Source organism: Micrococcus sp. KRD128, from assembly GCF_017168395.1.
In the GTDB taxonomy this organism is placed as follows: domain Bacteria; phylum Actinomycetota; class Actinomycetes; order Actinomycetales; family Micrococcaceae; genus Micrococcus; species Micrococcus luteus.
Genome location: NZ_JABFAX010000015.1, coordinates 165287 through 222125, shown reverse-complemented (window position 1 = coordinate 222125; position 56839 = coordinate 165287). Strand labels below are relative to the sequence as shown.

General features: G+C 74.2%; 52 protein-coding genes and 2 tRNA genes (2 of these 54 cut by a window edge). 13 read left to right on the top strand and 41 right to left on the bottom strand.

The annotated features are described in order from the left end of the window. The 7 genes from serA to ilvD all read right to left on the bottom strand — a co-directional run. Positions 1-444, bottom strand: the 5' portion of a protein-coding gene (gene serA / locus J1M44_RS07235) for a phosphoglycerate dehydrogenase (RefSeq protein ID WP_002854199.1). It extends 1152 nt beyond the left edge of the window; 444 of the gene's 1596 nt are visible here — the first part of the coding sequence; its start codon is at positions 442-444; the stop codon falls past the left edge of the window. A 148-nt stretch (positions 445-592) separates the two neighbouring features. Then, the gene (gene ilvC, locus J1M44_RS07230) at positions 593-1624 is read right to left on the bottom strand and encodes a ketol-acid reductoisomerase (protein ID WP_002854207.1); all 1032 of its coding nucleotides are present in this window, start codon (positions 1622-1624) and stop codon (positions 593-595) included. Positions 1625-1659: 35 nt separating this feature from the next. Beyond that, a complete protein-coding gene (gene ilvN, locus J1M44_RS07225; protein WP_002854209.1) occupies positions 1660-2169 on the bottom strand; it encodes an acetolactate synthase small subunit in 510 nt (169 codons plus the stop codon). A 12-nt stretch (positions 2170-2181) separates the two neighbouring features. Next, on the bottom strand, positions 2182-4083 hold the full coding sequence (locus tag J1M44_RS07220; RefSeq protein ID WP_002854211.1) for an acetolactate synthase large subunit: 1902 nt from the start codon (positions 4081-4083) through the stop codon (positions 2182-2184). A gap of 291 nt (positions 4084-4374) precedes the next feature. After that, positions 4375-5595, bottom strand: coding sequence for an N-acetylglucosamine-6-phosphate deacetylase (locus J1M44_RS07215; RefSeq protein ID WP_144824280.1), 1221 nt, complete (start codon positions 5593-5595; stop codon positions 4375-4377). Positions 5596-5638: 43 nt separating this feature from the next. After that, on the bottom strand, positions 5639-5824 hold the full coding sequence (locus tag J1M44_RS12020; protein ID WP_049160420.1) for a hypothetical protein: 186 nt from the start codon (positions 5822-5824) through the stop codon (positions 5639-5641). A gap of 103 nt (positions 5825-5927) precedes the next feature. Then, positions 5928-7655 (bottom strand): dihydroxy-acid dehydratase, encoded by a 1728-nt coding sequence (ilvD, locus tag J1M44_RS07205; RefSeq protein WP_060775813.1) that lies wholly within the window; start codon positions 7653-7655, stop codon positions 5928-5930. 104 nt (positions 7656-7759) lie between these two features. Here ilvD and J1M44_RS07200 point away from each other — a divergent pair, with 104 nt between their 5' ends. From J1M44_RS07200 to J1M44_RS07170, 7 genes are all read left to right on the top strand, one after another. Next, on the top strand, positions 7760-8308 hold the full coding sequence (locus J1M44_RS07200; protein ID WP_126860350.1) for a hypothetical protein: 549 nt from the start codon (positions 7760-7762) through the stop codon (positions 8306-8308). Between the two features lie 67 nt (positions 8309-8375). Continuing rightward, positions 8376-8451 (top strand) — tRNA-Lys (locus tag J1M44_RS07195). An 83-nt stretch (positions 8452-8534) separates the two neighbouring features. Beyond that, positions 8535-9023 (top strand): thioredoxin-dependent thiol peroxidase, encoded by a 489-nt coding sequence (gene bcp / locus J1M44_RS07190; RefSeq protein WP_002854221.1) that lies wholly within the window; start codon positions 8535-8537, stop codon positions 9021-9023. Positions 9024-9088: 65 nt separating this feature from the next. Next, positions 9089-9169 (top strand) — tRNA-Leu (locus tag J1M44_RS07185). Positions 9170-9217: 48 nt separating this feature from the next. Beyond that, positions 9218-10882 (top strand): ABC transporter substrate-binding protein, encoded by a 1665-nt coding sequence (locus J1M44_RS07180; RefSeq protein WP_144824279.1) that lies wholly within the window; start codon positions 9218-9220, stop codon positions 10880-10882. 99 nt (positions 10883-10981) lie between these two features. Beyond that, positions 10982-12472 (top strand): malate:quinone oxidoreductase, encoded by a 1491-nt coding sequence (locus J1M44_RS07175; RefSeq protein ID WP_241252872.1) that lies wholly within the window; start codon positions 10982-10984, stop codon positions 12470-12472. Between the two features lie 7 nt (positions 12473-12479). Further along, positions 12480-15713 carry an efflux RND transporter permease subunit gene (locus tag J1M44_RS07170; protein ID WP_144824277.1) on the top strand — a complete coding sequence of 1078 codons (3234 nt, stop codon included), beginning with the start codon at positions 12480-12482 and terminating at the stop codon, positions 15711-15713. Between the two features lie 45 nt (positions 15714-15758). Here J1M44_RS07170 and J1M44_RS07165 read toward each other — a convergent pair whose 3' ends face one another. Then, the gene (locus tag J1M44_RS07165; protein WP_206480799.1) at positions 15759-18803 is read right to left on the bottom strand and encodes an AAA family ATPase; all 3045 of its coding nucleotides are present in this window, start codon (positions 18801-18803) and stop codon (positions 15759-15761) included. Next, positions 18800-20023 (bottom strand): exonuclease SbcCD subunit D, encoded by a 1224-nt coding sequence (locus J1M44_RS07160; protein WP_144824275.1) that lies wholly within the window; start codon positions 20021-20023, stop codon positions 18800-18802. The genes J1M44_RS07165 and J1M44_RS07160 overlap by 4 nt, the downstream gene beginning before the upstream one ends. Before the next feature lie 66 nt (positions 20024-20089). Between J1M44_RS07160 and J1M44_RS07155 the strand changes: the two genes are divergently transcribed. Continuing rightward, positions 20090-21244, top strand: a complete 1155-nt coding sequence (locus tag J1M44_RS07155; RefSeq protein WP_144824274.1) for an ADP-ribosylglycohydrolase family protein — start codon at positions 20090-20092, stop codon at positions 21242-21244. Between the two features lie 5 nt (positions 21245-21249). Here the strand turns inward: J1M44_RS07155 and J1M44_RS07150 are convergent, their stop codons facing one another. From J1M44_RS07150 to clpS, 7 genes are read right to left on the bottom strand one after another with little or no spacing between them, the layout of a single operon-like run. Next, complete coding sequence (locus tag J1M44_RS07150; RefSeq protein ID WP_144824273.1) at positions 21250-22395, bottom strand: exonuclease domain-containing protein; 1146 nt, start codon at positions 22393-22395, stop codon at positions 21250-21252. After that, positions 22392-23084: a non-canonical purine NTP pyrophosphatase gene (locus tag J1M44_RS07145; RefSeq protein WP_126860763.1), complete on the bottom strand. Its 693-nt coding sequence runs from the start codon at positions 23082-23084 to the stop codon at positions 22392-22394. The genes J1M44_RS07150 and J1M44_RS07145 overlap by 4 nt, the downstream gene beginning before the upstream one ends. Continuing rightward, the gene (gene rph / locus J1M44_RS07140; protein WP_144824272.1) at positions 23081-23845 is read right to left on the bottom strand and encodes a ribonuclease PH; all 765 of its coding nucleotides are present in this window, start codon (positions 23843-23845) and stop codon (positions 23081-23083) included. The genes J1M44_RS07145 and rph overlap by 4 nt, the downstream gene beginning before the upstream one ends. A gap of 22 nt (positions 23846-23867) precedes the next feature. Beyond that, positions 23868-24683 (bottom strand): MBL fold metallo-hydrolase, encoded by an 816-nt coding sequence (locus J1M44_RS07135; RefSeq protein ID WP_144824271.1) that lies wholly within the window; start codon positions 24681-24683, stop codon positions 23868-23870. Then, positions 24680-25612, bottom strand: a complete 933-nt coding sequence (gene murI / locus J1M44_RS07130; protein WP_144824270.1) for a glutamate racemase — start codon at positions 25610-25612, stop codon at positions 24680-24682. The genes J1M44_RS07135 and murI overlap by 4 nt, the downstream gene beginning before the upstream one ends. Further along, the gene (locus J1M44_RS07125) at positions 25609-26376 is read right to left on the bottom strand and encodes a DUF2017 family protein (RefSeq protein WP_002857234.1); all 768 of its coding nucleotides are present in this window, start codon (positions 26374-26376) and stop codon (positions 25609-25611) included. The genes murI and J1M44_RS07125 overlap by 4 nt, the downstream gene beginning before the upstream one ends. An 8-nt stretch (positions 26377-26384) precedes the next feature. Further along, positions 26385-26747, bottom strand: a complete 363-nt coding sequence (clpS, locus tag J1M44_RS07120) for an ATP-dependent Clp protease adapter ClpS (RefSeq protein WP_002857236.1) — start codon at positions 26745-26747, stop codon at positions 26385-26387. A gap of 64 nt (positions 26748-26811) precedes the next feature. Here clpS and J1M44_RS07115 point away from each other — a divergent pair, with 64 nt between their 5' ends. From J1M44_RS07115 to J1M44_RS07105, 3 genes are all read left to right on the top strand, one after another. Next, positions 26812-28164, top strand: a complete 1353-nt coding sequence (locus tag J1M44_RS07115; RefSeq protein WP_206480798.1) for a nicotinate phosphoribosyltransferase — start codon at positions 26812-26814, stop codon at positions 28162-28164. A 3-nt stretch (positions 28165-28167) separates the two neighbouring features. Next, positions 28168-28851 (top strand): isochorismatase family protein, encoded by a 684-nt coding sequence (locus tag J1M44_RS07110; protein ID WP_060774586.1) that lies wholly within the window; start codon positions 28168-28170, stop codon positions 28849-28851. A 149-nt stretch (positions 28852-29000) separates the two neighbouring features. Then, a complete protein-coding gene (locus J1M44_RS07105; protein WP_060774587.1) occupies positions 29001-29462 on the top strand; it encodes a GNAT family N-acetyltransferase in 462 nt (153 codons plus the stop codon). 38 nt (positions 29463-29500) lie between these two features. On the opposite strand, the gene J1M44_RS07100 is transcribed toward J1M44_RS07105, so the two are convergent. The 5 genes from J1M44_RS07100 to J1M44_RS07080 form a co-directional block, all read right to left on the bottom strand. Beyond that, positions 29501-31321 carry a DEAD/DEAH box helicase gene (locus J1M44_RS07100; RefSeq protein WP_081091236.1) on the bottom strand — a complete coding sequence of 607 codons (1821 nt, stop codon included), beginning with the start codon at positions 31319-31321 and terminating at the stop codon, positions 29501-29503. Next, positions 31314-31658 (bottom strand): DUF3039 domain-containing protein, encoded by a 345-nt coding sequence (locus tag J1M44_RS07095; RefSeq protein ID WP_010079007.1) that lies wholly within the window; start codon positions 31656-31658, stop codon positions 31314-31316. The genes J1M44_RS07100 and J1M44_RS07095 overlap by 8 nt, the downstream gene beginning before the upstream one ends. A 23-nt stretch (positions 31659-31681) precedes the next feature. Then, positions 31682-33283: a Tat (twin-arginine translocation) pathway signal sequence gene (locus tag J1M44_RS07090; RefSeq protein ID WP_144824268.1), complete on the bottom strand. Its 1602-nt coding sequence runs from the start codon at positions 33281-33283 to the stop codon at positions 31682-31684. Then, positions 33274-34098 carry an ABC transporter ATP-binding protein gene (locus J1M44_RS07085; RefSeq protein ID WP_144824267.1) on the bottom strand — a complete coding sequence of 275 codons (825 nt, stop codon included), beginning with the start codon at positions 34096-34098 and terminating at the stop codon, positions 33274-33276. Before J1M44_RS07085 ends, J1M44_RS07090 begins: the two co-directional genes overlap by 10 nt. 64 nt (positions 34099-34162) lie before the next feature. Then, a complete protein-coding gene (locus J1M44_RS07080) occupies positions 34163-35119 on the bottom strand; it encodes a co-chaperone YbbN (protein WP_248072618.1) in 957 nt (318 codons plus the stop codon). Between the two features lie 125 nt (positions 35120-35244). On the opposite strand from J1M44_RS07080, the gene J1M44_RS07075 reads away from it, so the two are divergent. Next, a complete protein-coding gene (locus J1M44_RS07075) occupies positions 35245-36558 on the top strand; it encodes an AI-2E family transporter (RefSeq protein WP_098471460.1) in 1314 nt (437 codons plus the stop codon). Between the two features lie 34 nt (positions 36559-36592). Here J1M44_RS07075 and J1M44_RS07070 read toward each other — a convergent pair whose 3' ends face one another. Further along, a complete protein-coding gene (locus J1M44_RS07070; RefSeq protein WP_049161478.1) occupies positions 36593-36952 on the bottom strand; it encodes a hypothetical protein in 360 nt (119 codons plus the stop codon). Between the two features lie 52 nt (positions 36953-37004). Here J1M44_RS07070 and nucS point away from each other — a divergent pair, with 52 nt between their 5' ends. Further along, positions 37005-37700 carry an endonuclease NucS gene (nucS, locus tag J1M44_RS07065; RefSeq protein ID WP_002857250.1) on the top strand — a complete coding sequence of 232 codons (696 nt, stop codon included), beginning with the start codon at positions 37005-37007 and terminating at the stop codon, positions 37698-37700. 14 nt (positions 37701-37714) lie between these two features. On the opposite strand, the gene J1M44_RS07060 is transcribed toward nucS, so the two are convergent. From J1M44_RS07060 to lysA, 19 genes are all read right to left on the bottom strand, one after another. Further along, the gene (locus J1M44_RS07060; RefSeq protein WP_098471459.1) at positions 37715-38116 is read right to left on the bottom strand and encodes a DUF2550 family protein; all 402 of its coding nucleotides are present in this window, start codon (positions 38114-38116) and stop codon (positions 37715-37717) included. A gap of 22 nt (positions 38117-38138) precedes the next feature. Then, positions 38139-38414 (bottom strand): F0F1 ATP synthase subunit epsilon, encoded by a 276-nt coding sequence (locus tag J1M44_RS07055; protein ID WP_002857254.1) that lies wholly within the window; start codon positions 38412-38414, stop codon positions 38139-38141. Positions 38415-38420: 6 nt separating this feature from the next. Beyond that, a complete protein-coding gene (atpD, locus tag J1M44_RS07050; protein WP_002857256.1) occupies positions 38421-39878 on the bottom strand; it encodes a F0F1 ATP synthase subunit beta in 1458 nt (485 codons plus the stop codon). A 53-nt stretch (positions 39879-39931) separates the two neighbouring features. After that, complete coding sequence (locus tag J1M44_RS07045; RefSeq protein WP_144824265.1) at positions 39932-40825, bottom strand: F0F1 ATP synthase subunit gamma; 894 nt, start codon at positions 40823-40825, stop codon at positions 39932-39934. An 83-nt stretch (positions 40826-40908) separates the two neighbouring features. After that, complete coding sequence (gene atpA, locus J1M44_RS07040; protein ID WP_036334989.1) at positions 40909-42543, bottom strand: F0F1 ATP synthase subunit alpha; 1635 nt, start codon at positions 42541-42543, stop codon at positions 40909-40911. Between the two features lie 90 nt (positions 42544-42633). Continuing rightward, positions 42634-43446 carry a F0F1 ATP synthase subunit delta gene (locus J1M44_RS07035; RefSeq protein WP_241252871.1) on the bottom strand — a complete coding sequence of 271 codons (813 nt, stop codon included), beginning with the start codon at positions 43444-43446 and terminating at the stop codon, positions 42634-42636. Further along, complete coding sequence (locus J1M44_RS07030; protein WP_002857262.1) at positions 43446-44000, bottom strand: F0F1 ATP synthase subunit B; 555 nt, start codon at positions 43998-44000, stop codon at positions 43446-43448. Before J1M44_RS07030 ends, J1M44_RS07035 begins: the two co-directional genes overlap by 1 nt. Before the next feature lie 84 nt (positions 44001-44084). Beyond that, on the bottom strand, positions 44085-44300 hold the full coding sequence (locus J1M44_RS07025) for an ATP synthase subunit C (RefSeq protein ID WP_002857264.1): 216 nt from the start codon (positions 44298-44300) through the stop codon (positions 44085-44087). Between the two features lie 150 nt (positions 44301-44450). Next, positions 44451-45251 (bottom strand): F0F1 ATP synthase subunit A, encoded by an 801-nt coding sequence (gene atpB / locus J1M44_RS07020; protein ID WP_002857266.1) that lies wholly within the window; start codon positions 45249-45251, stop codon positions 44451-44453. Positions 45252-45482: 231 nt separating this feature from the next. Next, complete coding sequence (locus tag J1M44_RS07015) at positions 45483-45917, bottom strand: hypothetical protein (protein WP_002857267.1); 435 nt, start codon at positions 45915-45917, stop codon at positions 45483-45485. Further along, a complete protein-coding gene (locus tag J1M44_RS07010; RefSeq protein ID WP_144824263.1) occupies positions 45914-47053 on the bottom strand; it encodes an MraY family glycosyltransferase in 1140 nt (379 codons plus the stop codon). Before J1M44_RS07010 ends, J1M44_RS07015 begins: the two co-directional genes overlap by 4 nt. Positions 47054-47062: 9 nt before the next feature. Further along, positions 47063-47794, bottom strand: a complete 732-nt coding sequence (locus tag J1M44_RS07005) for an L-threonylcarbamoyladenylate synthase (protein WP_144824262.1) — start codon at positions 47792-47794, stop codon at positions 47063-47065. Continuing rightward, positions 47791-48693: a peptide chain release factor N(5)-glutamine methyltransferase gene (gene prmC / locus J1M44_RS07000; protein WP_144824261.1), complete on the bottom strand. Its 903-nt coding sequence runs from the start codon at positions 48691-48693 to the stop codon at positions 47791-47793. The genes J1M44_RS07005 and prmC overlap by 4 nt, the downstream gene beginning before the upstream one ends. Next, positions 48690-49799: a peptide chain release factor 1 gene (gene prfA, locus J1M44_RS06995; protein ID WP_144824260.1), complete on the bottom strand. Its 1110-nt coding sequence runs from the start codon at positions 49797-49799 to the stop codon at positions 48690-48692. Before prfA ends, prmC begins: the two co-directional genes overlap by 4 nt. A 115-nt stretch (positions 49800-49914) precedes the next feature. Next, on the bottom strand, positions 49915-51990 hold the full coding sequence (gene rho / locus J1M44_RS06990; RefSeq protein ID WP_144824259.1) for a transcription termination factor Rho: 2076 nt from the start codon (positions 51988-51990) through the stop codon (positions 49915-49917). Between the two features lie 320 nt (positions 51991-52310). Next, positions 52311-53264: a homoserine kinase gene (gene thrB, locus J1M44_RS06985; RefSeq protein ID WP_144824258.1), complete on the bottom strand. Its 954-nt coding sequence runs from the start codon at positions 53262-53264 to the stop codon at positions 52311-52313. Between the two features lie 3 nt (positions 53265-53267). Next, complete coding sequence (gene thrC, locus J1M44_RS06980) at positions 53268-54380, bottom strand: threonine synthase (protein WP_144824257.1); 1113 nt, start codon at positions 54378-54380, stop codon at positions 53268-53270. A gap of 3 nt (positions 54381-54383) precedes the next feature. After that, a complete protein-coding gene (locus tag J1M44_RS06975) occupies positions 54384-55706 on the bottom strand; it encodes a homoserine dehydrogenase (protein WP_144824256.1) in 1323 nt (440 codons plus the stop codon). A gap of 172 nt (positions 55707-55878) precedes the next feature. Beyond that, positions 55879-56839 carry the 3' portion of a diaminopimelate decarboxylase gene (gene lysA, locus J1M44_RS06970; protein ID WP_144824255.1) on the bottom strand. Its footprint extends 512 nt past the window's final position, so 961 of the gene's 1473 nt are visible here — the last part of the coding sequence; its start codon lies off the right edge, out of view — the gene reads right to left on this strand; it ends in the stop codon at positions 55879-55881.

Sequence of the window (56839 nt, the reverse complement as noted above, 5' to 3'; positions counted from 1 at the left end):
CACGCCCAGCCGCTTGCCGTACAGCTCGACGCCCGTGTACTTCGAACGCTTCCACTCCCCCGCCTTCAGCGAGCCGTGGGCGGCCGCGATGTTGCGGGCGGCGGCCAGGATGTGGCCGCAGGTGAGCTCGGCGGCGGAGATGATGTTCGACGTCGGCGCGTTGACGACCATGACGCCGGCCTCGGTGGCGGCGGGCACGTCCACGTTGTCCAGTCCGACGCCGGCGCGCGCGATGACCTTCAGCTGCGGCGCGGCGGCGATCGCCTCGGCGTCCATCTGAGTGGCCGAGCGGATCAGCACCGCGTCGACGTCGCGCAGGTCCTCGAGGAGGCGGGCGCGGTCGGCGCCGTCCGTGCGGCGGATCTCGAAGTCGGGGCCGAGGGCCTCGACGGTGGCGGGCGAGAGTTCCTCGGCGATCAGGACGACGGGCTGGGCTGCGCTCACGGGTGCTCCTGGAGGTGTGGTGCGGTGGGATGGAAGGCGGGCCAGCCCGCGCTCCGGTCCGAGCCTAGACGCGTGACCGGGCCGTGGCCGGAATGCGACGCCGGCCCCGGAGCGCGATGCCCGGGGCCGGCGTCGGGGCTCGGGCGGCTCAGCGGGCCGCAGTGCCCTCGGTGTAGTCGTCGTCCGCGTCCTTGAGCCAGGAGAACATCTGGCGCAGCTCGCGGCCGGTCTTCTCGATCGGGTGGGCCTCGCCCCGGGCGCGGAGCTCCTTGAACTCGGGCGCACCGGCCTTCTGGTCGTCCATGAAGCGCTGCGCGAAGGCGCCGGACTGGATGTCGGCGAGAACCGCCTTCATGTTCTCCTTCACGTCGGGGGTGATGACGCGGGGGCCGGAGACGTAGTCGCCGTACTCCGCGGTGTCGGAGATGGACCAGCGCTGCTTGGCGATGCCGCCCTCGACCATGAGGTCGACGATGAGCTTCAGCTCGTGCAGCACCTCGAAGTAGGCGATCTCGGGCTGGTAGCCGGCCTCGGTGAGGGTCTCGAAGCCGTACTGCACGAGCTGGGAGGCGCCGCCGCAGAGCACGGCCTGCTCGCCGAACAGGTCGGTCTCGGTCTCCTCGGTGAAGGTCGTCTCGATGACGCCGGCGCGGGTGCCGCCCACGGCCTTGGCGTAGGACAGGGCGAGGGCGTGGGCCTGGCCGGAGGCGTCCTTCTCGACGGCGATCAGCGCGGGCACGCCGCGGCCGGCCTCGAACTCGCGGCGCACCACGTGGCCCGGGCCCTTGGGGGCGACCAGGGCGACGTCGACGCCCTCGGGGGCCTGGATGTAGCCGAAGCGCACGTTGAAGCCGTGCGCGAAGAACAGGGCGTCACCCTCCTGCAGGTTGCCGGCGATGTGCTGGTCGTACACGTCGGCCTGGACCTGGTCCGGGGTGAGGATCATGATCAGGTCGGCCTCGGCGGCGGCGGTGGCGACGTCGACGACGCGCAGGCCCTCGGCCTCGGCCTTGGCGCGGGACCTGGAGCCCTCGGCGAGGCCGATGCGCACGTCCACGCCGGAGTCGCGCAGGGACAGGGCGTGGGCGTGGCCCTGGGAGCCGTAGCCGATGACGGCCACGGTGCGGCCCTGGATGATCGACAGGTCGGCGTCGTCGTCGTAGAACTTCTTCACGGTCATGCTGTTCTCCTCACGGGATGGGTGGATCGGGACGGTCAGCGGGCCAGGGCGCGGTCGGTCATGGACCGCGGCCCCCGGGCGAGGGCGAGGGTGCCCGAGCGGACGAGCTCACGCACGCCGTAGGGCTCCATCATCTCGAGGAAGGCCTCGAGCTTGTCACGGGTGCCGGTGGCCTCGAGGGTCAGGGACTCCGGGGCCACGTCGACGACGTGGGCGCGGAACAGGTCGGCCGCCTGGACGACCTGGCCGCGGGTGGCGGCATCGGCGCGCACCTTCACGAGCAGGTGGTCGCGCTGAACGGAGGAGTCGGGCGTGAGCTCGACGACCTTGATCACGTTGATCAGCTTGTTCAGCTGCTTGGTGACCTGCTCGAGCAGGTCCGTGTCGGCGTCGACGACCACGGTGATCCGGGACAGGCCCTCGACCTCCGTGACGCCCACGGCCAGCGAGTGGATGTTGAACGCGCGCCGGGCGAAGAGGCCGGCCACGCGGGTCAGGGTGCCGGGCACGTCCTCGACGAGCACGGACAGGGTGTGGCGTTCCATCGGTTGCCCTCCTCAGTCTTCCTGGTCCCAGTCGGGCGTCATGCCCCGGGCCACCTGGATCGCGTCGTTGCTGACCCCCGCGGGGACCATCGGCCAGACCATGGCGTCGCGGGAGACCACGAAGTCCACGATCACGGGCCGGTCGTCGATGGCGAGGGCCTGGCGGATGGTGTCGTCCAGGTCCTCCCGGCGGTCGCAGCGCAGGCCCGCGGCGCCGTAGGCGTCGGCGAGCTTGACGAAGTCCGGCACCCGGGCGGTGTCGTGGCCCGTGTTCAGGTCCGTGTTCGAGTAGCGCCCGTCGTAGAAGAGGGTCTGCCACTGGCGCACCATGCCCAGCGAGGAGTTGTTGATCACCGCGATCTTGATGGGGATGCGGTTGATCACGCACGTGGCGAGCTCCTGGTTGGTCATCTGGAAGCAGCCGTCGCCGTCGATGGCCCAGACCACGCGGTCGGGTTCGCCCACCTGCGCCCCCATCGCGGCGGGGACGGCGAAGCCCATCGTCCCGAGGCCGGCCGAGTTGAGCCACTGGCGCGGCCGCTCGTAGGCGACGAACTGGCTGGCCCACATCTGGTGCTGGCCGACGCCGGCCACGTAGGTGGCCTCGGGGCCGGACAGGGCCGACAGGCGCGAGATCACCTCCTGGGGCGCGAGGAGGCCGTCCTCGGTCTCGGTCCAGCCCATCGGGTAGGTGTCCTGCAGGCGCCGCAGCACCGCCCACCAGTCGGCGAGGTCGGGCAGCGCCTCGGTGTCCGTCGCGAGCTCGGCCACCAGGTCCGGGATGATCTCCTTGACGTGGCCGACGATCGGCACGTCCGCGGTGCGGTTCTTGGAGATCTCGGCCGGGTCGATGTCCGCGTGGATCACGCGGGCGCCGGGGGCGAACGAGGGCAGGTGACCGGTCACGCGGTCGTCGAAGCGGGCGCCGAGCGTGATCAGCAGGTCGGCCTGCTGGAGCGCGGCCACGGCGGGGACGCCGCCGTGCATGCCCGGCATGCCCAGGTGCTGGGGGTGCGAGTCGGGGAAGACGCCGCGGGCGGTGAGGGTGGTGACCACCGGGGCGCCCGTGAGCTCGGCGAGGGCGCGCAGCTCCTCGTGGGCCTCGCCGCGGGCCACGCCGCCGCCCACGTACAGCACGGGGCGCCGGGCCTCGCGGATCAGCCGGGCGGCCTCGCGGATCTGCCGGGGGTGGCCGCGCAGGACGGGGCGGTAGCCGGGCAGGTCGATCCGGGGCGGCCACGCGAACTCGAACTCGCCCTGCTGGGCGTCCTTGGTGACGTCCACGAGCACGGGCCCGGGCCGGCCCGTGGCGGCGATGTGGAACGCCTCGGCGAGGGCCTGGGGGACGTCCTCGGGCCGGGTCACGAGCCGGGAGTGCTTGGTGATGGGCATCGTGATGCCCACGATGTCCGCCTCCTGGAAGGCGTCCGTGCCGATCGCGGCGGAGGAGACCTGGCCGGTGATGAACACGACCGCCTGGGAGTCCATGTGGGCGTCCGCGATGGCGGTCACCAGGTTGGTGGCGCCGGGACCGGAGGTGGCGATGGCCACGCCGACCTTGCCGGTGGCCAGGTGGTAGCCCTGCGCCGCGTGACCGGCACCCTGCTCGTGGCGCACCAGGATGTGGCGGATCCGATCGGAGTCCATGAGCGGGTCGTAGGTCGGCAGGATGGCGCCGCCGGGCAGCCCGAACACGTCCGTGACCCCCAGCTCCTCCAGGGAGCGGATGATGCCCTCGGAACCGGTCATCCGGGTCGGCTCGACGCGGGAGCCCTCGCCGGGCACCCGCGGCTCGACGATCTCGGGCCGGAGGGCCGGACGGCGCTCCTGGACCCGGGCGGTCTCCGTCGGGCGGGAGGCCGGCGTCGGGACCTGCGGGACCGCCGCGCGGGCGTCGCGGGGGGTCGTGCTCATGGGGTCACCTCACTGCGTTCGTCGCTGCGTGTCCGTCGCGGGGGCGTCGGACGGTCGTCGTTCGGATCCGTCGGGCGTCGGGGACCGTGGCCGCGTCGATGACGGATCGGGCCGGCGTGGCGGAGTCTGAGGTGGGGACACGGGCCGCCGGGTCCTTCGGGGGTGGTCTCAGTATCGACAGCCGTGCGCCCCGTCCGCCATCGACCACCCGCCTGTCTCGCAGTGTGAGATAAAGCGTCACATCGTGAGACGACCGGGCGGTCGGGGTCGGATCCCGGGCCTGAGCCCACCCTAGTCAGCGGCCGCGGGGGCGGCCGCCTTCACCCACGTTCCGTGACGGAGCACCCCGCGCACCTCGAGCTCCGGGCCGAAGACGACGGCGTCCGCTCGGCTCCCGACTCGGAGCCGGCCGACGTCGGGGAGCCCCAGGGCGTCCGCGGGCGCGGCCGTCGCCGCCCGCAGCGCGGCGTCGAGGTCGACCCCGGCGGCGACGGCGGAGCGCACCGAGCCGGCGAGCGTGGCCGTGGACCCGGCGATGGCCCCGGCTGCGCCATCCGCGCCGACCACCCGCGCGACGCCGTCGTGGACCCGGACCCGCAGGGGTCCGAGGGAGAAGTCGCCGTCGCCGCAGCCGGCGGCGGCCATCGCGTCCGAGACGAGGATCCACCGCTCCCCCGCCTCCCGGGCGACCCGCCGCACCGTGGCCGGATGCAGGTGGACGCCGTCCACGATGGTCTCGATCCCCACGCGGGGGTCCTCCAGCAGGGCGACGGCCGGCCCGGGCTCGCGGTGGTGGGCGGGCCGGCACGCGTTGTGCAGGTGGGTGGCCATCCGCGCGCCCGCCTCGATCGCCGCGCGCGTGACCTCGTAGGACGCGTCGGTGTGGCCGATCGCGACGAGGACGCCCGCCGCCCGCAGCGTCCGCACCGCGTCGAGGGCGCCCGGCAGCTCGGGGGCCAGCGTCACCATCGCGAGGCTGCCCGCGCCGGCCTCGACGAGGCGCGCGACGTCGTCGGGGGCCGGGGCGCGCAGGGACGCGGCCCGGTGCGCGCCGCGGTGCCGGGGCGAGAGCCAAGGGCCCTCGAGGTGCACGCCGGCCAGCACCCCCTCCGCGCACAGGGGCGTCAGGGCCGTCAGCTGCGCCGCGAGCGCGTCGACGTGGTCCGTGACGAGGGAGGCCACCACCGTGGTCGTGCCCGCACGGGCGTGGGCCGCGGCCGCCGCGCGTGCCGCGGCCGCGCCGGACTCGAAGGCGTGTCCGCCGCCGCCGTGGCAGTGCACGTCCACGCAGCCGGGAGCGAGGAGGCCGTCGCCGAGGTCGTGGACGGGGCCGCGGGTGCGCGGCGGGTCGCCGGTCCCGACAGCCACCACGCGGCCCTCGGCCAGGGCGATCCAGCCGGGGCCGCCGAGGCGCTCGCCGTCATGGACGCGGTCCGCGCGCAGCACCGACGGGGATGCGACGGCCGACGACGCCTGCTCGGCGCGCGGCCCGTGAGGGACCGAGGCGGGCACGGATGCACCTTCCGGGGTGGACGGGTCGATGGACGAGGGGCGCTCAGAGGCCCTGCCAGGACGGCTTGGCCTCCCCCATGTGGCGGTACTCCCCCGCGAGTTCGAGTCGCCCGGCGGCGGCCTCGTCCACGAGGACGGTCACAGGCGGGTGCAGCTGCACGTCCACGCCGCCGGCCTCGCGCAGCGCCTCCTCGTAGGCGGCGGCGTCGGGCGGGATGACGACCTCCATCAGCGCGCCTCCCGCCCGGGACGGGGCGCGGGTCCCCCGGCCCGGGCGGCGAGCTCATGCATGCTCATCCCCTGCTGGACGCGGCGTGCGGGCCGACCAGGCCTCAGCCCAGGTAGGCGCCCTCGGCGGCGGAGTGCACCAGCTTGGCGTACTTGCCCAGCACGCCCGTGGTGAACTTCGGCGCCACCGGCTCCCAGGACTCGCGGCGGGCGGCGAGCTCGGCCTCGTCCACGAGCAGGTCCATGGTGCGTCCGGCGATGTCCACGCGGATGCGGTCGCCGTCCTGCACCAGGCCGATCGGCCCTCCCTCGGCGGCCTCGGGGGCGATGTGGCCGATGCATAGGCCGGTGGTGCCGCCGGAGAAGCGCCCGTCGGTGATCAGCAGGACGTCCTTGCCCAGACCCGCGCCCTTGATGGCGCCGGTGATCGCGAGCATCTCGCGCATGCCCGGGCCGCCCTTCGGGCCCTCATAGCGGATGACCACGACGTCGCCGGCGGCGATGGTCCCGTCCTCGAGGGCGTCCATGGCGGCGCGCTCACGGTCGAAGACGCGCGCGGTGCCCTCGAAGACGTCCGCATCGAAGCCGGCGGACTTCACGACGGCGCCCTCCGGGGCCAGCGAGCCGTGGAGGATCGCGATGCCGCCGTTGGGGTGCAGCGCGTCGTCCATGGTGCGGATGACCCTGCCGTCCACCGGGTCCGGATCGAGCGCGGCCAGGTTCTCGGCGAGGGTCTTGCCGGTGACGGTGAGGGTGTCACCGTGCAGCAGGCCCTCGTCCAGCAGGGCCTTCATGACCACGGGGACGCCGCCGATGCGGTCCACGTCCGTCATGACGTACTGGCCGAACGGCTTGAGGTCGGCGATGTGCGGGGTGCGGTCGGCGACGCGGTTGAAGTCGGACAGCTGCAGGTCGACGCCCGCCTCCCGGGCGATGGCGAGCAGGTGCAGCACGGCGTTGGTGGAGCCGCCGAAGGCCATGGTCACGGCGATCGCGTTCTCGAACGCGGGCTTGGTCATGATGTCCCGGGCCGTGATGCCCTGGCGGAGCATGTTCACCACGGCCTCGCCGGAGCGGCGCGCGAAGGCGTCACGGCGACGGTCCGCGGAGGGGGCGGCGGCGGAACCGGGCAGGGACATGCCGAGGGCCTCGCCGATGGAGGCCATGGTGTTGGCGGTGTACATGCCGCCGCAGGCGCCCTCGCCCGGGGCGATGGACTTCTCGATGCGGAGCAGGTCCTCCTCGGACATGAGGCCGCGGGCACAGGCGCCGACCGCCTCGAAGGCGTCGATGATGGTCACCTGCCTCTCGGTGCCGTCGGTCAGGCGGGCGACGCCCGGCATGATCGAGCCGGCGTAGACGAACACGGAGGCCAGGTCCAGGCGGGCGGCGGCCATGAGCATGCCCGGCAGCGACTTGTCGCAGCCGGCGAGCAGGACGGAGCCGTCCAGGCGCTCGGCCATCATCACGGTCTCCACCGAGTCGGCGATCACCTCGCGGGAGACGAGGGAGAAGTGCATGCCCTCGTGGCCCATGGAGATGCCGTCCGAGACGGAGACCGTGCCGAACTCCAGCGGATATCCGCCGGCGGCGTGGACGCCGTCCTTCGAGGCCTGGGCGAGGCGGTCCAGGGAGAGGTTGCAGGGCGTGATCTCGTTCCAGGACGAGGCGATGCCGATCTGCGGCTTGCCGAAGTCCTCGTCCCCCATGCCGACCGCGCGGAGCATGCCGCGGGCGGCGGTGCGCTCCATGCCGTCGGTGACGTCGCGCGAGCGCGGCTTCATGTCGGGGGCGGCGGACGGGGTGCTGGGAGTCGACGCGGCGGAGTCCATGCCGCGGAGTCTAGTGAGCACGGCGCGAGAGGGCCGGAGCGACGTCCCAGTGTGACGGGTGCGGCGGCATGACACGTGCGGACGGGTCCGCGTACGTTGGGGTCATGGACACGCCCACCCTGCACAGACGGCTGCGCCGCGTCTTCGATGCGCGCGTGTTCAACCATGGCGACTACAACGTCGTCTACGGCCAGCCCTCGGGCTCCTCCTCCCCCCTCGTCATCGGGTACCGCCACCAGCCGCTCGAGATGCTGCTGTGCCCGTTCGACCCCACCTCCACCCCGGACGACCACGACCGCCGCACCCCGGGCGTGGCCGAGGACGACCCGCACGGCCCGGTGACCGAGGCCTCCGCAGACCGCGCCGACGTCGTCGGGGTGGGCCTGGCCAACGTGGCCACCGTGGCGGACACGGGCAGCGGCTATCAGGTGGAGACCGTCACGGGCTTCCGCACGTGGTTCGACGTCCCGGAGCACACGCGCGTCCCGGTGGGTGACCTCACGGAGGACGGCACCGCGGAGCTCGACCAGGCCGAGGACGCCACCGACTTCCACGCCTTCATGACCGCGTTCATGGATGAACTGGACCGCCTCTACGCGGCCCCGGAGCCGGACACGACGGACGTCACGCCCCCCGATTTGCACGGCGTCTGAAACCCCTGGTAGGGTTTCACCTCGTTGCACGGCGCACCGGAGAGATCCGAGAGGCGGTGCGGCACCTGCACCTCTAGCTCAACCGGTAGAGCATCTGACTCTTAATCAGCAGGTTCCGGGTTCGAGTCCCGGGGGGTGCACCACACGAAGCGAAGGCCCCGTCTCCACGGAGACGGGGCCTTCGTCGTCCCCGCTCCCCGGCAGGCCCCACCGTAGGCTTGGGCCCATGACCGACACGACCCAGCACCGCCTCCAGCCCGGCGACACGGCACCTGCGTTCACCCTCCAGGACCAGGAGGGCCGGCCCGTCTCGCTGCGCGACAGCGCGGGCAAGCACACGATCGTCTACTTCTACCCGGCCGCGTCCACGCCCGGCTGCACCACGGAGGCCTGCGACTTCCGGGACAGCCTCGCCTCCCTCACCGCGGCCGGCTACGTCGTCCTGGGGATCTCCCCCGACCCGATCGGCAAGATCATCCGGTTCGCCGAGCAGGAGGGCCTGACGTTCCCCCTGCTCTCGGATGAGGACCACGCGGTGGCCGAGGCCTACGGCGCCTGGGGCGAGAAGAAGAACTACGGGCGGACCTCCGAGGGCCTGATCCGCTCCACGATCGTTGTCGGCCCGGACGGGAAGGTCACCCACGCGCAGTACAACGTGAAGGCGACCGGCCACGTGGCCCGACTGCGCCGCACCCTCGGCCTCGACGAGGCCTGATCCGCGCCCGCAGCGCCCGGGCACCACACGGTAGGATCGGGCCTCGCCCCGTGCGCGGGGTGTGCGCGGGCGTGGCGGAACTGGTAGACGCGCTGGATTTAGGTTCCAGTGTCCTGGACGTGGGGGTTCGAGTCCCCCCGCCCGCACTCCCCGGGCCCGCCCGATCCCGACGTCACCTGCCAGAGGAGGCCGCCATGCAGCCCACTCGCCGCGCCTTCCTCGGCGGGGGCCTGGGCCTGCTCGGCCTGGGCGCGGTCGGCTGCACGACGTCGCCCGCGGCGCCGTCCACCGCCGCCCCGACCTCCTCGGGACCGGGTCGGCTGCTCGTGGTCGGCGCCCCGGCGCGGGCGCTGACGCGGGATCCGGCCCGTGCGCTAGACGTCGAGTCCTTCCGTCTGATCCGCCAGGTCTTCGAGACGCTGCTCGGCGTGGACCCGGACACCGGCGCCCCCACGCCCCGCCTCGCCGAGCGGCACGAGGAGTCCGACGGCGGCCGCCTCCACACGTTCCACCTGGTCTCCGGGGTGGTGTTCGACGACGGCGAGCCGTGCGACGCCGCCGCCGTGGTTGCGAACATCGAGCGGTGGGCCGCCGCCCCTGCGCCCGTGGACGGGACCGTCACCCCGCCCTCCTCGTTCGTCTCGGCCTTCGGCGGATACGCCGGGGACGCGGACTCCGCCTTCGCCGGCGTCGAGGCGCACGGAGAGCTCGAGGTGCGGCTGCGCCTGCACTCCCCCCGCCGTCACCTCGCGGCCGCGCTGGCCTCGCCGGCCTTCGGGATCTCCTCGCCGGCCTCGTGGGACCGCACGGTCGACGTGGACGGCTCCGAGGTCACCACCCCCGCCGGCACCGGCCCCTACCGCTGGGCCGACGCCGCGGAGACCGCCGAGCTCACGCGCGCCCACCCGGGTGCCTCGGGCGCGACGTTCCTGGTCCCCAGCGACCGCCATCGCGGCTCCGACCCGGCGGCGTCCCCGGTGGCCGTGCAGGCGTGGGGTCGGGCCTCCGTGCGCCTGCGGGAGCTGCGGCGCGGCACGGCGGACGTGATCGACGTCGTCGCCCCCGGCCAGCTGCGCCCCCTCGTCGAGGCCGGCACCCAGGTGCTGCCCCGGGACCCCCTGGGCGTGCTCTACGTGGGCATGAACCTGGACCATCCGCTCGTGCGCGCGCAGTACCTGCGCCAGGCGATCGCGTACGCGGTGGACCGCCCGCGCATCGCCGGCAGCGACGTCTTCCTCGAGGGCACCCGCCTGGCCCACGACCTCGTCCCCCCGTCCCTCGGCGTCGGCGACGAGGAGGCGCGGCGCTACGACGTCAACCCGAGCCGGGCCCGCGAGTTCCTCGGCCTGGCGGGGTACGACGGGGAGCCGCTGGAGTTCCTCTACCCGGCCGGCACGGCCCGCCCCTCCCTGCCCGAGCCGGAGCGGGTCTACGCGATGGTCGCCCACGACCTCGGCGCGGTGGGGATGCACATCGTGCCCGTGCCCGTGCCGGAGGACCAGGACTACCTGCACGCCGTCGTCTCCCGACCCACCCGAGCCCTGCACCTGATGGGCCGCACCGGCGACTACCGCGACCCGCACGCGTTCCTCGAGCCCTTCGCGCGCTCGGGCCGCGCCGAGACCGGCTACCGCAACCCGCGCGTCGTCGAGGACGTGGACGCGGCGGCGGCCGAGACCGACGACGACGCGCGCCGCGCCCTGTTCCGCCGCGTCGTCCGGGCCATGGCCCTCGACCTGCCGGCGCTGCCGCTGGTCTATCCGATCTCGGCCCTGGCCACCGGCCCGCGCGTGGCCTCCTACCCGACGTCGCCGCAGCTGGACGAGCCCTTCTCGCGCGTCAGGCTGACCGAAGGCTGAACGCACCGGTAGTACAGTGGGAGATCACGGCGCCCGGCCCGACCGCCACTGCTCGGCCTGGTCGCACTGCGCCCACCCGCCGTCGTTCTGCTTCAGGAGTTGACCGTGCCCACCACCTCGTCCACCGCCACCCACGACGTCGTCCTGATCGGCGGCGGCATCATGAGCGCCACCCTGGGCGTGCTGCTGCAGAAGCTCGAGCCCACCTGGTCCATCGCCCTGTACGAGAGCCTCGACCAGGCCGGCCTGGAGTCCTCCGACCCGTGGAACAACGCGGGCACCGGCCACGCCGCCCTCTGCGAGCTGAACTACTCGCCCATGGACAAGAACGGCCGGGTGGACGTCACCAAGGCGCTGGGCATCAACGAGCAGTTCTGGACCACCCGCCAGTTCTGGTCCTCCCTGGTGGCGGACGGCACGCTCAAGGACCCCAAGTCCTTCATCAACCCGCTGCCGCACATGTCCTTCGTGTGGGGCGACGACCACGCCGACTACCTCCGCACCCGCTACGAGGCCATGTCCGCCCAGCCGCTGTTCGCCGGCATGGAGCACAGCGAGGACCCGGAGCAGATCCGCGCCTGGGCCCCGCTGCTGATCGAGGGCCGTGAGTCGGGCCAGCGCCTGGCGGCGTCCCGCAACACCGGCGGCACCGACGTCGACTTCGGCTCCCTCACCCGCCAGCTCATCACGGCCATGGCCGGCGCCGGCGCCGAGGTGCGCTTCGGTCACAAGGTCACCGGGCTCACCCGGGGCACGGACGGCCGCTGGGAGGTCAAGGTCAAGAACAAGGCCGCCGGTTCCGAGCTCGTGGACCGCGCCCGCTTCGTCTTCGTCGGTGCCGGCGGCGGCGCCCTGCCCCTGCTGCAGAAGTCCGGCATCCCCGAGGCCAAGGGCTTCGGCGGCTTCCCGGTCTCCGGCCAGTTCCTGCGCTGCACGGACGAGTCCGTGGTCAACCAGCACATGGCCAAGGTGTACGGCCAGGCCGCCGTCGGCGCCCCGCCGATGTCCGTGCCCCACCTGGACACCCGCTTCGTCAACGGCAAGCGGTCCCTGCTGTTCGGCCCCTACGCCGGGTTCTCCACGAACTTCCTCAAGACCGGCTCCTACCTGGACCTGCCGCTGTCCGTGCGCCCGCACAACCTCAGCACGATGCTGGACGTGGCCAAGGACAACATGGACCTGACCAAGTACCTCGTGACCGAGGTGCTGAAGTCCCGGGACAAGAAGATCGACGCGCTGCACGAGTTCTACCCGGAGGCTGACGGCGGCGAGTGGGAGCTGATCACCGCGGGCCAGCGCGTGCAGGTGATGAAGCGCAAGGGCCGCTTCGGCGGCGTCCTGCAGTTCGGCACCGAGGTCGTCACCCACGCGGACGGCTCGCTCGGCGGCCTGCTCGGCGCCTCGCCGGGCGCCTCCACCGCGGCCCCCATCATGGTGAAGCTGCTCGAGCGCTGCTTCCCCGCGAAGATGGCCGGCTGGGACGGCACGCTCAAGGAGCTCATCCCGTCGCTGGGCCACACGCTCAACGACGACCCGGCGCTGCTGGACGAGGTCCGCACCGTCACGGACGCCGCACTGAAGCTGGCCTGACGCCGCGATGGGAGCGCTCGCACGGTTCTCACTCGGCCGGCGGGCGCTCGTGGCGCTCGTCACCGTGTTCATCGCGGTCTTCGGCGTCCTCTCCGCCGGGCAGCTCAAGCGGGAGCTGATCCCCCCGCTCGAGCTGCCCGTCATCTCCGTCTCGACGCTCTACCCGGGGGCGTCCCCCGAGGTCGTGGACGCGCAGGTGGGCGAGCCCCTCGAGACGGCCCTGCAGGCCGTGGAGGGGCTCGAATCCTCGCGGTCCACGTCGCAGTCCGGCTTCAACGCGGTCCAGCTGGAGTTCGCCTACGGCACGGACCTGAACCGGGCCCGGTCCCAGGTGGACCGGGTGGTCGCCAACCTGGGGCCCCAGCTGCCGGAGGAGGCGGAGACCTCGTCCTTCGCGGGCTCCGTCTCCGACTTCCCGGTGGTCTTCCTCGCCCTGTCCGGGGACGAGGACCTCAACACCCTGCGCCGCCGCGCCGAGGACGTCCTGGCCCCGCGGCTGCAGAAGATCGACGGCGTCCGCGGCGCCGACGTCCTCGGCGGCACGGATGAGAACGTCTCCGTGGTCCCGGACCCGGCCGCGCTCGCCGCCGCCGGGCTGACCACCTCCGACATCACCGACGCGCTCGAGGAGAACGCCGGCCTCTTCCCCGTCGGCCAGGTCACCGAGGGCGCGACCACCTATCCCGTCCAGGCGGGCGCCGCCGTCGAGGACCTCGAGGGCCTGCGCGGGATCGTCGTCGCTCCCTCCGGCGACGGAGAACCGCGCACCCTGGACGAGGTCGCCGACGTCACCCTCGTGGCCGCGGCCCCCACCTCCCTGACCCGCACCGACGGGGTGCCGACGCTGTCCGTCTCCGTGACCGCGACCCCGGACGCCGACCTCGTGGCGGTCTCTCAGGCCGTACGCGACGCCCTGCCGGAGCTGGCGTCCCTGGTCGGCGGCGGCGCGGACCTGACCGTGGTGTTCGACCAGGCCCCGTTCATCCAGCAGTCCATCGACACGCTGTTCCAGGAGGGCCTGCTGGGCCTGGCATTCGCCGTGCTGGTGATCGCCGTGTTCCTGCTCTCGGTGCGCTCCACCCTCGTCACCGCCGTGTCCATTCCGCTGTCCCTGCTGGCCGCCCTCATCGGGGTGGCGGCCTTCGGCTACTCCCTCAACACGCTGACGCTCGGGGCGCTGACGATCTCGATCGGCCGGGTCGTGGACGACGCGATCGTGGTGGTGGAGAACATCCGCCGGCACCTCGGCCTGGGCGCCGACCGGCGCACCGCGATCCTCGACGGCACCCGCGAGGTCGCCACCGCGATCACCGCCTCCACCCTGGTCTCCGTGGCCGTGTTCCTGCCCATCGCCTTCGTGGGCGGCCTGGCCGGCGAGCTGTTCCGGCCCTTCGCCGTGACCGCCACGGTCGCCCTGCTGGCCTCCCTCGTCGTCGCCCTGACGATCGTGCCGGTGCTGTGCTGGTGGTTCCTGCGCGCCCCGCGGCGCGGGGCCGAGACCACGGCCGCGCCCGCCGTCCCCGGCGACCGGCCCGTGGCGGCCGGCGGATGGCTCACCCGGGCCTACCGCCCGGTGCTGCGCTGGACGCAGCGGCACACCGTGGTCACCCTCGCTGCCGCCCTGGCGCTGCTGGCCGGCACGGCCGCGCTGGTCCCGCTGATCCCCACGAACCTCCTGGGCGACTCGGGACAGAACTCGTTCGTCGTCACGGCGGAGCAGGAGCCGGGGGCGTCGCTGGAGACGACGGCCGCCGCCGCCGAGCGCATCGAGCGGGTGCTGCTGGACACCGACGGCGTCGAGACGGTCCAGTGGACGGCCGGCACCGCCGCCGGTCCGATGGGGGCCTTCGGCGGCTCCTCGGCGGACCGGGCGCGGTTCACGGTGGTGACCGACCCGGATGCCGACCAAGGGGCCCTTCAGGACGGGGTGCGCGCCGAGCTCACCGGTCTCGACGGCGTGGGCGACGTGTCCGTCTCCACACAGCAGGGGCCGAGCGGCGGCCAGGACATCGAGGTGTCCGTCTCCGCCCCCGACCCGCAGGCCCTCACCGCGGCCGCCGATCAGGTCGCCCAGGCGCTGCGGCCCGTCGAGGGTGCCCGCGAGGTGACGACGCCGGCCTCGGACCTGCGCCCGACGTTCCAGGTGGACGTGGACACCGTCGCCGCCGCCCGGCTCGGCCTGACCGAGGAGGCGGTGGCCGGCCAGGCCGCCGCCGCCCTGCAGGCCGTGCCCGTGGGCGAGGTCCGCTTCGGGTTCGAGAGCTTCGCGGTGCAGCTGGGTGACCCGGAGCCGGTCGAGTCCCTCGACGCCCTGCGCCAGGTGCCCGTGGAGACGGCCGAGGGGCCCGTGCCCCTGGGGGACCTCGCCGAGGTCTCGCGGGTGTCCGTGCCCGCCCGGGTGACGTCCTCGAACGGCGAGCGGACCGCCGTCGTCACGGTGACCCCGGACGACGAGGACCTCGGGGCCGTCTCACGCCGGGTGACGCAGGCCGTGGCGGAGCTGGACCTGCCCGAGGGCGTCACCGCGGCCGTGGGCGGCGCGGCGGAGCAGCAGGCGCAGACGTTCCGGGACCTCGGACTGGCGTTGCTGGCCGCCGTGGCGACCGTGTACGTCGTGATGGTGGCGACGTTCAACTCGCTGCGCCAGCCGCTCGTGCTGCTCGTGTCGATCCCCTTCGCCGCCACGGGCGTGTTCCTGGCGCTGCTGGCCACCGGCACGCCGCTGGGACTGTCCACGATGATCGGGCTGCTCATGCTGGTGGGCATCGTGGTGACGAACGCGATCGTGCTGATCGACCTGATCAACCAGTACCGCCGCGACCGCGGAATGACCTTAGACGAGGCCATCGAGGTGGGCGCGCTCAACCGCGTGCGCCCGGTGGTGATGACGGCCCTGGCCACCGTCCTGGCCATGACCCCGATGGCCCTGGGCGTCACGGGGCACGCGGGGTTCATCTCCCAGCCCCTCGCGGTGGCCGTGGTGGGCGGCCTGGTGTCCTCCACCCTGCTCACGCTCGTGCTCGTGCCCGTGCTGTACCGGCTCACCGAGGTCCGCGGGGAGCGCCGCCTGCAGGAGGAGCGCCGTGTCGCGGCCGAGCGGGAGGCGCAGCGCGTCGCGGCGGAGCGGGCGGCCGAGCGGGAGCGCCAGGCCGAGCAGGGAAGCGCGGCCCCGTCCGAGCTCGACGCCGGACGCCTCGGCCGACTCCGGCAGCGCCTCCGCCGGCGGTGGCGCCGGGCCTGACCTCACGCGTGGCGCGGACCGGGCGGCGGGGCGCACCCCCGCCGCTCAGGCGCCGTCGTGCACCGCGAGGCTCGAGCCGCGCCGGTTCTTGCGCACCTCGAGGCGCACGCCGATCTCCTGCCTCATCCGTTCGACGTGGGAGACGAGGCCCACGGTCCGGCCGCCGGTCCGCAGGGTGTCCACGACGTCCAGGACGTCGTCGAGCGTGTCCGCGTCGAGCGAGCCGAAGCCCTCGTCCACGAAGAGCGTGTCCAGTTCGATGCCGCCGGCTTCGGCCTGCACGGTGTCCGCGAGCCCCAGGGCGAGGGCGAGGGAGGCCATGAAGGTCTCGCCGCCCGAGAGCGTGGCCGGGTGGCGTGTCTCGTCCACGTAGTGGTCCCGGATGACGAGTTCGAGGCCCTTGTTCCCGCGCCCGCCCACGGCGTCGGAGTACTCGATCGAATACCGCTGGTCCGTCATGGCGAGCAGACGCTCGGTGGCCGCGGCGGCGACCTCCTCGAGTCGCCCGGCGAGGACGTAGCTCGTCAGGGGCATCTTGAGCAGGTTCTCCCCGCCGCCACGGACGAGGTCGAGCAGCCCCCGCACCCGCGTGTGTTCGGCGATGAGCCCGGCGGACCGCTCCAGGACCTCGGTCAGGGCGGCCGACTGCCGGCGCACCGTGGCGACGAGCGAATCGAGCCGCCCGACCGCCGTCGCCCGGGACGAGCTCGTGGCCTCGGCCGCGGCGAGCGCTTGGGCAGCGGCGCGGGTCTGCTCCTCGGTCGGCGGCTCGGCGCCCGCCTCGGCGAGGGCGCGGCCCCGGCGGACGGGCTCGCTCGCCTCGAGCTCGGCGAGGCGGGCCCGTTCGGCGTCCCACTCCTGCACGGCGGCCGTGCGGGCGGCGGCGTCCGTCTCCCCGAGGCGGGCCGCGCGCGCCGCGTCGACGTCGTCGAAGTGCTGTTCGGCCAGCGCGGCGGTGAGCGCCTGGCCGGTCTCGTCGGCGACCGCCCGGGCGCGCGCGTCCTCGTCCTGCGCCGCCGCGAGGGCGGCCAGGACCCGGCGTGCGGCGGTGAGCTGGTCGCGGCGGGCGTCGAGGGTCTCGGCGTCTCCGCGGGCGGCCTCGACGGCGTCCCGCAGCTCGGTCAGCCGGGCGGCGCGGTGGGCGGCGGCCTCGGCGAGCCGGCCGTCCTCGGCCGCGAGCGCGGCGGCGGTCTCGTCGGCCCCGGCGAGCGTCTTCTCGGCGGCGGTCAGCCGGCGGCGGTCGGCGGCGAGGTCCTTCGCCGCCTGGTCCAGCACGGCCCGTTCGGCCTCGGCGCGCTCGAGCGCCTCTCGCGCGGCCTCGGGTGCGAGCCCGGCGGCGGCCTCGCGCGCCGTGCGGAGGGTCTGCTCGGCGGCGCGCAGGGCGGTCTCGGCGTCGGCCGCGGCACGGTCGGCCGCGGTCCGGGCCTGCTCGGCGTCCCGCACGTCCGCCTCGGTCACCGTGGTGTCCGCGGTGGCGGCCGGGGCCGGGTGCTCGGGCGAGCCGCACACGGCGCACGGCTCGCCGGGCACGAGCCGCTCCGCCAGCTCGGAGGCGGCCTGCTCGTACCGGGCACGCAGCAGACCGACGTGCCGTTCGGCGGCCTCACTCCGCCGCTCCTGTGCCTCCCGATGGGCCCGGGCCGCGGTCTCGACCTCGACGGTGCGGGCAGCCGCGGCCTCGGCGGCCGTGCGGCGCGCGGCGGCCTCGTCCACGGCGCGGTCCACGGCCTCCCGGGCACCGAGACGCTCGGTGCCACGTTCGACGGCCGAGCGGAGTGTCGCGACGGCCGCCTCACGCTCGGGGCGGGACCCGACCAGGGCGGCGCGGTCGCGGTCGATCTCGGCCCGCCGCTCCGCCGCGGCGGCCGCCTCCTGCTCCAGCTCGCGCATCCGGTCACGGTCCCGGACGGCGCGCACCACCGCCTCCGCGGCGCGCTCGGCCTCCCCCAGCGCCTGGCGGGAGGCGGGCGCGTCGGCGGCCCCGTCCGCCCGGGCGGCGGCGAGCCACGCCGCCGCGATCGGCTCGTCCTCGACGTGCGCCAGGGCCTGCGTCACCGCCTCCGACGCGGTGCCGGCGACGTCCGCCGCCGCGGTGGCACGCTGCGCGGCGGTGAGCACCCGCCCGGCGCGCTCATGGGCGTCGACGGCGCGGCGCCGCGCCGCGGCGGTCTCGGCCTCGGCGTCGTGGTCGCGTCGACGGCGCCCCCACGCCTCGGCCGCGGCCAGGTCCCGCCCGCGGGTCTCCAGCTCACGCGCCGTCACCCGAGCCTGCTGCTCGGCGGCGCGGGCCATGGCGAGGCCGGCCCGTGCGTCCTCCTGGGCGCGACCCGCGCGCTCGGCGGCGAGGGTGAGCAGCCGCTCGTCCGTGTCCGGTGACGGCTCCGGCGCATGCCAGTCCGGGCCGAGCGCCTCGTGGAGCGCCTCGGCCAGCTGCGCCCGCGCGGTCCGGGCCACGTCCGCGTCCACGGCCACCGCGGTGTCCAGCCGGGCCGTCTCGCCGCGCAGGTGCTCCTCGACGCCGTCGAAGCGCTGCGTGCCGAAGAGCCGCCGCAGCAGGGCGCGGCGCTCATCCGACTTCGCGGTGAGGAACTGGGCGAACTGCCCCTGGGGCAGCAGGACGACCTGCATGAACTGCTCGGCGTCCAGGTGCAGGACGTCCGCGATCTGCTGGCCCACCTCGTCCGCCCGGGTGAGCGGCGCCGTCCATTCCCCGGCCACGCGTTCCCGCAGGGAGACCGTGGCCTGCGTGGTGACGGTGGCGCCCCCCGCCGCGCTGCGTCGCCGGCGGGGCCGCTCGTGCCTGGGCGAGCGGACCACCTCGAAGCGCCGGCCCTGCACGGTGAACTCGACCTGCACCTCGGGGATCACCGCGCCGGGCTCGCGCAGCGTGGTCACGAGCGACTCGGCCGACCGTCCGCCCGGCACGGTCCCGTAGAGGGCGAAGCACAGCGCGGCCAGCACCGTGGACTTGCCCGCGCCGGTGGGCCCGTCCAGCAGGAACAGGCCGGCCGCGTTGAGCCGGTCGAAGTCGACGTCCTGCGCCTGGGCGTAGGGCCCGAGCCCCTCCAGGCGCATCCGGTGGATCCTCATGCGCGCACCTCCGCCGCGCGGGCGGCCTCGAGGGCGTCCCCCAGCAGGTCCCGCTCGGCCTCGCTGGCCGGCCGCTGCCGGACGTGGTCCACGAAACCGACCGCGAGCGCGTGGTCCGAGGGCGCCTGCCGCAGGACCTGGGCGTAGGTCCGCTCCCGGGCCCGCCTCCCGCCGACCGGTTCGTGGCGGAAGACGAGCACGAAGGGGAACCGCGTCTTGAGACGCTCCAGGGCCCGCTCGGGGCGGTCGTCGTCGGTGACGGTGACCTGCACCCAGCACTGCTCCGCCCACGCGAACTCCGGGGACTCCAGCAGGTCCTCGATCGGCCCGGACAGCACCGCCAGGCGCCGCCCGGCGTCCCAGTCCACGGCCTCGACGTCGGTGACGGCCCCGCCCGTGACGTGGACGAGCCAGCCGCCCTTGCGGTGGCCCGCCTCGGAGAAGGAGTACGGCAGCGGAGAGCCGGAGTACCGCACGTGCTCGGCCAGCCGCTGGCGGCCGTGCAGGTGGCCCAGGGCCGCGTAGTCGAGCCCGTCGAACACGGAGACCGGCACCTGCCCCAGCGTGCCCACCAGCATCTCGGGCGGGGCGTCCGGCTCGACGTGCTCCCCCTCGCCGATGTCCCGTTCGGACTCGGAGCCGTGGCCCCCGGCCGCGAACAGGTGGGCCAGCACGACGCCGGCCACCGGCTCCGGCGCCTCGGCGCGGCGGGCGGCCAGATCGGCGTGGACACGGCGGACCGCCTCCGTCAGCACGGCCGTGTGGTGGGGCGCCACGCCCCAGGCCGGTCCCTGGTGACGCGGTTCGAGGTAGGGGATGCCGTAGACGGCCACGGTCTGGCCTGCGCCGCCGTCGACCCCGGGCTCGGTGAGCAGCACCGGGCGGTCCAGCTCCGCGGCGTCCGCGCGCACGTGCACGCCCGCGGCCGCCAGGAGTCCGCCGCCGAAGCCGAGGCGCACCGCCGAGTCGTGGTTGCCGCTCGTGAGCACCACCTGGGCGCCAGCCGCGTGCAGCCGGGTGAGCGTCCGGTCCAGCAGCCGGACGGCGTCCGACGGCGGCAGCGCGCGGTCGTACACGTCCCCGGCCAGCAGGACGGCGTCCACGCCGCGCTCCGTCACGGTCGCGACCAGGGCGTCCAGGACCTCCTCCTGGGCCTCGAGCAGCCCGGTGCCGTGGAACGACCGGCCCAGATGCCAGTCCGAGGTGTGCAGCAGGATCATGCGGCCCACTCTAGGGAGGGTGCGGACGGGATAAGCACGACGCCGCACGGCTCGTACGATGGCGACATGTCCGCCACCGCGCCCGATCCCACCGCCTCCTCGTCCACGCCCCTGCCCGGCCCCGAGCACGCCGACCGGGTCCTGGCCCTCCTCGCGGCCGGTGCCGCCGGGGACGCGCTGGGCGGCGTCGTCGAGTTCACCCCCGCGTCGGGGATCGCGGCGGTGCACGGCCCCGCCGGCGTCACCGACGCCGCGGACCTGCTCGCCCAGGAGGGCGCCCACGCCCTGCCGATCACCGACGACACGCAGCTGACGCTGTACGTGCTCGACGGCCTGCTCGAGTGGATCGAGTGGCAGAACGACGGCGTCCCGGCCGATCCCGCCGCGTGCGTGTGGCTCGCGTGCCTGCGCTGGTTCGCCACGCAGGACGGCGCGCTGCCCGAGGGCGCTCCCCCGGCCCCGCCCCGCTGGATCGACGCGCACGCGGAGCTGAAGGTGCGCCGCGCGCCGGGCACCGCGTGCCTGAGCGGGCTCGCCGAACCGGGGATGGGCCTGCCGGGCGACCCGCACAACCCGGGCTCGAAGGGCTGCGGGACGGTCATGCGCTCGGCCCCGTACGGGATGGTGCCGGGTCTCGAGGACCCGCACGTCGTGTCCCTCGCCCGCCAGGGGGCCGTCCTCACGCACGGCCACCCCACCGCGTGGGTCGCGGCGGCCGCGTACGCCCTCGTCATCGCGACCCTGCTGCGCGGCCTGGACCTGGCCGCCGCGGTCGCGCACGCCCGCGCGTGGCTCGACAGCCTGGGCGAGGAGGCCGAGGAGACCCGCGCCGCCGTCGCCGCGGCGGTCGACCTGGCCGGCACCGTCGACGCCGACCCCGGCGCCCCCGGCGCCCTCCCCACCGCGCTGGGCGAGGGCTGGGTCGCGGAGGAGGCCCTGGCCATCGCGCTGTATGCCGCGCTCACCGCGGAGGCGGCGCACCCGGCCGATCCGGCGGCGGCGCTCGCCCTGGCGCTGCGGATCGGCGTGAACCACGACGGCGACTCCGACTCCACGGCCTCACTGGCCGGGCAGGTGCTCGGCGCGGCGCACGGCACCGCCGTGTTCGGCGCGCACGACCCCGCGGACCGCGCCGCGGCCGAGGCCTCCGTCCCGGGGTGGATCGCCGAGCGCGAGGTCGTCCTGGAGGCCGCCCGGCGCTGGAGCGCCGCGACCACCTGAGCGGTTCAGCGCGCGGCGACCGGCCAGTTCCCGTCGAGCATCTGCAGGAACTCCCCCTCGGAGACCAGGGCGATGGCCTGCCCACGCTCCCGCCGGCGCAGGGCGTCCCGCGTCTTGCGGTGCGCCAGCGCCGTAGTCACGGCCTGCGGTGCCCCGTCCTCGGCGCGCGGGCGGTGCAGGTCCGCGGCCTCGAAGCCGTCCCCCACGACGAGCATCGTGGTGGCCGCGCCCACCCGGTTCGCGGTCTGCGCGCCGTGCGCGGCCGCGCGCGTCTTGGCACTCTGACGCGACATGCCGATGCCGCCCGTGAACACCACGGTCTGGCCGAACAGGGGGTGGCCCGGGTCGGCGGCCGGGTTCGGAAGCGGATTGACGCCCTCATCCGGCCAGCGCATGAAGTCGGGCATGGCGCGTTCGTCCCGCAGCGGGACCCGCGCGTCGAAGACGCCCTCGGTGCGCCGGGCCTGGCGGGTGACCTTCGACTCGGCGCCCGATCCCGCCGCCTTGGGGGCGAGGACGCTGACGCTCAGCCCCTGGGCCCGCATCAGGCGGTCGACGCCGCGGCCGGCCGGCGCGTCGGTCAGCCCCGGCAGGACCTCCGCGTCGGCCGGCGGCGCCCCCAGCACGCGCCGGCCGATGTCCACGAGGATGGCCGCGCAGGCCTCGGCGTCGGCCAGTGCGTCGTGGTGGCGTCCCGGGGTGAAGCCGGCCTCGCGCGCCGCGGAGGGCAGGGCGTACGAGGGCAGGTCGTAGACCCGGCGCGCCAGCACCAGGGTGCACACGAACTCCAGGCCCGGCACGTCCCGGCCGGAGACCTCGAGGCCGGACTCGATGACGCCGACGTCGAAGCCCGCGTTGTGCGCCGCGAGCACGTCCGTCCCCACGAAGTCCGCGAGCTCGTCGTACACCTGCGCGAACCGGGGGGCGGCCAGGACGCGGTCCTCGGTGATGCCGTGGATGCGCACGTTGCGGGGATCGAACCGGTCGAAGCCCACGGGCGGACGGATCAGCCACTCGGCACGGTCCACCATGACCCCGTCCCGCACCCGCACGGCGCCCACGGCACACGGCGAGCCGCGGAAGCCGTTGGCGGTCTCGAAGTCGATCGCGGTGAAGTCCAGCCCCGGCACGGGGGCGCGCCCGCCGCTCACGGGCGCGCGTCGAGCGCGTCCACCAGGTAGGGCAGCAGGGCGCGGAAGGCGTGCCCCCGGTGGCTGATCGCGTTCTTGTCCTCGGGGCTCAGCTGCGCGGTGGACACGTCCCGGCCCTCGGGGCGCAGGATCGGGTCGTAGCCGAAGCCGCCGTCCCCCACGGGCTCGCGCAGCAGCGTGCCGGGCAGGCGGCCGTGCTCGACGTGCTCGACGTGGATGGCCCGGGTGCCCGCCGCGTCCGGGCCGCTGGGGACCGCGAGCGCGGCGGCGCACACGAACTGGGCACCCCGATGCTCGTCCGGCACGTCGGCCAGCTGGGCCAGCAGCAGCTCGAGGTTGGCACGGTCGTCCCCGTGGCGCCCGGCCCAGCGGGCCGAGAAGATCCCGGGGGCGCCGTGCAGCACGTCCACGGCCAGACCGGAGTCGTCCGCGACGGCGATCAGCCCGGTGTGCGCGGCCACGGCGCGGGCCTTCTTCAGCGCGTTCTGGGCGAACGTGACGCCGTCCTCGACGACGTCCGGGGCGCCCACGGCGCCCGCGTCCACCACCGCGGTCTCCACGTCGAGGCCGGGCACGGCGCCGGCGAGCAGCTGCCGCAGCTCGCGCACCTTGCCCGCGTTGTGCGTGGCGAGCACGATGCGGGCGCCCTCCGGCGCACCCGACGACGAGGAGGCGGCCGGCCCGCTCACGCCCGGTCCTCCGTGGCGGCGGCCAGGGTCTCGGCCTGGATGCGGGCCAGCTCGCCCGTGCCGATCAGGGCCAGGTCCAGCAGGGTGTCCAGCTCGGCGCGGGTGAACGGCGCGCCCTCGGCGGTGCCCTGCACCTCCACGAACTCCCCGGCGCCGGTGACGACCACGTTCATGTCCGTCTCCGCCTTCACGTCCTCCACGTATGGCAGGTCGAGGACGGGCACCCCGTCCACGATGCCCACGGACACCGCGGCGACGGAGTCCTTGAGGACGGCGGCGCCCGTGGCGAGGATCCCCTCGCGCCGCGCCCAGGCCACCGCCTCGGCGAGGGCGACGTAGGCGCCCGTGATGGCGGCGGTGCGGGTGCCGCCGTCGGCGTCGAGGACGTCGCAGTCCAGGACGATGGTGTTCTCCCCCAGGGCGGACAGGTCGATGACGGCACGCAGGGACCGGCCGATCAGGCGGGAGATCTCGTGGGTGCGCCCGCCGATCCGGCCCTTGACGGACTCACGCTGGCTGCGCTCGTTGGTGGCCCGCGGGAGCATCGCGTACTCGGCGGTGACCCAGCCGGTCCCCTCGCCCTTGAGCCAGCGCGGCACGCCCTCGGTGAAGGAGGCGGTGCACAGCACGCGGGTGTTCCCGAACTCGATCAGGGCCGAGCCCTCCGCCTGCCGGGACCAGCCCCGGGTGATGGTGATGGGGCGCAGCTCGTCGACGGCGCGGCCGTCCGGGCGGGGGGCGGTGGTGGCGGGAGAGCTCATGGCCTCCAGTCTAGGCACGCCCTCAGACGCCGTAGCTCAGCCCCGAGACGGCGACGGCCAGCGGGCCATCGTACACCGCGCGGGCCTCCTGGACGGCGCGCTGCGGATCGTTCCACACCGGCAGGTGCGTGAGCAGCAGCTTCCGGGCCCCGGCCTGCGCCGCCGTCTCGCCGGCCCGCCGGCCGGTCAGGTGGACGCCGTCGATGCCGTCGTCCCGGCCCTCGTGGAAGGCCGCCTCGCACAGGAACATGTCCGCGTCCCGCGCGGCCTCGACGAGCCCCTCGCACGCGTCGGTGTCCCCGGAGTAGGTGAGCACGCGGGTGGTGAGGCCGCCGTCGTCGTCGACGCGGTCCACCTCGACCCGGATCGCGTAGGCCTCGTCGATGGGGTGGCGCACGGAGACCGGGGTGAACCGGAACGGACCCAGCCGCTCGGTGCGGCCGGCACTCCAGCACCGGAACTCGAAGTCCTGGTGCATCCCCGGCTCGGGGTCCATCCCGTACGCCTCGGCGATGCGGTCGGCGGTGCCGGCGGGTCCGTAGACGGGCAGCCGGCCGCGGCCCCAGCCGGCCGGGTTCCAGCGGATGGCCACGTGCATCCCGCACAGGTCCATGAAGTGGTCCGGGTGCAGGTGGGAGAGCAGGATGCCGTCCAGGTCCTCGAGATCGACGTAGCGCTGCAGCACGCCGAGGGCGCCGTTGCCGAGGTCCAGCAGGATCCGCCACGTGCGCGGGGTGACGCCGTCCTCGGCCACGCCCTCGGCGGTCAGGAGGTAGCACGAGGCGGGCGAGCCCGGGCCGGGGAAGGACCCGGAGGCCCCGATGATGGTCAGCTTCACGTCACACCCTCCTGCTCGGCACCCAGCCGCACGGAGGCCGTCGAGCGCGTCGGGACCGGCGCGGCCGCGGGGCGGGGCGCGCCGATCGTCTCCAGGCGTCGCACGGACTCGACCTCGGGTCCGAGGAAGCGGCGCGCGAGGGCCTGGAAGTGGTCGGGGTCGCCGGTGGCGGCGAAGCGGTGGCGGGTGGCCTGGCCGGAGCCCGCCGCCGAGTGGGGGTGCTCGAGGCCGAGGCGGACCAGTTCCCGGTAGAGGTCCTTGGCGGTCTCCTCCGCGGAGGAGACGAGCGTGACGTCCTCCCCCATCACGAGCGAGAGCGCGCCGGTCAGCAGCGGGTAGTGGGTGCATCCCAGCACGAGGGTGTCCACGCCCGCCGCACGCAGCGGGGCCGTGTACTCCCGGGCGGTCTCCAGCAGTTCGGGGCCGGTGGTGATGCCGGCCTCCACGAACTCCACGAACCGCGGGCACGCGACCGAGGTGATCTCGAGGTGCGGGGCGGCCGAGAACGAGTCCTCGTAGGCGCGGGACCCGACGGTCGCCTCGGTCCCGATCACGCCGATCCGGCCCGTGCGGGTGGCGGCCACGGCGCGGCGCACGGCGGGCTGGATCACCTCGATCACGGGGATGCCGTGGCCTCCCGTGTAGCGCTCGCGGGCGTCGCGCAGCACGGCGGCCGACGCGGAGTTGCACGCGATCACGAGCGCCTTGACGCCGCGCGCGACGAGCTCGTCCATGATCGCCAGGGCCAGGGCCCGCACCTCGGCGATGGGCCGCGGGCCGTACGGCGAGTGCTCCGTGTCGCCCACGTAGAGGATGGACTCGTGGGGCAGCTGGTCCATGATCGCCCGGGCCACGGTCAGCCCGCCCACGCCCGAGTCGAACACGCCGATCGGCGCGGCGGCGTCCACGACGGTGCGCCGGCCGATCACTGCTCGTCCTCCGCGTCCCCGGCGCCCGGCGCAGACTCGTCCGATCCCTCGGGCAGCTCGCTGAGCATCTCCGTCATGAGCGTCTCCAGCAGCCACGAGGTGAAGTTGTAGAGCAGGGCCATGGTGGACTCCACGTCCTCCGCGCTGCGCCAGTCGTCCACGGCGTGCACGCGGGCGGCGTCCTCCTCGGTCTCGACGCCCAGGCGGGCGGCGAGGACGAGGCGCACGTCGTTGAGCGCGCGGCCGAAGGCCGGCGCCTGGTCGTGCGGCACCTCCACGCGCGTCGAGCGCAGCAGCTCGAGTGCCAGGCGCGCGTCCGCGAGCTTGCCCTCGGACAGGGCGTCCTCGGTCAGGGCCCGGTGGGCGCCCTGCTCGGCGGCGCCGGCCTGGGGCATCGCATCCGGCAGCAGGCGGGCGACGGCCGGGTCGGCGGGGGCCGAGCGCTGCGGCTCCGGGCCCTGGCTCAGGTGCAGGCCGGAGACCAGCCCCCAGAACGCGGCGTCGGACGCGTCCAGTCCGGCCACGGGGCCCGCGTCCTCCGCGGCGGACGCGGAGGGCGGCGCCGCCGGGATGTCCTCGGGCGTGTCGACGCCGTCGTCGGCGGCCACGGCCCCGGTGGGGTCTGCCTCGGCGGGGCGCACGTCCGCGCGTCGGCCCTCGAGCAGGGCGACGACGTCCCTGACCAGCCCGCGCAGCAGGCGCACCTCCGGCAGCTCCAGCTGCGCCGTGTACCCCCGCCGCGTCCAGCGGAACCGCTCTGCCATGCCCCTCCTCAGTCCTCCGCCTGCTCCAGCGTGGCCCACAGCCCGTAGCCGTGCATCGCGCCCACGTGCAGCTCGGCCTTCTCCTTGGTGCCCGTCGCCACCACGGACCGGCCCCGCTCGTGGACCTCGAGCATGAGCCGCTGCGCCTTGGCCGCGGAGTAGCCGAAGTGGGTGCGGAACACGTAGGCGACGTAGCTCATCAGGTTCACCGGGTCGTTCCACACCACCACGTTCCACGGCCGGTCCCGGGCCGTGTCCTCGTGCGGCCGCTCCAGCAGGGCGGTGTCGGTGGCGCCGGCGGGGACGGACTCGCCCGGCGCCGGACGCACGGCGCGCGGCGCGGACGGATCGTGGCGGGTCAGCACGGACATGCGCCCCAGTGTACGAGGCGGGCGGGCCAGGACCGGCCCCGCGACGGTCCACTAGGGTGGGCGCGTGAGCCAGAACCCCGTGCCCAGCGCCCCGCGGACCGCCGACGACTGGCAGATCCCCACGGCGCTGATGACCGACCACTACGAGCTGACCATGCTCCAGGCCGCGCTGAAGGCCGGCACCGCGCACCGCCGCTCCCGCTTCGAGCTGTTCACCCGATGCCTGCCCAGCGGCCGCCGCTACGGCGTGGTGGCCGGCGTGGGCCGCGCGCTGGAGGGCCTGTCCCGCTTCCGGTTCGACACGCCCGAGCTCGACTTCCTCGCGGACACCACCGCCCTCGACGACGCCACGCTGGCCTGGCTCGCCGACTTCGAGTTCACGGGCGACATCGTGGGCTACGCCGAGGGTGAGGCCTACTTCCCGCACTCCCCCCTCCTGCAGGTGGAGTCGACCTTCGCCGAGGCGTGCATCCTGGAGACCTACCTGCTCTCCATCTACAACTACGACTCCGCCGTGGCCTCCGCCGCCTCCCGCATGACGGCGGTCGCGGACGGCCGCCCGTGCGCCGAGATGGGCTCGCGCCGCACGCACGAGGAGTCCGCCGTGGCCGCGGCCCGCGCCGCGGCCATCGCGGGCTTCACCGCGACCTCGAACCTCGAGGCGGGCCGCCGGTACGGCATCCCGACCGTCGGCACCGCCGCCCACTCCTTCACCCTGCTGCACGACACGGAGCGCGCCGCCTTCGAGGCCCAGGTCGCCGCGCTCGGAGCGGACACCACCCTCCTCGTGGACACCTATGACGTGGAGCAGGGCGTGCGCACCGCGGTCGACGTGGCCGGCCCGGCCCTGCGGAACGTCCGGGTCGACTCCGGCGACCTCGTGATCCAAGCTCACCGCGTGCGCGAGCTGCTCGACGAGCTGGGCAACACCGAGACCGGGATCATGGTCACCTCGGACCTGGACGAGTACGCGATCGCCGCCCTGCGCTCCGCCCCCGTCAGCTCGTACGGCGTGGGCACGCGCCTGGTCACCGGATCCGGCGCGCCCACCGCCTCCATGGTCTACAAGCTCGTGGCCCGCCAGGACGACGACGGCACGTGGGTGGACGTGGCCAAGGCCAGTTCCGGCAAGGCCAGCCGGGGCGGCCGCAAGGAAGCCGCGCGCCGCCGCGACCGGCGGGGCCGGGCCACCGCCGAGGTGATCGGCGTCAACCGCGGCGCCGCGCCCGACGCCGACGACCGTCCCCTGCTGCATCGTTTCGTGCACGCCGGCGAGCTGGCCGAGGGCTGGACCGGCCCCGAGGCCGTGACCCGCGCCGCCGAGCGGCACGCCGCCTCCCTGCGCGAGCTGCCCGCCTCGGTGGGCCGCCTGCAGCCGGGCGATCCCGCCATCCCGACCATCTTCCTGGAGGACTGACCCGTGGAGAACCTGAACCGCGCCCTCGTGATCGTGGACGTGCAGAACGACTTCTGCGAGGGCGGCGCCCTCGGCGTGACCGGCGGAGCCGCCGTCGCGGCCGGGGTCAGCGAGCACCTGGCCGAGCACGCGGACGCCTACGCGGCCGTGGCCGCCACGCGCGACTGGCACGTCGACCCGGGCACGCACTTCGCCGCGGCCACCGGCGCTGAGCCGGACTTCCGCACCACCTGGCCGGTGCACTGCGTGGCCGGCACCACCGGCGCCGAGCTGCACCCCGACCTGGACGTCGAGCACCTCGACGCCGAGTTCCTCAAGGGCCTGCACACGGACGCCTACTCCGGCTTCGACGGCGCCCTCGGCGAGCCCGACGCCGTCCCCACCGGGGCCGCGGGCGAGCGCCCCTCCGGGACCGTCGGCCCGTATGGGGCCACCGCCGTGGCCGCGGCCGCCGTCGAGTCCGGCGCCCCCGGCCTCGACGAGTGGCTCCGTGAGCAGGGCGTGGACGCGATCACCGTGGTGGGCATCGCGACGGATCACTGCGTGCGCGCCACCGTGCTCGATGCCCTCGACGCCGGCTACGAGGTCACGGTGCTGACCGACCTGGTGGCCGGCGTCGACGAGGCGGCCGCCCAGGCCGCGCTCCACGAGATGGAGGCCGCCGGGGCCATCCTGGCGACCTCGTGAGCGGGTTCGGCCCCGAGCGGCGCCCGCGTCGCCTCTGAGGCGCCGCACGTCGGGACAGTGACGAAAGTCACGACGTGCGGCATGATGGGGGCACGCGGCCCCGGCGGGCGTGCCGGAGCCGGTGCCCGACGCAGAGGAGGAGAGCAGCCATGACCGACTCCCCCATCGCCGCAGACCGGGACGGCATCCGCTACCTCTCCGGCGCCATCCCGGCCGCCGACGACGTCCGCGCCCTCTACGACTCCGTCTCCTGGTCCGCCTACACGGCGGACATGGACACGCTCATGGGCGGGCTGCAGGGCTCGGCCACCGTGGTGACCGCCTTCGACGGCGGCCGTCTCGTCGGTCTGGCCCGCGTGGTCTCCGACGGCCACACCATCGCCTACCTGCAGGACATCCTCGTGGATCCGGGGCACCAGCGCCGCGGCATCGCCTCCGAGCTGCTGCGCCGCGTCTTCGCCCGGTTCGGCCACGTGCGTCAGCACGTGCTGCTCACGGACACCGAGGAGCGCCAGCGCGCCTTCTACGAGGCCCATGGATTCCGCGAGTCCCGTGACGTGGAGGGCGACGAGCTGCGCGCCTTCGTGCGCTTCCAGTCCCGGGACGGCTGACCCCGGCGCGCGGGCGCCCGCGGCGCTCCCGACGGATCTCAGGTCCGGCCGACGAACCACCCGCGCAGGGTGCTCAGCCGCTTCTCCAGCTGCTCGCGGGAGGCCTGGGCCACGGCGGGGCCGCCGGAGATCTCCCGCAGGCGGTTGTGGATCACCCCGTGCGGCTGGCCGGAACGGGCCGCCCAGGCGGACACCGTCTTCGACAGCTCGGAGCGCAGCTCCTTCATCCGCCGGTGGTCCACGACGTCGGCGGGCTCGGCCGCCTGCGCACGCGGCCGGCGCTGGATCTGCTCGGCCTGCCGCTGCCGCAGCAGGGCGGAGACCTGCTCGGCGTCCAGCAGGCCCGGGATGCCAAGGAAGTCCTGCTCCTCCTCCGAGCCGACGGCGCCGCCGAGGCCGAACTCGCCGCCGTCGAAGAGCACCTTGTCGAAGCTGGCCCGGGACTCGAGGGCCTCGAACTTCTCCCGCGTCAGCGCGTCCGAACCGCTCTCGGCCCGGTTGGCCTCCGCGATGAGGTCCTCCTCGGGGGCGTCCTCGAGGTCCTCGACCTCGACGGCGCCCTCCTTGCGGTCCAGCGCGTGGTCCCGCTCGAGCTCCATCTCGTTGGCCAGCAGCATGAGCGCGGGCACGGACGGCAGGAACACCGAGGCGGTCTCCCCACGCCGGCGGGAGCGCACGAAGCGGCCCACGGCCTGGGCGAAGAACAGGGGCGTGGACGTGGACGTGGCGTACACGCCCACGCACAGGCGGGGCACGTCCACGCCCTCGGACACCATGCGCACCGCCACCATCCACCGCTCGTCCGACGCGGCGAACTCCTCGATGCGATCCGAGGCGCCCTTGTCGTCCGAGAGGATCACGGCCGGCCGCTGGCCGGTCAGCGCCTCGAGCTGCGCGGCGTACGCGCGCGCGTCCTGGTGGTCCGTGGCGATCACGAGGCCGCCGGCGTCGGGCACGTTGCGGCGCACCTCGCTGAGCCGCCGGTCGGCCGCGCGCAGCACGGACGGGATCCATTCGCCCGCCGGGTCCAGCGCGGTGCGCCAGGCGGAGGCGGTGATGTCCTTCGTGGCGGCCTCGCCGAGCTGAGCCTCCATGACCTCGCCGGTGGAGGTCTTCCACCGCATCTGCCCGGAGTAGGCCATGAAGATCACCGGGCGCACCACGTGGTCCCGCAGCGCCGGGCCGTAGCCGTACGTGTAGTCCGCCTTCGACCGCTCGATGCCGTCCGCACCGAGTTCGTAGCGGACGAAGGGGATGGAGGCGGTGTCCGAGCGGAACGGGGTGCCGGTCAGGGACAGACGCCGCGTGGCCGGCTCGAACGCCTCACGGATGCCCTCGCCCCAGCTCAGGGCGTCGCCGCCGTGGTGGATCTCGTCCAGGATCACCAGCGTCTTGGCGGCCTCGGTGCGGTTGCGGTGCAGGACGGGCTTGTTCGCCACCTGGGCGTACGTCAGCGCCACCCCGCGGTACTCGGCGCCGTGCCGCCCGTCGGCGTTCTTGAAGTTCGGGTCGATGGCGATGCCGACGCGCGCGGCGTTGTCCGCCCACTGGCGCTTGAGGTGGTCCGTGGGCGCGACGACGGTCAGCCGCTGCACGACGCCGGAGTCCAGGAGGATCTTGGCTACGCGCAGCGCGAACGTCGTCTTGCCCGCGCCGGGGGTCGCGACCGCCAGGAAGTCTTGCGGGGCGGTCTCGAGATAGCGCTCCAGCGCCTCCTGCTGCCACTGGCGCAGCTTGGGGGCCGTCCCCCACGCCGCGCGCTCGGGCATGGCGGGGGGAAGGTCCTCGCCGATGTGGAACAGGTCGTGCTGGACGCTGCCGTCCGGGATGCCGCTCGTCAGGGAGCGGCCGTCAGCCACGGCCGCGGCCTCCGAACCAGCCGCCGCGCTTGCCGCCACCGTCGCCGTCGCCGCCGTCCTGCGGCTCGCGCAGACCCTCGTAGATCTCCTTGCACGTGGGGCACACGGGGAACTTGTTGGGGTCCCGGCCCGGCACCCACACCTTGCCGCACAGGGCGATCACGGGGGCGCCGGTGACGGCGGACTCCGTGATCTTCTCCTTGCGGACGTAGTGGGCGAAGCGCTCGTGGTCGCCCGGCTCGATCTCCTGGCGCAGCTCCTCACGCTCGAGGACGGACGTGCCGCCGCCGGCGGGCGCGAAGGGGTCGTTCAGGTCGGGTTCGCCGGTCACACTCATGCGGGCCAGTCTAGCCGCGCCCCTCAGAAGGCGGCCACGGCCTGGTAGGTCTCGGCCTGCGCGCGGTCGTACCAGCGCGCCCCCAGGCGCACACCCAGCCACAGCGCGACGGCACCCCACGCGAGCCCGAGCGCCACCGTCACCCAGCCCCACACGGCGGCCCCGGTGACGAGCCGGAGGACGAAGGGCACCAGGAACGGCACCGCGAGCGCCAGGCTCACCAGCATCGCGGCGCCCTGGACGAGCATCGTGCGCATGGCCGCGCCCTGCGGTGTCTTGAACGGGCTGTCCCCCGGCTTCGGAACCGGGTAGACGAAGCGGGCGGAGAGGAAGGCGGACAGCCCGGCGGTCGTCCCGAACAGGCCGAGGGCCAGGCCCAGCATCGGCGCCAGGAGGGACCAGTCCCCCGCCGCCGCCACCGTCGCCGTCGTCACGAGGAGGATCATCGGCACGCCCCAGCCCGCCAGGCCCAGGACGCGGCCCCAGCGGTCGTCCACGCCCCGCACGCCCGAGACGACGTGCAGGTGGAACGCCGTGTGGTCGTAGGCGATGTCCGCGGAGATCGAGTAGGCCAGGGACCAGGCGGTCATCGGCCCGAGGACCAGCAGCAGGCCCAGTCCGGGACCCCCCTCCGTGGCCATGCCCCCGGTGAACCACAGCAGGATGGCCGTGAGCGGGATGATGACGAGCCCGGCCGCGTACCGCGGGTCGGCCAGCCAGTAGCGCTGGGCGCGGGCCGCGATCGCGGTGCGCGGGCCCGTGGCCGGCCGGCCCAGCCAGCGCAGCGGCGTCGGGTCCGCTCCCGCGGCGACGCGGCGGGACCGGCCGCCGCCCGCGGCCACCGGCTCCACGGTGCGGCGCACGGCCAGGTGCCACAGGGCCAGGGCGGCCAGGCACCAGGCGGCCGCCACCGCGAGGTGGAGCGCGACGGCGGCGCCGCGGCCCTCGGCGGCCGCCCACGCCGCGGCGGGGCCCGCCCCGAACGGGGTCCACACCGCGCCGCGGGCGACCTGGGGCGCAATGCCCAGGAAGTCCTCGAACGACGCGATGGCCCGCGAGAGGGCGACGCCGCCGAGCATGAGCGGGATGAACAGCAGGACGGAGACGACGTCCCGCACCCGGCGCCGGCTCGCGTAGGCGGCCAGGAGGCCGGCGAGGCCGGAGCCGCTCGCCACGGCGGTCACCGCGGTGAGCGCACCCCCGGCCAGGCCCGCCGCCAGCACGGCCGGCCGGTCCCACCAGCTGGCCCCCAGGCCCAGCAGCACGGCCAGCGTGGCGAGCCCGACCGGCGTCGTGAAGGCGCTCAGGACCAGCCCGGCGATGAGGGTGCGGGCCGGGACGGGGAAGAGCACGAAGCTGTGCGGGTCGAGCGTGGCGTCCACGCCCGTGACGAACGGCGGGAGGATGAGCCAGCCGAGCACCACGACGGCGGCGACCAGCACGGTCGTGGCGCCGCGGGCCTCGACCGGCAGGGCGGGCAGGCCCGTGACCAGCAGCGTCACCGCCACGGCGGCCATGCCGAGCACGTACAGCGCGCCGACCACGCTCATCACCAGGGTGAACGGGGACCGGCGCCACTGGTTCAGGGTCAGCGTCCAGCGCAGTCGGACGAGCGTCAGAGCCATGCCAGCCCCTCCGAGCCGTGGCGGCCGCCGACGAGGTCCACGAAACGGTCCTCGAGGTCGCGCCCGTCCCGGACCTCCTCGAGCGTGCCGGCGGCCCGCAGCGTCCCGGCCGCGATCACGGCGACGTGGGTGCACATGCGCTGGACGAGGTCCATCACGTGGCTCGAGACGATCACGGTGCCGCCCCGCTCCACGTACGAGTGCAGGATGTCCCGGATGTTCGCGGCGGAGACCGGGTCCACGGCCTCGAACGGCTCGTCCAGGACGAGCAGGTCCGGGGCGTGGACCATGGCGGCCGCCAGGGACACCTTCTTGGTCATGCCGGCGGAGTAGTCGGCGACGAGCGTGCGGCCGGCGTCCTCCAGGTCCATCACCCGCAGCAGGTCCGCGGTCCGCTCGGCCACGGTGTCCGCGTCGAGGCCATGCAGCAGCCCGGCGTAGGTCACGAGCTGCGCGCCCGTGAGTCGGTCGAAGGTGCGCACGCCGTCGGCGAGCACGCCGACCCGCCGCTTGGCCTCGAGGGGCTGCTCCCACACGTCGACGCCGTGGATCCAGGCACGGCCGTGGTCCGGGCGCAGCAGCCCGGTGGCCATCGACAGGGCCGTGGTCTTGCCCGCCCCGTTGGGCCCGACCACCCCGAAGAACGAGCCGGCCGGGACGTCCAGGTCCAGCGTGTCCAGCGCCAGCTTGTCCCCGAACCGCTGGGTCAGCCCGCGCGTGACGAGGGCGAGGTCCGGATCGGGGGTGTCGGCCGCACGCCGACGGGCGGCGGCCGCCAGGTGGGCGGGGACAGGCTCGGGCGCATGGGGAGTCATGCCTGGGACGTTACCCACCGTCAGGCGGACACGGCGTCCTCCTCAGGGATGAACCGTGGATCCCTCAGAACAGCGCTGCGGCCAGCCGGCGCCGCGAGGCCTGCACGCGGGGGTCGTCCGTGCCCACCACGGTGTAGAGGTCCACGAGGTGGGCGCGCGCCGTCTCACGGTCGTCGCCGGGGTGGAGGGCGATGAACCGCACGAGCCGGTCGAAGGCGTCCTCCACGTGGCCGCCGAGCACGTCCAGGTCGGCGACGGCGAGCTGGGCGGCGACGTCGTCCGGGCCGTCCGCGGCGGCCGCGCGCACCGCCGCGGCGTCGGCGTCGCGGGTGCGCAGCATGAGGCGGGCCGCGGACAGGCCCTGCTGGGCCACGGCGTCCGCGGGGCTGTCGGCCAGCGCCGCCTCCCACGCCGAGACAGCCCCGGGCAGGTCGTCGGCGGCGAGGGCCTCGTGGGCGGCCCGGTGCAGCGGCGGCACGGGCGGAGCCTCCGCGGCCGCGGCGCCGGCGTCCTGGCGCGCCGGGGCGACCGCGGGCACGGTGCCGGCGACGCCGTTCTGACGGGCCACCTCGAGGATCTCCCCCATGAGCTGGCGCAGCGTCTCCTCCGGCACCTCCTGATTGACCAGCGGCACCGGCTGCCCCGCCACCACGGCCATGACCGCGGGGCCGGCCCCCAGACCCAGCGCCTGCAGCACTGCGGGCTCCTTCGCCACGTCCAGACGCGCGAGCACGAGCCGTCCCGCCTGGGCGTCGACCGCGTCCGCGAACTGTCGGTAGAGCGCCTCGCTCGCCGCGTCCCCGGGCACATGCAGGTGCAGCAGCACCGGCACCTGGGCGGAGAGCTGGACCAGCTGCTGCAGCAGACCCTGGTCGGCGTCCGCGATGACCCACGAGCCGCCGCCGGCGCCGGCGTCGGTCCCCGGCACGGTCCGCCCGGCCGGGGCCGGGGTGCCGAGCGAGGACAGGTCGACGGCGCCGCGCAGGTGGGACGGGGCGTCGGAGGGGGGCTGGGCGGTCACGTCGGTCACGATCCTTCCGGTCCGGGTCCGCCCCGTCGTCGGGGCGAGGGGCGTTGTCGCTGGGCCCCACGGTAGCCGCCCGGGGGCGGCGCGGTCAGGCCGGGGCCCTGACGTACGCTGAGCGCGTGGAGGAGAAGGAGACCGCATCCGGCCCGGACACCGCAGGCGTCCGCGCCTCAGCCGAGCCCGAGGGCGCCGAGCAGCCGCCCGTGGCCGGCATCCCCGCGCAGCCGGTCGAGGTGGCCGCCGCGCCGCCGTCGCACGGGCCGACGCCCGCCGGTCGTCGTCGACTGCTCCGCCTGGGCTCCGTCCTGCGGCGGCGCCGCCCCTTCCTCGCGGAGGACCGGGTGGACCCCGAGCCGACCCCCGCCGACGGCGCCGAGGATCGGGCGGTCGCGGCCGTGGCCGTCGAGTCCCCCGTGCTGACCGGCTTCCTGCTCGCGGTGGGCGTGGCCCTGGCCATCGGCGTCGTCTCGGTGCTGCGCACGAACGGGCAGCTGATCGTGTGGATCGCCGCGGCCCTGTTCATCGCCCTGGGCCTGGACCCACTGGTGCGCCGGGTCGAGTCATGGGGCGCGCCCCGCTGGGTCGGCGTGCTCACGGCCGCGCTCGGCCTGGCCGCCGTGGCCGGGGCGTTCGTCGCCCTGCTGGTCCCCACGGTGATCGAGCAGTCCACGCAGCTGGTCCAGGACCTGCCGGCCATCATCGACGGGGTGATGAGGGCCGAGTGGTTCGTGCAGCTCGACGAGGAGTTCCACCTCCAGGAGGCCGTCCGCGCCCAGACCGAGCGCCTCGCCGCCGACGGCGCCGCCGTCACCGACCTGTTCGGCGGGCTCCTCGGCTTCGGCCAGACCGTGCTGAACGCCGTCTTCTCGGTGCTCGTGGTGGTCGTGCTGACGCTGTACTTCCTGTCCTCCCTGCCGCACATGAAGTACTGGGCCTACCGGCTCGCACCGCGCTCGCGCCGGCCGCGCATCGAGGCGCTGTCCGAGCAGATCACCTCCTCGGTCGGCCACTACGTGATGGGCCAGTCCTTCGTGGCCGCCCTCAACGGCGCGGTGGCGTTCACGGCGCTGGCCATCGCCGGCGCCCCCTTCGCCGTCCTGCTCGCCGCGATCGCCGCCTTCATGGCCTTCATCCCGCTGGTGGGCGCCGCGATCGGCGGCACGCTGCTGACCCTCGTGAGCCTGCTGACCTCGTGGCAGACCGCCGCCGTGTTCGCGGCCATCTACTTCGTCTACCTGCAGATCGAGGCCTACGTCATCTCGCCGCGCGTCATGGCGCGCGCGGTGTCCGTGCCGGCGGCCGTGGCCGTGATCGCGGTGATCGCCGGAGGCGCGCTGCTGGGCGTCCTCGGCGCCCTCATGGCGATCCCGCTCGCCGCCGCGCTGGCGCTGGTGGTCCGCGAGGTCTTCATCCCCCGCCAGGACGCCCGGTAGGCCCACGACGGCGGCGCGGCCCGGACCGTCGCGGTCAGCGGCCCGGTCGGGTGCGCCAGCACACCGGGTGCCAGTGCCGCCGGTCCGCCCCCGCGTCCTCGTCCCCCATGATCCAGTCGGCGCGCCAGGCCACGAGGTGCGCCTGGCCCTGCCGGATCACCCGGCCGCAGCCGGGGCACGTGTAGTCCTTGACCGCGCGCCACGCGGGGATCTGCCGGACGTGCCATCCGCCGTCGGACCCGGACTGGCGCGAGTAGCCCGCGTCCAGGCCGAGGAGCTCCTCGAGCGGGTCGGCGCGCCCCGGCGACGGCCGGGACCGCCGGGAGGCGCCGGAGGCCCCGCGCTCGCTCCGCCGAGGCGCGGACGAGCGGCGGGGGCGGTTCGAACGGGGCATGCCTCCATGCTGGCACACGAGCCGGTGGGCGCGGTCCGCCTAGGATGGACCGGTGCGACTCGTCATTGCCCGCTGCTCCGTGACCTATGAGGGCCGCCTCAACGCCCACCTGCCCACCGCCACCCGTCTGCTCATGGTGAAGGCGGACGGCTCAGTGCTGGTGCACTCCGACGGCGGCTCCTACAAGCCCCTCAACTGGATGTCGCCGCCCGCGACCCTGCACGTGGAGGAGCCCTCCCCCGACCAGGCCGACCAGGGAGTGACGCAGGTCTGGCGCGTGCAGGCCAAGAAGTCCGACGACCGGCTCATCGTGCTCATCGAGGAGGTCCTGGCGGACGACTCCCACGAGCTCGGCGTGGATCCCGGCCTCGTCAAGGACGGCGTGGAGGCGGATCTGCAGCGTCTGCTGGCCGAGCAGATCAGCCTGCTCGGCGACGGCCACACCCTCGTGCGCCGCGAGTACATGACGGCGATCGGCCCCGTGGACATCCTGGCCCGCGACGCCGACGGCGGCACCGTGGCGGTCGAGCTCAAGCGCCGCGGGGACATCGACGGGGTCGAGCAGCTCACCCGCTACCTCGAGCTGATGAACCGGGACCCGCTCCTGGCGCCCGTGCGCGGCGTGTTCGCGGCCCAGCAGATCAAGCCCCAGGCCCGCACCCTCGCCGAGGACCGCGGCATCCGCTGCGTCACCCTCGACTACGACGCGATGCGCGGCGTCGACGACGCCGAGTCCCGCCTGTTCTGAGGCGCCGGGCGGGCTCAGCGGCGCCAGAAGGACGACGCCGCGGACGGCCCCGCCTCGCTCCAGGCGCGCAGGGCACCGGCGTCGTCGGGGTCGACGACGACGCGCACCGGACGTGCGCCGGCGCTCAGCTCCAGGACGGTCCGGCCGGCCTCGTCCGCCGGGAGGCGGTCGATCTGCAGGCGGCTCCGGTCCCCGCTCCAGCGCTCCCGGGAGAGGCGCCAGCGCCCGGTGAGGCGCAGACGGGACTCGTCGTACAGGCCGATCACACGCTCACGCCCCGGGCCCTCCCGCTCCAGGACCGCCGGGAAGGCGGCCGTGACACGGGCGAGGGCCCGGCGCCGCATCACCAGGGCGAGTGTCGACAGCACGATGACTGCCACCACGGTCGCCGAGGCGATGAGCACCGGGCCCTCCACCGTCAGGTCCTGCCGCGCCGCGTCAGGCCGCCGCGGCGTCGCCCAGCCGGGCGGACGTCGCGGCGATCACGACACGGTCGTGGTCCACGGAGAAGAAGCCGCCGTGGGCCTGCGCGGTGACGGTGCCGCCGTCCGTGGTGCGCACCACGACCTCGCCGTCGCCGAGGACGGCGAGCATCGGGGTGTGGCCCGGGAGGATGCCGATCTCACCGTTGACGGTGCGCGCCGACACGGCCGACGCGGCGCCCGACCAGATGGACCGCTCCTCGGAGACGATCTCGACGTTGAGCTCAGCCATGATCGATCAGCCCTCGGCCTGGATCTTGGCCCACTCGCGCTCGACGTCGTCCAGGCCGCCCACGTTGTAGAAGGCCTGCTCCGCGACGTGGTCCAGGTCGCCGTCGGCGATGGCCTTGAAGCCCTCGACGGTGTCCTTGACCGGCACGGTGGAGCCCTCGACGCCGGTGAACTGCTTGGCGGTGTAGGTGTTCTGCGAGAGGAACTGCTCGATCTTGCGGGCGCGGCCCACGGTGATCTTGTCCTCCTCGGAGAGCTCGTCCACGCCGAGGATCGCGATGATGTCCTGCAGCTCCTTGTTCTTCTGCAGGATCTGCTTCACGCGGATGGCCACGTCGTAGTGGTCCTGGCCCACGTACTGCGGGTCGAGGATGCGCGACGTCGAGGCCAGCGGGTCCACGGCCGGGTACAGGCCACGGGACGCGAGGTCACGGGTCAGGTTGGTGGTCGCGTCCAGGTGCGCGAACACGTTGGCCGGGGCCGGGTCGGTGTAGTCGTCCGCGGGGACGTACACGGCCTGCATCGAGGTGATGGAGTGGCCGCGGGTCGAGGTGATGCGCTCCTGGAGCACGCCCATCTCGTCCGCCAGGTTCGGCTGGTAGCCCACGGCGGAGGGCATGCGGCCCAGCAGCGTGGAGACCTCGGAACCGGCCTGCGAGAAGCGGAAGATGTTGTCGATGAACAGCAGCACGTCCTGGTTCTGCACATCGCGGAAGTACTCCGCCATGGTCAGCGCGGACAGGGCCACGCGCAGACGCGTGCCCGGCGGCTCGTCCATCTGGCCGAACACGAGGGCGGTGTCCTTCAGGACGTCCGCCTCGTCCATCTCGACCCAGAGGTCGTTGCCCTCACGGGTGCGCTCGCCGACGCCGGCGAACACGGAGGTGCCGCCGAAGTTGCGGGCCACACGGGTGATCATCTCCTGGATGAGCACGGTCTTGCCCACGCCGGCGCCGCCGAACAGGCCGATCTTGCCGCCCTTGATGTAGGGGGTCAGCAGGTCGATGACCTTGATGCCGGTCTCCAGCATCTCGGTGGAGCCCTCGAGGGAGGCGAAGTTCGGCGCCGGGCGGTGGATCGGCCAGCGGTCCTCGGCCTGCAGCTGCGAGGACGGCATGTCCAGGGTCTCGCCGAGCACGTTGAAGATGTGGCCCTTCACGGCGTCGCCGACCGGCACCGAGATGGGGGCGCCGGTGTCCACGACGTCGGTGCCGCGCACCAGGCCGTCGGTGGACTGCAGGGAGATGGCACGGACCATGTTGTCGCCGAGGTGCTGGGCGACCTCGAAGGTGACCGTGCGGCGCTGGCCGTTGAGGTCGATCTCAGTGGTCAGCGCGTTGTAGATCTCCGGCATCGCGTTGGCCGGGAACTCGGCGTCGATCACGGGGCCGATGACGCGGGACACGCGTCCGGTGGCACCGCCGGTGGGGGTCCCGGTGCCCTGGTCAGTGATGGTGGCAGTCATCTCTCTCACTTCTATCGTGTGTGGATGGCGAGTCTGGTGAGTCCCGAACGGGCTCAGGAGTTGTTGAGCGCGTCCGCGCCCGCGATGAGCTCGGTGAGCTCCTGGGTGATCTCGGCCTGACGGGCGTTGTTCATCAGGAGCGTGTAGTCCTTGATGAGGCTCGTGGCGTTGTCGCCCGCCGACTTCATGGCGCGCTGACGGTTGGCGAGCTCCGAGGCCGCCGACTGCAGCATCGCGTTGAAGATGCGCGACTCGATGTACTTGGGCAGCAGCGCGTCGAGGACCTCCTCCGCGTCCGGCTCGTACTCGTAGAGCGGCAGCACCTCCTCGGCGGTGGCGGCCTCCTCCTCGACGACCTCGAGGGGCAGCAGGCGCACCACGTGGGGGTTCTGCTTCACGAGCGAGACGAACTCGGTGAACACGACGTGGATCTCGTCCACGCCGCCGTCCGCCGTGTCCGTGAGGAACGCGTCCACGAGCACCTCGCCGATCTCGGCGGCACGCTCGGCGACGGGGGCGTCCGTCTGACCGGTCCACAGCTTCTTGTAGCCGCGGCCGCGGAAGTCGAAGTACGTCTGCGCCTTGCGGCCGACGACGTACACGTCCACGTCCTTGCCCTCCTCGCCGAGGCGGGTGAGGAGCTGCTCGGCCTTGCGCAGCACGTTCGCGGAGTACGCGCCGGCGAGGCCGCGGTCCGAGGACATGATGAGCACGGCCGCCCGGGTCGGGTTCTCGGGCTCCGTGGTGAGGACATGATCGATGTCGTGCTGGCTCGACACGGCCGAGACGGCGCGGGTGATCGCGTTCGCGTAGGGCAGCGACGCGCTGACGCGCTCACGTGCCTTGGTGATGCGGGACGTGGCGATCAGCTCCATCGCCTTGAAGATCTTCTTCATCGACGACGTCGACGCGATCTTCTGACGGTAGACCCGGATCTGGGCTCCCATGGTGGTCCTTTCCCTGGCGGGAGGGCGGCCCGGCGTCGTCCCCGTGGGGTCCGACGCCGGACCGCTCCCTCACCGACCGGCGGTCAGCGCTTCTGCTTGGTGATCTGCTCCTGCGCGACCTGGTCCTGCTCGATCGCGCGGTGCTCCTCGTGGCCGGCCTGCACGCCGCCGTCCTCGGAGGACTGGAAGCCCTTGGAGAACTCGGCGACGGCCGACTCGAGCGCGGACACGGTGCCGTCCTCGAGCTTGCCGGTGGAGGCGATGTCGGTCAGGACGGAGGTGTGGCGACGCAGGTGGTCGATGAACTCGCGCTCGAAGCGCAGCACGTCCTGCACCGGCACCTCGTCGAGGTGGCCCTTGGAGCCGGCCCAGATGGACACGACCTGCTCCTCGACCGGGTAGGGCGAGTACTGCGGCTGCTTGAGCAGCTCCATGAGGCGCTCACCGCGGGCGAGCTGGCGGCGGGTGGCCGGGTCCAGGTCCGAGGCGAACATGGAGAACGCCTGCTGGTCGCGGTACTGCGCCAGGTCCAGCTTCAGCGTGCCGGAGACCTTCTTCATGGCCTTGACCTGGGCGGCGCCGCCCACGCGGGACACCGAGATGCCCACGTCCACGGCGGGACGCTGGTTGGCGTTGAACAGGTCCGACTGCAGGAAGATCTGGCCGTCGGTGATGGAGATGACGTTGGTCGGGATGTAGGCCGACACGTCGTTCGCCTTGGTCTCGATGATCGGCAGGCCGGTCATGGAGCCCGCGCCCATCTCGTCCGAGAGCTTGGCGCAGCGCTCGAGGAGCCGGGAGTGCAGGTAGAAGACGTCGCCCGGGTAGGCCTCGCGGCCCGGCGGGCGGCGCAGCAGCAGGGAGACGGCACGGTAGGCCTCGGCCTGCTTCGACAGGTCGTCGAAGATGATCAGCACGTGCTTGCCGCCGTACATCCAGTGCTGGCCGATGGCCGAGCCGGCGTAGGGGGCGAGGTACTTGAAGCCGGCCGGGTCGGACGCCGGGGAGGCCACGATGGTGGTGTACTCCAGGGCGCCGTGCTCCTCCAGCGTGGCGCGGACGCCGGCGATGGTGGAGGCCTTCTGGCCCACGGCCACGTAGACGCAGCGGACCTGCTTCTCGACGTCGCCCGACTCCCAGTTGGCCTTCTGATTGAGGATCGTGTCGACGGCGATCGCGGTCTTGCCGGTCTGGCGGTCACCGATGATCAGCTGACGCTGGCCACGGCCGATCGGGATCATGGCGTCGATGGCCTTCATGCCGGTCTGCAGCGGCTCGTGGACCGACTTGCGCTCGGTCACGGTCGGCGCCTGCAGCTCGAGGGCACGGCGGCCCTCGGCCTCGATCGGGCCCAGGTCGTCGATGGGCTGGCCCAGCGGGTCCACCACGCGGCCCAGGAAGGCGTCGCCCACCGGGACGGAGAGGATCTCGCCGGTGCGCTGCACCTCCATGCCCTCGCGGATCTCCTGGAACTCGCCGAGGACGACGACACCGATCTCGCGGGTGTCGAGGTTCTGGGCCAGGCCCTGGATGCCGTTCTCGAAGCGCAGCAGCTCGTTCGCCATGACGGAGGGCAGACCCTCCACACGAGCGATGCCGTCCGCCGCGGAGATGACACGGCCGACCTCGGTGCGATCGGTGCCCGACGGTTCGTACGATGCCGCGAAATCGTTCAAGGCATTGCGGACATCGTCAGCGTTGATGGTCAATTCGGCCATCTGCAGTCCCTGCTCTCTGTGCTTGGTGATCATCGACGTGACGATGATGCTTACGTTCGTGGGTGTTCCGGATGCGGGCGGGAGCCGGCCTCAGCCGGCCATCCGCCGCTGGAGGTCGTGGAGGCGCGAGGCCATGGACCCGTCGACGACGTCGTCGCCGACCTGGACGCGGATGCCACCCACCACGTGGGGGTCCACCGTCACGTCCATGACGAGATCGCGGCCGAAGGCGCGGCGCAGGCCCAAGGCCAGCCGCTCCTGCTGCTCGGCCTCGAGCGGCCGGGCCACGGTCACCTCGGCGATCCACTGGCGCTGCCGCTCGACGACGACGTCCGCGGCCTTGCGGATGGCGGCGGACGGCTTCAGGCCGCGCGGAGCCGCGACGGCGCGCTCGACCAGCAGTCGGCCGGCCGGGCTGGCCGACTCGCCCAGGAGACGGCCGGCCAGAGCGGCCCGCGCCTCGAGGGGTGCGTGCTGATCGGTGAGCGCCCGCTGCACCTCGTGCGAGTCCTCCACCGTGCGGTTGAAGGCCAGCAGCTCGCCCGAGAGGGCAGCCAGGCCCGCGTGTCCGCCGCGTGCGGCCTCCGCGGCGGCCGCGTGCGCGGCCACCGTCTCGAGGGCGTCCCCGAGATCGCGCTCCGCCGACCAGCGGCGGCCGGCCAGGTCCTTGAGGACCTGCAGTGCACCGGGGGTCACCCGGGCGCCGAACAGCGAGTCGACGAGGCCGTGACGGCGCTCGGTGGTCCAGGCGGGGTCGGTCAGGGCGCGGCGCAGGGCGCCGTGCTCGTCCACCACGTCCAGCGCGCCGAACAGCTCGCGTGCCAGGGCCACGCCGCCCTCGTCCAGCACCGGACCGACGGCCTCCAGGGAGGCGGCCAGGGAGTCCCTCGATGCGCCCGTCATCATTCGGCGACACCTGCGCTCTGGTGACGGTCCAGGTCAGCCAGGAAGCGGTCGACCACGCGCTGCGAGCGGGCGTCGTCCTCGAGGGACTCGCCCACGATCTTGCCGGCCAGGGTCGTGGCCAGCGAGCCGACCTCGCCCTTGAGCTGCGCGGCGGCCTGCTGACGCTCGGCGGCGATCTGCGCCTGCGCCTGCTCGGAGATGCGCGTCGCCTCGGCGGTCGCGCGCTCGCGCGCCTCGGCCACGATCTCGGCGGCCTCGGTGCGGGCATCCTCGCGGATGCGGTTCGCCTCGGTGCGGGCGTCCGCCAGCTGCGACTCGTAGTCCGCCATCATCGCGTTCGCCTCGGCCTGGGCCTTCTCAGCCTTGGCCAGACCGCCCTCGATCGCCTCGACACGGTCCTGGTAGGACTTCTCGAGGGTCGGGACGATGAACTTGATGACGATGAACATGAGCAGGGCGAAGCCCACCACGACGACGAGGATCTCCCACGGGTTGGGGATCAGGGGGTTGGCCCCCTCAGCCGCCGCGAGGATCAGTCCGTTGCTGATCATGTTTCAACCATCCTTCGGTCAAGAGTCCTGTGGAGAGGGAGCACCGACGGTCTCACCGTGCGGGCGCTCCGTGGACGCGGCGCGTCAGGCGCCGATGACGAAGGCGAAGACGAGGCCCAGGATGGCGAGGGCCTCGGCGAGCGCGAAGCCCAGGAGGGCGATCGGCTGCAGGATGCGCTGGGCCTCCGGCTGACGGGCGACGCCGTTGATGTAGGCGGCGAAGATCAGGCCCACGCCGATGGCGGAGCCGATGGCGGCGAGGCCGTAGCCGATCATGTTGAGCGAACCGTGCAGTTCCATGGTGTTCCTTTCACGAGGCCGAGGTGTCCGGCCGGGTTGTGGAGGGTCGGCCTCCCGGGTGGTCCTCCTGCGGAGGGCCGGGAAGACTGGTGGCGGGCTCTCCCGCCGTACCGCGGCCGCCTGGGTCGTGCCCGAGGCGGCCCCGGAAGATCAGTGGTCGTTCGCGTCGATCGCGCCCTGGATGTAGATCGCGGTCAGCAGCGTGAAGACGAAGGCCTGCAGGTACATGATCAGCAGCTCGAGGAAGTACAGGGCCACCGAGCCGAGGATGACCAGGATGCCGGTGCCCTGCAGGGCCAGGCTGCCGGTCTGCGTGATCAGGTAGGCGGCGCCGGCGCCGGCGAGCATCACGATCATGTGGCCGGAGAGCATGGTGGCCATCAGACGCAGGGAGTGGGTCAGGGGGCGCACGATGAAGTTGGAGATGATCTCCAGCGGCACGAGCAGCGGCAGGATCCAGCCGGGCACACCGGAGGGCACGACGGCCAGCTTCAGGTAGCGCACGCCGTGGCGCTTGATGCCGACGCCGATCCAGATCGCGTAGACGATGAGGGCCAGGCCGTAGGCGGCGCCCGCGTGGGAGAAGGTCGGCAGCTGCAGCACCGGGATGGCGCCGAACAGGTTGTTCAGCAGCACGAAGAAGAAGATGGCGAAGAGCAGCGGGACCCACTGCTTGAAGTTCTTCTCGCCCAGGATGTCCTTCGCGATGTCGTTCCGGACGAAGGAGTAGCCGGACTCGGCGAGCCACTGGGCCTTGCCGGGCACGAGCCGGGGACGGCGCATGGCCCACGCGAAGAAGGCGGTGATGAGCACCACGGAGAGCAGGACGAGCAGCATCTGCTTGCCGAAGCCGGTGCCGTACTCCGCACCCCAGGGGAAGATCTCCGGGAGGTGACCATCAGAGATGGTGGGGGGCACGAATGATGCGTTGGCCAGCACGAGGGTCAGCACGCGGTTCCTCTCCGAAGTGATGCAGTCGACGGGACCGCAGCCTCGTCCCCGGACCACAGGCGGGCGCCGCGACATTGCGGGGGTACCGGTGCGATGCGAGACACGGATGGCGGCAGATGGGCGCCGTCGAAGTGTTCGCCGCCAACGATACCAAACGGTGACCCGTGCTCCGTACCGCAGAAGGGGCCCACGGCATGGCCCGCGGCTCCGTGTCTTCGCCCCTCGGACGGGTCAATCGGCGTAGATCCCGCGGCGGGTCCGGGCGAAGACGAGGACCTCCGCGGCCTGCCAGACGAGGATCGTCACGAGGGCGGCGATCGCCGCCGCGTCCGGCCGGACCCAGTCGGGGCGGGGCAGGACCCCCAGCAGCACCGCGAACACCGCGATCTTGAGCACGAACAGCCCCACGCTGACCGGCAGCGCCGCCTCGCGCGCCCGGTCCCAGACGAGTGCCGTCGTCACCCCGGTGAGCGCCGAGAGCGCGAGCACCGCGCCGCCGCCCAGCAGGGCGCTCCCGGCCGCCTCCCCGCCGGCGGAGAGCAGCCACGCGGCGCACGTGATGGCCAGGGCAGCCCCCGCCGCGGCCAGGGACCACCCGAGGATCCCCCACCAGCCACGGCGGTTCTCCCAGCGGCGCCGGCGTCGGCGACCTCCCGCCCCGGTCACGCGTCCCCCCGCTCGTCCGGGTGGGCCGCGGCGTCGTTCCGGACCGCGCGACGGCGCTCCACGATCGGATGCAGGGTGAGGTAGCCGGCTCCGGCCAGGGCCACGGCGAGCACGGGCAGGACGATCATGTGGTCCACGAAGTTCAGGGACACCGCGCCCCAGGCCACGAGGAACGCCCAGAGCCAGAGCAGCGCGACGGCCTGCGCCTGGGTGTAGCCGCCGTCCACGAGCTTGTGGTGCAGGTGCCCGCGGTCCGCCGAGAAGGGGCTGGTGCCCTTGGCCGTCCGCCGCAGCACGGCCAGGGCGAGGTCCGCGAGCGGCAGTGCGAGGACGGCGACGGGCAGCAGGATCGGCATGTAGGCGGGGACGTTGCGGAAGCGCATCCCGTCCAGGGCGTTCACGTCCGCGGTCACGGCGACCGCGGCCGCGGCCATCAGCAGGCCGATGATCATGGCCCCCACCTCGCCCATGAAGATGCGGGCCGGGGCCAGGTTCCACGGCAGGAAGCCCACGCACGCGCCGACGAGCAGGGCCATGAGCAGGGTGGCGAGGTTGGCGTAGTCGAACTGGTTGATGGTCCGCGTCAGCAGATACGAGTAGACGAAGAAGGCCGAGCCGCCGATCAGCGCGACGCCCGCCGCCAGGCCGTCCAGACCGTCCACGAAGTTGATCGCGTTCATCGTCAGCACCACGGCGAACACCGTGAGGATGACCTGCGTGGTCTCGTTCCCCACCGGGACCCAGCCCACCGGCATCGCCTCGATGCGGATCCCGCCCAGGGCCACCGCGAGTCCGGCCAGCACCTGGCCGGCCATCTTCACCCACCAGCGCAGGTCCCACATGTCGTCGGCGATGCCCACGACGAGCACGACGGCGACGGCGACCAAGAGCCCGCGCATCGCGGCGTCGTCCGCGTAGATCCCCTGGAGGAACGGCACGACTCCCCCGACGGCGAATCCCACCAGCACGGCCGCGGCCATGGCCACGCCGCCCAGCTTCGGCACGGGGTGCCGGTGCACGTCCCGCTGGCGCAGCGGGGTGAACACGCGCGCACGCAGCCCCAGCCGGCGCATGAGGGGCGTCAGGGCCCCGCAGGCGACGGCCGTGACCACGACCAGGACGAGATACGCGCGCATGGGGGCCTGTCAGGCCTCCCGGTCGGCGGGACGCGCCGCGGCGGCGTTGTCGGCCGCGATCCGTTCGGCGGCGACCGGCGGCTCCTCGCCCTCGGCGAGCAGGTCCGGCACCACCGCGCGCAGCTCCTCCAGGGGCACGGAGCCCTGCCGGGCCACCCGGAACGGGGTGACGGTGCAGTCCACGATCGTCGAGGGATCCCGGCTCTCGCGGGGGCCGGCGTCGAGGTAGAGGGCCACGGACTCCCCCAGCATCGAGCGGGCGGCGTCGGCGGTGGTGGCGGCGTCCATGCCGGTGCGGTTCGCGCTGGAGACGGCCATGGGGCCGACGGCGTAGAGCAGCTCGCGGGCCACCGCGTCGTCCGGCACGCGCAGGGCGACGGTGCCGCGGGTCTCGCCGAGGTCCCAGGTCAGCGTGGGCTGGGACTTGAGGATGAGCGTGAGGGCGCCGGGCCAGAAGCGCTCGGCGAGGGCCTCGGCCTCCTCCGGCACGTCGTACGCGAGGCCCGCCATGACGCGGCGGTCCGCGATGAGCACGGGCGGCGGCATGGTGCGGCTGCGGCCCTTGGCGGCCAGCAGCACGGCCACGGCCAGCGGGGAGAACGCGTCCGCTCCGATGCCGTAGACGGTGTCCGTGGGCAGGACCACGCAGCCGCGGTCCGCGAGGACCTCGCGGGCGCGGGCCACGGCATTCTCGAGGGCGGCCGGATCCGAGACGTCGATGAAGTCACTCACGTCGGTCATTCTTCCACCTCCGCGCCCGCCGCGGCGTCGCAGGACCGGCGCGCCGTCAGGAACCGGTCTCGTCCGGTGAGGTCCTGGTGCACTCGGACGCCCGTGAACCGGGGGTCCGCGCCGAGGGTGGCCAGGAGCGCCGGGCCCTGCGTCTCGTGGTGCTCCATGGCGAAGAGGCCGCCCGGGGCGAGCAGGTCCGCCGCCCGGTGCGCGATGGCCCGCGGGATCCGCAGCCCGGGCGCGTCCCCGCCGTAGAGCGCCCGCGCCGGGTCCAGTCGGGCCTCGGGCTGGGCGGGCACCTCGGCCTCGGGAACGTAGGGCGGGTTGCTCACGACGACGTCCACGCGGCCCTCGAGGTCCGGGCATGCGACAAGGGCATCACCTTGTCGCAGGTCGACCCCGCGCGGGGCGAGGTTCCGCCGGGCCCAGTCGGCCGCCGTCGGGTCGAGCTCGACGGCGGTGACGGCGAGTGGGCGGCCCCGTGCCTCGCCCCACGCCGCGACGGCCGCGGCGATCGCGCCGGAGCCGGTGCACAGGTCCACCACCACGCCCGCCGTGGGCCGCACGGCCAGGTCGGCCACGACGGTCTCCACGAGCAGCTCGGTCTCCGGTCGCGGGATGAAGACCCCCGGGCCGACCGCCAGGTCGAGCCCGTGGAAGTGCGCGACGCCGGTCAGGTGCTGGACGGGCTCGCGGGCGGCGCGGCGCCCGACGAGCGCCTCGAACGCCGCCGCCTGCGCGGGCTCGGCCACGGCGCCGGCGAACACCCGGGCCAGCAGCGCGCCGCGGTCGAGGCCGAGCACGTGGGCCAGCAGCAGCTCGGCGTCCACGCGCGGCGAGTCGATGCCCGCCGCGGTCAGGCGGGCGGCGGCGTCGCGCAGCAGCGCGGACCAGGCCGGTGCGCTCACGCGTCCGCGCCCAGCGCGGCGAGCCGGCGCTCCTCGTCGAGGGCGAGGCAGGAGGCGATCACGGCCTCGAGGTCGCCGTCGAGGACCGCGTCGAGGTTGTGCGCCTTGTAGCCGGTGCGGTGGTCCGCGATCCGATTCTCCGGGAAGTTGTAGGTGCGGATGCGTTCCGAGCGGTCCATGGTGCGCACCTGCGCGGCGCGCGCCGCGGAGTCCTCGGCGTCCTGCTCCGCCCGCTGCCGCTCGAGCAGCCGCGACCGCAGCACGCGCAGCGCGGCCTCGCGGTTCTGGATCTGGGACTTCTCGTTCTGCATGGAGACGACGATCCCCGTGGGCAGGTGCGTCAGACGCACCGCGGAGTCGGTCGTGTTGACGGACTGGCCGCCCGGCCCGGAGGAGCGGAAGACGTCCACCTTGAGGTCGTTCGGATCGAGGTGGACCTCGTCCGGGGCGTCCACCTCGGGCAGCACGAGCACGCCGGCGGCGGAGGTGTGGATGCGCCCCTGGGACTCGGTGACGGGCACGCGCTGCACGCGGTGCACGCCGCCCTCGAACTTGAGCCGGGCGTAGACGCCGTCGGCCGGGTCGGCCGCGCTCCCCCGCACCGCCACGTGGACGTCCTTGTAGCCGCCCAGGTCGGAGTGCGTGGCGGAGAGGACCTCCGTCTTCCAGCCCCGGGATTCGGCGTAGCGCAGGTACATGCGCAGCAGGTCGCCGGCGAACAGGGCGGCCTCCTCGCCGCCCTCGCCGCCCTTGATCTCGAGGATCACGTCGCGGGCGTCGTCGGGGTCGCGCGGGATCAGCAGCCGGCGCAGCCGTTCGGCGGCCTCCGCCTCGGCCGCCTCCAGACCGGGCACCTCGGCCGCGAACGCCGCCGCGTCGTCGTCGCCGGCCGCGGCCAGCTCCCGCGCGTCGGCCAGCTCCTCCGCGGCCGCCGACCAGGCGCGGTGGGCCGTCACCACGGCGCCGAGCTCGGCGAACCGCCGGTTCAGCCGCCGGGCGAGCGCCGGGTCCTGGTGCACCGCCGGGTCGGACAGGCGCGCCGTCAGCTCGCGATGCTCCGCCAGGAGCCGCTCCACGGCCTCGCGCCGCTGCTCCGAATCGAACACGTGCGTGCCTCTCCTCCTCCGGCCTCAGGGGGCCGGGCTGTCCGACGCGGACGGCCCCGCCCCGTCCGGCGGAGACGAGCTCCCCCGGACGGGACGGGGCCGTGCGACGGGACGGTCAGTCGTCGCCCTTGGACCCCAGCGTGGTCTTGGAGACCAGCATGAGGAACTCGGCGTTGGACGCGGTGTCCTTGATCTTGTTGGTGAGCAGGTCGAGGGCCTGCTGCTGCTCGAGGCCGGAGAGCACCCGACGCAGCTTCCACATGATCTTGACCTCCTCCTGCGAGAGCAGGGCCTCCTCGCGGCGCGTGCCGGACGCGTTGACGTCCACCGCCGGGAAGATGCGGCGCTCCGCGAGGTGGCGGGACAGGCGCAGCTCCATATTGCCGGTGCCCTTGAACTCCTCGAAGATCACCTCGTCCATGCGCGAGCCGGTCTCGACCAGCGCGGTGGCCAGGATGGTCAGCGAGCCGCCGTTCTCGATGTTGCGGGCGGCGCCGAAGAACTTCTTCGGCGGGTACAGGGCCGAGGAGTCCACACCGCCGGAGAGGATGCGGCCCGAGGCCGGGGCGGCCAGGTTGTAGGCGCGGCCCAGGCGGGTCATGGAGTCGAGCAGCACGACGACGTCGCGGCCCATCTCCACGAGGCGCTTGGCGCGCTCGATGGCCAGCTCGGCGAGGGTGGTGTGGTCGTCCGCCGGGCGGTCGAACGTGGAGGCGATGACCTCGCCGTCCACCGACCGCTGCATGTCGGTGACCTCCTCGGGGCGCTCGTCCACGAGCACCATCATGAGGTGGACCTCGGGGTTGTTCGTCTTGATCGCGTTGGCGATCGACTGCAGGATCATCGTCTTGCCGGCCTTGGGCGGGGAGACGATGAGGCCGCGCTGGCCCTTGCCGATGGGGCTGACCAGATCGATCACGCGGGGGCCGATCAGCTTGGGATCGGTCTCCAGGCGCAGGCGCTCCTGCGGGTACAGCGGCACGAGCTTGCCGAACTCCACGCGCTGCGGGTGCTCGACGGCGGGCTGGCCGTTGACCGAGGAGATCTTCACCAGGGCGTTGAACTTCTGACGGTTGGAGCCGCCGCCGTGGTGCTGCTGCTTCTCTCCGTCGCGCGGGGCGCGGATCGCGCCGACGACGGCGTCGCCCTTGCGCAGACCGTACTTCTTCACCATGGCCAGGGAGACGTAGACGTCGTTCGGGCCCGGCAGGTAGCCGGAGGTGCGGACGAACGCGTAGTTGTCCAGCACGTCGAGGATGCCGGCCACGGGCTGCAGGACGTCGTCCTCGGTCAGCTCGGTCTCGTCGACCTCGGGGCCGCCGCGGCCACGGCGGTTGCGGCCGCGCTCGTTGCGGTTGCGGCGGTTGCGACGGTTGCGGCCGCCCTCGTCGTCGCGGTCGTCGCGGCGGCTGCGGTCCCCGCGTCCGCCGTCGCCCCGGCCGCCGTCCTCGGACTTGTCGCCGCGCTGCTCGCGCGAGCCGTCACGGCCGTTCTCACGGTCCCGGTTGTTCTCGCGGCCGTTCTCACGGTCGCGGCCGTTGTCGCGGTCCCGCCCGTTGCGGCCGTTGCGGCCGCGGCCGTTCTCGCGCCCGTTGTCGTCACGGTCCTCCCGGTCGCCGCGGCGGTCCGCGCCGTCCTCGCCCTGGGCGCCGTCGGAGCGACGGTCCTGACCCTGCTGGGCGTCGTCGTCGCCGGCGCGGCGACGACCGCGGGAGCGGCGCTCGGACTGCGGGCGGTCCTCGCCCTCGTCGCGGGCCTCGGACCCCCCGGACCGATCCTGGTCCGAGGCGGTCTCACGGGGGGCCTGCTCCGTCTGGTCCTCGCGGGCCTCGGCCTGGGGCTGCCCGTCCTGGGCGGCGGCGGCCGGAGCGGAGGTGTCGGCGTCGGCGCGGCGCGAGCGGCGGCGGGCCGGGCGCTCGGCGGCCGGGGCCGCGTCCTGAGAGGACGCGGCGGCCGGGGCGGCCTCGGCGGCGGGGGCCGCGGTGGCCTGGGCCGCGCGCTCGGCGGCGTCGCGGTCCGCCACGGAGCCGCCGCGCTGGTGGTCGGAGATCGCGGTCACCAGGTCGGCCTTGCGCATGCGCGAGCCGCCGGCGATGCCGAGCTGAGAGGCCAGGGCCTGGAGCTGGGCGAGCTTGAGCGAGGCCAGGCCACCGCCGTTCGTCGGCGTGGTCTGTTCCGTGGATTCGGTCACGAAGGTTCCTTCTCCCTCGAATGCGGCCCGGCGGCGCGTGGCGCGTCGGGCTGCGGTGTGCATCCGGTCGGGCCGCGCAGCGGCGCCCCAGAAAACCGGGTTTCATGGTGTGAACTCAGCAGTGGCGCCTCCCCTGATCGTGCGCAGTCGCTGCGTGACGGGGCGGAGGCGTCCGGACTCGACCGAGCCGGAGGGGGTCCCGCACGCCGACCGTGCGCAGCACGGGATGGATCGCGGCGGGGTTCCGGCCGACGGCGCACGGTGCGTCCGGCCGTCACTGGCCCGGGCACCGGAGACCCGGGCCGCGCGAGGCGGTGGGGTCAGCCGTGGTGGAGTGATTCCACCCTAACACCGTCCACGGCCACGCACGGCACCAGCACGCGCCAGGAGGCCGCCCCGGCCGCCGTCAGAGCACGCGCCGCCTCCGCGGCGTGCTCGGCCGCCTGGACGCCGTCGCACAGCGCGAGCACCGTGGGACCTGCGCCGGAGACGACGGCGGCATGGCCGCGCCCGCGCAGCCCCGCGACCAGTGCGGCGCTGGCCGGCATGGTCACGGCGCGCGGCTCCTGGTGCAGCCAGTCCCGCGTGGCGGCCAGCAGCAGCGCGGGGTCCTCCGCCAGCGCGTGGACGAGCAGCGCGGCACGGCCGGCCTGGGCCGCCGCCACCGCGTGGGGCACCTCGGCGGGCAGCACGCCCCGGGCGACGTGGGTGGACAGCTCGGTGTCCGGGATCGCGACCACCGGCACCACGCGCTCGTGCAGCCGCAGCGGCGCCGTGGCCGGGCCGGGCACGTCGTCACGGGTCCAGGAGACGGTGGCCCCGCCCACGAGCGCGGGGGCGACGTTGTCCGGGTGCCCCTCGAAGCGGGTGGCCGCCTCGAGCAGGTCCGCGGGCGCCCGGCGCAGCGCGGCCGGCAGCAGGGCCTCGGCCGCGGCGTAGGCCGCGACGACGGCGGCCGCGGACGAGCCGAGCCCGCGGGCGTGCGGGATCCGGTTCACGGCGCGCAGGTGCAGCCCCGGCGCGGTGAATCCGCGGTCCCGCAGGTGCTCGTGCGCCAGGCGCAGGATCAGGTGCGCGCCGTCCCGCGGCAGGGTGGCCGCGCCCTCCCCCTCGACCTCCGCGACGTCGGGGCCCGCCACGACCGTGAGCGTCACCTCGTCGCGCAGCTCCAGGGCCAGGCCCATCGAGTCGAAGCCGGGGCCGAGGTTGGCGGAGGTGGCGGGGACGGAGACGGACGCGGCGGTCCCGGGCGCCAGCGGCTGCGGTGCGGCCATGGCTCAGCTCAGGCCGAGCGCCTGGGCGACGGTGACCACGTCGAACGGCACCGAGCGCGGGGTCACGTCGGCGCCGTCGGCGCCGCGCAGGGCCCACTGCGGGTCCTTGAGGCCGTGGCCGGTGACGGTGATGACCCAGCTCTTGCCGGTCGGCACGTTCCCGGCGGCGTGGTGCTTGAGCAGCCCGGCGACGCCGGCGGCGGAGGCGGGCTCGACGAACACGCCCTCCTTCGCGGAGAGCCAGCGGTGGGCCTCGAGGATCTCCTCGTCCGTGACGGAGTCGATCATGCCGCCGGACTCGTCGCGGGCGGCCTCGGCCTGCTCCCACGAGGCCGGGTTGCCGATCCGGATGGCGGTGGCGATCGTGTCCGGGTCGGTCACGGGGTGGCCCTGGACGATCGGGGCGGCGCCCGCGGCCTGGAAGCCCCACATCACGGGGGTCTTCGTGGCCACCGCGGGCAGCTCGGCGTCCGAGGCGCCCTCGTGCGGGTTCACGTAGGGGGCGGCGTACTCGCGGTAGCCCTTCCAGTACGCGGTGATGTTGCCGGCGTTGCCCACGGGCAGCAGGTGGTAGTCCGGGGCGTCGCCGAGGGTGTCCACGACCTCGAACGCGCCGGTCTTCTGCCCCTCGATGCGGGCCGGGTTGACGGAGTTCACGAGGAACACGGGGTAGTTCTCGGCGAGCTTGCGGGCCACCTCGAGGCAGTCGTCGAAGTTGCCCTGCACCTGGAGGATCTCCGCGCCGTGGGCCACGGCCTGGGACATCTTGCCCATCGAGATCTTCCCCTCGGGCACGAGCACGGCGCACGTGATCCCGGCCTGCGCGGCGTAGGCCGCCGCCGAGGCGGACGTGTTGCCAGTGGATGCGCAGACGACGGCCTTCGCGCCGTCCGCGACGGCGGCGGTGATCGCCATGGTCATGCCGCGGTCCTTGAAGGAGCCGGTCGGGTTCATGCCCTCGAACTTCACGTGCACGGTGCCCTGCACCAGCTCGGAGAGGTGGGGGGCGTGGATGAGCGGGGTGCCGCCCTCGCCGAGGGTGATCACGCGCGTGTCCTCGGTGACGGGCAGGCGGTGGGCGTACTCGCGGACGACGCCGCGCCACTGGTGGGCCATGGGTCAGTTCCCTTCGACTCGGAGGACGGACGCGACCTCGTGGACGACGTCCAGGGCGGCGAGCGCCTCGACGGTGGCGTCGAGGTCGCGCTGCCGCGCACGGTGGGTGATCAGCCGCAGGGACGCGCCGGGTGCGTCCTCGCGCTCGGACGGGACCTGGCGCAGCGTCTCGATGGAGACGCCGTGCTCCTCGAACACCCCGGCGACGCGGCGCAGCACGCCGGGCTGGTCCGCCGCGCGCAGCACGACCATGAAGGAGGTGTGGGCCTCGGCCGGGTCCAGGGCGGGCAGGGCGGTGACGGGGGTGCGCAGGCGTGCCGGGCCGCCGCGCACGATGCGCTGGGCGATCGAGACGACGTCGCCCATCACCGCGGAGGCGGTGGGGGCGCCGCCGGCGCCGGGACCGTAGAACATGAGCTCGCCGGCGTTCTCGGCCTCCACGAAGACGGCGTTGAACGCCCCGCGCACGGAGGCCAGCGGGTGCTCCCGCGGCAGCAGGGTGGGGTGCACGCGCAGGACCGCGCCCTGGGCACCGTCGGCGGCGCGGCCGCGCTCGGCGATCGCCAGCAGCTTGATGACGTAGCCCGCCTCCGCGGCGGCGACGTTGTCCTCGGCCGTGATCGCGGTGATGCCCGCGACGGCCACCTGGTCCAGGGTGTACGGCGCGCCGAACGCGATGGTCGCCAGGATCGCGGCCTTCGCGGCGGCGTCGTGGCCCTCGACGTCGGCGGTCGGGTCGGCCTCGGCGTAGCCGAGCCGCTGGGCCTCGGCGAGGGCGTCGTCGAAGTCCGCCCCTTCGGAGTCCATCCGGTCGAGGATGAAGTTGGTGGTGCCGTTGGCGATGCCCATCACGCGGGTGACGCGGTCGCCGCCCAGGGAGTCGCGCAGCGGGCGCAGGATCGGGATGGCGCCGGCGACGGCGGCCTCGAAGCTGAGCTGCGCGCCGGTGGCGGCGGCCGCGGCGTACAGTTCCTCGCCGTGCTGGGCCAGCAGCGCCTTGTTGCCGGTCACCACGGACGTGCCGGCGGCGAGGGCGCGCAGGATCAGGGTGCGGGCCGGCTCGATGCCGCCCATCAGCTCGATGACGACGTCCGCGCCGTCCACCAGCGCCTCGGCGTCGGTGGTGTAGAGCGCCGGGTCCGCCTGCCAGTCGCGCGTCGCACCCGTGTCCCGCACCGCGATGCCCGTGAGCTCGAGGTCGGCGCCCACGCGGTCCCGCAGGATGTCGGCGTCCTCGGTGAGGATCCGGGCGGTCTGGGACCCCACGGTCCCGCCGCCCAGCAGGGCGACCTTGAGGGCGGTGGGGGCGTCGGTGTGCTGGGGCATGGTCCTCCGGGGTCAAGCATCGGGGTCGGTGCCGCGCGATCACGCGGTTCGGCTGGCCTCGAATCTAGCGCGGCGCCCCGGCTCGTCCCGCCGCGCGACACTCGGTGTCCGCAGAGCGGGACGGACCCACCCGGGCCCGCGGCCGGCTTCCGGGTGCGCCTCACCCGCTGCCTCAGCGGGCGAGGCGCGGATCGGCCTCGCGGGCGAACAGGTCCTCCTGCGTCTCGCGGCGGACGATCACCCGCGCCTGCCCGTCGGAGACCGCGACGACGGCCGGGCGGGCCAGCGCGTTGTAGTTCGAGGACATCACGTGCGTGTACGCGCCCGTGGCCGGCACGGCCAGCAGGTCGCCGCGGCCCAGGTCGGCCGGCAGGTACACGTCGCGGACCAGGATGTCGCCGGACTCGCAGTGCTTGCCCACCACGCGGGAGAGCACCGGCTCGGCCTCCGAGGTGCGGCGCGCGGAGACGGCGGTGTAGTCGGCGTCGTAGAGCACGGGACGCGGGTTGTCGGACATGCCGCCGTCCACGGCGACGTAGCGGCGGGCCGCGGTGCCGCCGTCGGGGGCGTCCACGTCCACGGTCTTGGTCACCCCGACCGTGTAGAGGGTCAACCCCGCGGGGCCCGAGATGGCCCGCCCCGGCTCGAGGGAGATGCGCGGGCACGTCAGGCCGAGGCGCTCGACGGTCTTCTGGACGTCGTCGGCGAGGGCGTCGGCGATCTCCGCGGCCGGGCGCGGCTCGTCCACGGCCGTGTAGGCGATGCCGTGGCCGCCGCCGAGGTCGAGCTCGGCCAGCTCCACCCCGTGCTCGGCCTTGACCTCGGCGAGGAACTCGAGCACGCGTCCGGCCGCCAGCCCGAAGCCCTCGGCCTCGAAGATCTGGGATCCGATGTGGCAGTGCACGCCCAGCAGGTCGATCGACTCGGCCGCCAGGGCCGCGGCCACGGCGACGGCGGCCGGCGAGCGGCCGGCCACGTTGCCGTCCCGGTCGGTCGAGGCCGGGGCCAGGGAGAGCCCGAACTTCTGGTCCTCGTGCGCGGTGGCGATGAAGTCGTGGGTGTGCGCGTGCACGCCCGGGGTCAGCCGGAGCATCACGGGGGCGCGGCGGCCGGCCTCGGCCGCGAGCGCGGCC

Excerpts from the sequence above, each read along its gene's own strand:
- J1M44_RS06975 (WP_144824256.1), bottom strand. The coding sequence starts at position 55,706 with ATGCCCCAGCACACCGACGCCCCCACCGCCCTCAAGGTCGCCCTGCTG.
- J1M44_RS12020 (WP_049160420.1), bottom strand. The coding sequence starts at position 5,824 with ATGGAGGTCGTCATCCCGCCCGACGCCGCCGCCTACGAGGAGGCGCTG.
- J1M44_RS07010 (WP_144824263.1), bottom strand. The coding sequence starts at position 47,053 with ATGCGCGCGTATCTCGTCCTGGTCGTGGTCACGGCCGTCGCCTGCGGG.
- J1M44_RS07200 (WP_126860350.1), top strand. The coding sequence starts at position 7,760 with ATGGACACGCCCACCCTGCACAGACGGCTGCGCCGCGTCTTCGATGCG.
- J1M44_RS07070 (WP_049161478.1), bottom strand. The coding sequence starts at position 36,952 with ATGCCCCGTTCGAACCGCCCCCGCCGCTCGTCCGCGCCTCGGCGGAGC.
- thrB (WP_144824258.1), bottom strand. The coding sequence starts at position 53,264 with ATGGCCGCACCGCAGCCGCTGGCGCCCGGGACCGCCGCGTCCGTCTCC.
- J1M44_RS07085 (WP_144824267.1), bottom strand. The coding sequence starts at position 34,098 with ATGACTCCCCATGCGCCCGAGCCTGTCCCCGCCCACCTGGCGGCCGCC.
- J1M44_RS07160 (WP_144824275.1), bottom strand. The coding sequence starts at position 20,023 with ATGATCCTGCTGCACACCTCGGACTGGCATCTGGGCCGGTCGTTCCAC.
- J1M44_RS07055 (WP_002857254.1), bottom strand. The coding sequence starts at position 38,414 with ATGGCTGAGCTCAACGTCGAGATCGTCTCCGAGGAGCGGTCCATCTGG.
- J1M44_RS07155 (WP_144824274.1), top strand. The coding sequence starts at position 20,090 with ATGTCCGCCACCGCGCCCGATCCCACCGCCTCCTCGTCCACGCCCCTG.
- ilvN (WP_002854209.1), bottom strand. The coding sequence starts at position 2,169 with ATGGAACGCCACACCCTGTCCGTGCTCGTCGAGGACGTGCCCGGCACC.
- J1M44_RS07090 (WP_144824268.1), bottom strand. The coding sequence starts at position 33,283 with ATGGCTCTGACGCTCGTCCGACTGCGCTGGACGCTGACCCTGAACCAG.
- J1M44_RS07180 (WP_144824279.1), top strand. The coding sequence starts at position 9,218 with ATGCAGCCCACTCGCCGCGCCTTCCTCGGCGGGGGCCTGGGCCTGCTC.
- J1M44_RS07125 (WP_002857234.1), bottom strand. The coding sequence starts at position 26,376 with ATGGCAGAGCGGTTCCGCTGGACGCGGCGGGGGTACACGGCGCAGCTG.
- J1M44_RS07045 (WP_144824265.1), bottom strand. The coding sequence starts at position 40,825 with ATGGGAGCCCAGATCCGGGTCTACCGTCAGAAGATCGCGTCGACGTCG.
- atpA (WP_036334989.1), bottom strand. The coding sequence starts at position 42,543 with ATGGCCGAATTGACCATCAACGCTGACGATGTCCGCAATGCCTTGAAC.
- thrC (WP_144824257.1), bottom strand. The coding sequence starts at position 54,380 with ATGGCCCACCAGTGGCGCGGCGTCGTCCGCGAGTACGCCCACCGCCTG.
- atpD (WP_002857256.1), bottom strand. The coding sequence starts at position 39,878 with ATGACTGCCACCATCACTGACCAGGGCACCGGGACCCCCACCGGCGGT.
- ilvD (WP_060775813.1), bottom strand. The coding sequence starts at position 7,655 with ATGGACTCCGCCGCGTCGACTCCCAGCACCCCGTCCGCCGCCCCCGAC.
- clpS (WP_002857236.1), bottom strand. The coding sequence starts at position 26,747 with ATGTCCGTGCTGACCCGCCACGATCCGTCCGCGCCGCGCGCCGTGCGT.
- J1M44_RS07005 (WP_144824262.1), bottom strand. The coding sequence starts at position 47,794 with ATGACCGACGTGAGTGACTTCATCGACGTCTCGGATCCGGCCGCCCTC.
- J1M44_RS07170 (WP_144824277.1), top strand. The coding sequence starts at position 12,480 with ATGGGAGCGCTCGCACGGTTCTCACTCGGCCGGCGGGCGCTCGTGGCG.
- J1M44_RS07095 (WP_010079007.1), bottom strand. The coding sequence starts at position 31,658 with ATGAGTGTGACCGGCGAACCCGACCTGAACGACCCCTTCGCGCCCGCC.
- ilvC (WP_002854207.1), bottom strand. The coding sequence starts at position 1,624 with ATGACCGTGAAGAAGTTCTACGACGACGACGCCGACCTGTCGATCATC.
- J1M44_RS07105 (WP_060774587.1), top strand. The coding sequence starts at position 29,001 with ATGACCGACTCCCCCATCGCCGCAGACCGGGACGGCATCCGCTACCTC.
- J1M44_RS07030 (WP_002857262.1), bottom strand. The coding sequence starts at position 44,000 with ATGATCAGCAACGGACTGATCCTCGCGGCGGCTGAGGGGGCCAACCCC.
- J1M44_RS07025 (WP_002857264.1), bottom strand. The coding sequence starts at position 44,300 with ATGGAACTGCACGGTTCGCTCAACATGATCGGCTACGGCCTCGCCGCC.
- J1M44_RS07165 (WP_206480799.1), bottom strand. The coding sequence starts at position 18,803 with ATGAGGATCCACCGGATGCGCCTGGAGGGGCTCGGGCCCTACGCCCAG.
- bcp (WP_002854221.1), top strand. The coding sequence starts at position 8,535 with ATGACCGACACGACCCAGCACCGCCTCCAGCCCGGCGACACGGCACCT.
- J1M44_RS07220 (WP_002854211.1), bottom strand. The coding sequence starts at position 4,083 with ATGAGCACGACCCCCCGCGACGCCCGCGCGGCGGTCCCGCAGGTCCCG.
- rph (WP_144824272.1), bottom strand. The coding sequence starts at position 23,845 with ATGAGCTCTCCCGCCACCACCGCCCCCCGCCCGGACGGCCGCGCCGTC.
- J1M44_RS07035 (WP_241252871.1), bottom strand. The coding sequence starts at position 43,446 with ATGACGGGCGCATCGAGGGACTCCCTGGCCGCCTCCCTGGAGGCCGTC.